This is a genomic window from Acetivibrio sp. MSJd-27, from assembly GCF_018918095.1.
GTDB lineage: Bacteria > Bacillota > Clostridia > UMGS1840 > HGM11507 > HGM11507.
In genome coordinates, this window is record NZ_JAHLPV010000003.1 from 1 (window position 1) to 57,671 (window position 57,671).

Annotated in this window: 46 protein-coding genes (1 of these 46 running past the window's edge); 21 read left to right on the forward strand and 25 right to left on the reverse strand. The window is 47.8% G+C overall.

Features of this window, described 5'->3' with window-relative positions; all coding sequences use genetic code 11:
• Positions 1-269: transposase (locus tag KQI32_RS01745; RefSeq protein ID WP_216423449.1), on the reverse strand; the 269-nt coding region annotated here is incomplete at its 3' end.
• A 122-nt stretch (positions 270-391) separates the two neighbouring features.
• Complete coding sequence (locus KQI32_RS01750) at positions 392-1,894, reverse strand: M23 family metallopeptidase (RefSeq protein WP_177691021.1); 1,503 nt, start codon at positions 1,892-1,894, stop codon at positions 392-394.
• A 222-nt stretch (positions 1,895-2,116) separates the two neighbouring features.
• Here KQI32_RS01750 and KQI32_RS01755 point away from each other — a divergent pair, with 222 nt between their 5' ends.
• Complete coding sequence (locus KQI32_RS01755) at positions 2,117-2,587, forward strand: DUF4830 domain-containing protein (RefSeq protein WP_177691020.1); 471 nt, start codon at positions 2,117-2,119, stop codon at positions 2,585-2,587.
• Positions 2,588-2,591: 4 nt separating this feature from the next.
• On the opposite strand, the gene kduD is transcribed toward KQI32_RS01755, so the two are convergent.
• From kduD to KQI32_RS01785, 6 genes are all read right to left on the reverse strand, one after another.
• Positions 2,592-3,350, reverse strand: a complete 759-nt coding sequence (gene kduD / locus KQI32_RS01760; protein ID WP_177691018.1) for a 2-dehydro-3-deoxy-D-gluconate 5-dehydrogenase KduD — start codon at positions 3,348-3,350, stop codon at positions 2,592-2,594.
• A gap of 243 nt (positions 3,351-3,593) precedes the next feature.
• On the reverse strand, positions 3,594-4,016 hold the full coding sequence (locus KQI32_RS01765) for a hypothetical protein (protein WP_177691017.1): 423 nt from the start codon (positions 4,014-4,016) through the stop codon (positions 3,594-3,596).
• An 11-nt stretch (positions 4,017-4,027) separates the two neighbouring features.
• Positions 4,028-5,107 (reverse strand): RNA polymerase sigma factor RpoD, encoded by a 1,080-nt coding sequence (gene rpoD / locus KQI32_RS01770; RefSeq protein ID WP_177691015.1) that lies wholly within the window; start codon positions 5,105-5,107, stop codon positions 4,028-4,030.
• 52 nt (positions 5,108-5,159) lie between these two features.
• Positions 5,160-6,899, reverse strand: a complete 1,740-nt coding sequence (gene dnaG, locus KQI32_RS01775; RefSeq protein ID WP_216423694.1) for a DNA primase — start codon at positions 6,897-6,899, stop codon at positions 5,160-5,162.
• 164 nt (positions 6,900-7,063) lie between these two features.
• Positions 7,064-8,059, reverse strand: a complete 996-nt coding sequence (locus tag KQI32_RS01780) for a deoxyguanosinetriphosphate triphosphohydrolase (RefSeq protein ID WP_216423695.1) — start codon at positions 8,057-8,059, stop codon at positions 7,064-7,066.
• A 229-nt stretch (positions 8,060-8,288) separates the two neighbouring features.
• Entirely contained in the window at positions 8,289-11,552 is a 3,264-nt protein-coding gene (locus KQI32_RS01785) for a copper amine oxidase N-terminal domain-containing protein (protein ID WP_216423696.1), read from the reverse strand.
• 324 nt (positions 11,553-11,876) lie between these two features.
• Here KQI32_RS01785 and KQI32_RS01790 point away from each other — a divergent pair, with 324 nt between their 5' ends.
• Entirely contained in the window at positions 11,877-12,374 is a 498-nt protein-coding gene (locus tag KQI32_RS01790) for a hypothetical protein (RefSeq protein WP_216423697.1), read from the forward strand.
• A gap of 247 nt (positions 12,375-12,621) precedes the next feature.
• Here KQI32_RS01790 and KQI32_RS01795 read toward each other — a convergent pair whose 3' ends face one another.
• From KQI32_RS01795 to KQI32_RS01810, 4 genes are all read right to left on the reverse strand, one after another.
• Positions 12,622-14,322, reverse strand: coding sequence for a DEAD/DEAH box helicase (locus KQI32_RS01795; protein ID WP_177691683.1), 1,701 nt, complete (start codon positions 14,320-14,322; stop codon positions 12,622-12,624).
• Positions 14,323-14,520: 198 nt separating this feature from the next.
• Positions 14,521-15,288, reverse strand: a complete 768-nt coding sequence (locus KQI32_RS01800) for an ABC transporter permease (RefSeq protein WP_216423698.1) — start codon at positions 15,286-15,288, stop codon at positions 14,521-14,523.
• The gene (locus tag KQI32_RS01805; RefSeq protein WP_253290980.1) at positions 15,282-15,980 is read right to left on the reverse strand and encodes an ABC transporter ATP-binding protein; all 699 of its coding nucleotides are present in this window, start codon (positions 15,978-15,980) and stop codon (positions 15,282-15,284) included. The genes KQI32_RS01800 and KQI32_RS01805 overlap by 7 nt, the downstream gene beginning before the upstream one ends.
• A 92-nt stretch (positions 15,981-16,072) precedes the next feature.
• Positions 16,073-16,444 (reverse strand): GntR family transcriptional regulator, encoded by a 372-nt coding sequence (locus KQI32_RS01810; protein ID WP_308167026.1) that lies wholly within the window; start codon positions 16,442-16,444, stop codon positions 16,073-16,075.
• Between the two features lie 169 nt (positions 16,445-16,613).
• On the opposite strand from KQI32_RS01810, the gene KQI32_RS01815 reads away from it, so the two are divergent.
• The gene (locus tag KQI32_RS01815) at positions 16,614-16,979 is read left to right on the forward strand and encodes a hypothetical protein (RefSeq protein ID WP_216423700.1); all 366 of its coding nucleotides are present in this window, start codon (positions 16,614-16,616) and stop codon (positions 16,977-16,979) included.
• 90 nt (positions 16,980-17,069) lie between these two features.
• Here KQI32_RS01815 and KQI32_RS01820 read toward each other — a convergent pair whose 3' ends face one another.
• Entirely contained in the window at positions 17,070-17,870 is an 801-nt protein-coding gene (locus tag KQI32_RS01820; protein WP_216423701.1) for a M55 family metallopeptidase, read from the reverse strand.
• A 265-nt stretch (positions 17,871-18,135) separates the two neighbouring features.
• On the opposite strand from KQI32_RS01820, the gene KQI32_RS01825 reads away from it, so the two are divergent.
• The gene (locus KQI32_RS01825) at positions 18,136-19,206 is read left to right on the forward strand and encodes a hypothetical protein (protein ID WP_216423702.1); all 1,071 of its coding nucleotides are present in this window, start codon (positions 18,136-18,138) and stop codon (positions 19,204-19,206) included.
• A 276-nt stretch (positions 19,207-19,482) separates the two neighbouring features.
• Here KQI32_RS01825 and KQI32_RS01830 read toward each other — a convergent pair whose 3' ends face one another.
• From KQI32_RS01830 to KQI32_RS01845, 4 genes are all read right to left on the reverse strand, one after another.
• Entirely contained in the window at positions 19,483-20,244 is a 762-nt protein-coding gene (locus KQI32_RS01830; RefSeq protein ID WP_216423703.1) for a DUF975 family protein, read from the reverse strand.
• A gap of 251 nt (positions 20,245-20,495) precedes the next feature.
• Positions 20,496-21,092, reverse strand: a complete 597-nt coding sequence (locus KQI32_RS01835; RefSeq protein ID WP_216423704.1) for an S-layer homology domain-containing protein — start codon at positions 21,090-21,092, stop codon at positions 20,496-20,498.
• A 553-nt stretch (positions 21,093-21,645) separates the two neighbouring features.
• Entirely contained in the window at positions 21,646-22,824 is a 1,179-nt protein-coding gene (gene fabV / locus KQI32_RS01840) for an enoyl-ACP reductase FabV (RefSeq protein ID WP_216423705.1), read from the reverse strand.
• A gap of 251 nt (positions 22,825-23,075) precedes the next feature.
• Positions 23,076-23,318, reverse strand: coding sequence for a helix-turn-helix domain-containing protein (locus KQI32_RS01845; RefSeq protein ID WP_216423706.1), 243 nt, complete (start codon positions 23,316-23,318; stop codon positions 23,076-23,078).
• A 105-nt stretch (positions 23,319-23,423) separates the two neighbouring features.
• Here KQI32_RS01845 and KQI32_RS01850 point away from each other — a divergent pair, with 105 nt between their 5' ends.
• Positions 23,424-23,756, forward strand: a complete 333-nt coding sequence (locus tag KQI32_RS01850) for a hypothetical protein (protein WP_216423707.1) — start codon at positions 23,424-23,426, stop codon at positions 23,754-23,756.
• 108 nt (positions 23,757-23,864) lie between these two features.
• Here the strand turns inward: KQI32_RS01850 and KQI32_RS01855 are convergent, their stop codons facing one another.
• Entirely contained in the window at positions 23,865-24,857 is a 993-nt protein-coding gene (locus KQI32_RS01855; RefSeq protein ID WP_216423708.1) for a diaminopimelate dehydrogenase, read from the reverse strand.
• Positions 24,858-25,328: 471 nt separating this feature from the next.
• Here KQI32_RS01855 and hrcA point away from each other — a divergent pair, with 471 nt between their 5' ends.
• From hrcA to KQI32_RS01915, 12 genes are all read left to right on the forward strand, one after another.
• Complete coding sequence (hrcA, locus tag KQI32_RS01860; protein ID WP_216423709.1) at positions 25,329-26,378, forward strand: heat-inducible transcriptional repressor HrcA; 1,050 nt, start codon at positions 25,329-25,331, stop codon at positions 26,376-26,378.
• A 39-nt stretch (positions 26,379-26,417) separates the two neighbouring features.
• Positions 26,418-26,999 carry a nucleotide exchange factor GrpE gene (gene grpE, locus KQI32_RS01865; RefSeq protein ID WP_374197051.1) on the forward strand — a complete coding sequence of 194 codons (582 nt, stop codon included), beginning with the start codon at positions 26,418-26,420 and terminating at the stop codon, positions 26,997-26,999.
• A 45-nt stretch (positions 27,000-27,044) separates the two neighbouring features.
• A complete protein-coding gene (gene dnaK, locus KQI32_RS01870; protein ID WP_216423711.1) occupies positions 27,045-28,889 on the forward strand; it encodes a molecular chaperone DnaK in 1,845 nt (614 codons plus the stop codon).
• A gap of 138 nt (positions 28,890-29,027) precedes the next feature.
• Positions 29,028-30,173: a molecular chaperone DnaJ gene (gene dnaJ / locus KQI32_RS01875; protein ID WP_216423712.1), complete on the forward strand. Its 1,146-nt coding sequence runs from the start codon at positions 29,028-29,030 to the stop codon at positions 30,171-30,173.
• Between the two features lie 2 nt (positions 30,174-30,175).
• Entirely contained in the window at positions 30,176-31,075 is a 900-nt protein-coding gene (gene prmA / locus KQI32_RS01880) for a 50S ribosomal protein L11 methyltransferase (RefSeq protein ID WP_216423713.1), read from the forward strand.
• Between the two features lie 97 nt (positions 31,076-31,172).
• The gene (locus tag KQI32_RS01885) at positions 31,173-31,904 is read left to right on the forward strand and encodes a 16S rRNA (uracil(1498)-N(3))-methyltransferase (protein ID WP_216423714.1); all 732 of its coding nucleotides are present in this window, start codon (positions 31,173-31,175) and stop codon (positions 31,902-31,904) included.
• Positions 31,905-31,940: 36 nt separating this feature from the next.
• The gene (locus KQI32_RS01890; protein WP_216423715.1) at positions 31,941-32,477 is read left to right on the forward strand and encodes a hypothetical protein; all 537 of its coding nucleotides are present in this window, start codon (positions 31,941-31,943) and stop codon (positions 32,475-32,477) included.
• Positions 32,478-32,506: 29 nt separating this feature from the next.
• Positions 32,507-33,883, forward strand: a complete 1,377-nt coding sequence (locus KQI32_RS01895) for a glycine--tRNA ligase (RefSeq protein ID WP_216423716.1) — start codon at positions 32,507-32,509, stop codon at positions 33,881-33,883.
• A gap of 86 nt (positions 33,884-33,969) precedes the next feature.
• Positions 33,970-34,494: a hypothetical protein gene (locus KQI32_RS01900; RefSeq protein WP_216423717.1), complete on the forward strand. Its 525-nt coding sequence runs from the start codon at positions 33,970-33,972 to the stop codon at positions 34,492-34,494.
• Positions 34,495-34,553: 59 nt separating this feature from the next.
• Positions 34,554-37,073, forward strand: a complete 2,520-nt coding sequence (locus KQI32_RS01905; RefSeq protein WP_216423718.1) for a DNA polymerase I — start codon at positions 34,554-34,556, stop codon at positions 37,071-37,073.
• A gap of 328 nt (positions 37,074-37,401) precedes the next feature.
• Positions 37,402-39,744, forward strand: a complete 2,343-nt coding sequence (locus tag KQI32_RS01910; RefSeq protein WP_216423719.1) for an ATP-dependent helicase — start codon at positions 37,402-37,404, stop codon at positions 39,742-39,744.
• 350 nt (positions 39,745-40,094) lie between these two features.
• Positions 40,095-41,264, forward strand: a complete 1,170-nt coding sequence (locus tag KQI32_RS01915) for an iron-containing alcohol dehydrogenase (protein ID WP_177691545.1) — start codon at positions 40,095-40,097, stop codon at positions 41,262-41,264.
• Positions 41,265-41,346: 82 nt separating this feature from the next.
• On the opposite strand, the gene KQI32_RS01920 is transcribed toward KQI32_RS01915, so the two are convergent.
• The 5 genes from KQI32_RS01920 to KQI32_RS01940 all read right to left on the reverse strand — a co-directional run bounded on the left by KQI32_RS01920 (position 41,347) and on the right by KQI32_RS01940 (position 49,322).
• Positions 41,347-41,556: a hypothetical protein gene (locus tag KQI32_RS01920; protein ID WP_177691546.1), complete on the reverse strand. Its 210-nt coding sequence runs from the start codon at positions 41,554-41,556 to the stop codon at positions 41,347-41,349.
• Positions 41,557-41,704: 148 nt separating this feature from the next.
• Positions 41,705-42,436, reverse strand: coding sequence for a creatininase family protein (locus KQI32_RS01925; RefSeq protein ID WP_177691547.1), 732 nt, complete (start codon positions 42,434-42,436; stop codon positions 41,705-41,707).
• A gap of 103 nt (positions 42,437-42,539) precedes the next feature.
• Positions 42,540-45,647 (reverse strand): S-layer homology domain-containing protein, encoded by a 3,108-nt coding sequence (locus KQI32_RS01930; RefSeq protein WP_216423720.1) that lies wholly within the window; start codon positions 45,645-45,647, stop codon positions 42,540-42,542.
• Positions 45,648-45,798: 151 nt separating this feature from the next.
• On the reverse strand, positions 45,799-47,805 hold the full coding sequence (locus KQI32_RS01935; RefSeq protein ID WP_216423721.1) for a hypothetical protein: 2,007 nt from the start codon (positions 47,803-47,805) through the stop codon (positions 45,799-45,801).
• A gap of 155 nt (positions 47,806-47,960) precedes the next feature.
• On the reverse strand, positions 47,961-49,322 hold the full coding sequence (locus KQI32_RS01940; RefSeq protein ID WP_177689893.1) for an MATE family efflux transporter: 1,362 nt from the start codon (positions 49,320-49,322) through the stop codon (positions 47,961-47,963).
• Between the two features lie 279 nt (positions 49,323-49,601).
• Between KQI32_RS01940 and KQI32_RS01945 the strand changes: the two genes are divergently transcribed.
• From KQI32_RS01945 to KQI32_RS01960, 4 genes are all read left to right on the forward strand, one after another.
• Positions 49,602-50,303, forward strand: coding sequence for a TrkA C-terminal domain-containing protein (locus KQI32_RS01945; RefSeq protein WP_216423722.1), 702 nt, complete (start codon positions 49,602-49,604; stop codon positions 50,301-50,303).
• 17 nt (positions 50,304-50,320) lie between these two features.
• Positions 50,321-51,160: an HAD-IIB family hydrolase gene (locus KQI32_RS01950; protein ID WP_177689887.1), complete on the forward strand. Its 840-nt coding sequence runs from the start codon at positions 50,321-50,323 to the stop codon at positions 51,158-51,160.
• Positions 51,161-51,749: 589 nt separating this feature from the next.
• Complete coding sequence (locus tag KQI32_RS01955) at positions 51,750-55,130, forward strand: phosphodiester glycosidase family protein (RefSeq protein ID WP_216423723.1); 3,381 nt, start codon at positions 51,750-51,752, stop codon at positions 55,128-55,130.
• Positions 55,131-55,158: 28 nt separating this feature from the next.
• Positions 55,159-55,485, forward strand: a complete 327-nt coding sequence (locus KQI32_RS01960) for an HAD family hydrolase (RefSeq protein ID WP_216423724.1) — start codon at positions 55,159-55,161, stop codon at positions 55,483-55,485.
• 355 nt (positions 55,486-55,840) lie between these two features.
• Here the strand turns inward: KQI32_RS01960 and pnuC are convergent, their stop codons facing one another.
• Positions 55,841-56,572, reverse strand: a complete 732-nt coding sequence (pnuC, locus tag KQI32_RS01965) for a nicotinamide riboside transporter PnuC (RefSeq protein WP_216423725.1) — start codon at positions 56,570-56,572, stop codon at positions 55,841-55,843.
• A 304-nt stretch (positions 56,573-56,876) separates the two neighbouring features.
• Positions 56,877-57,671, reverse strand: partial view of a 2-isopropylmalate synthase gene (locus tag KQI32_RS01970; RefSeq protein WP_216423726.1) — the end only. The gene runs 900 nt beyond the window's last position; only the last 795 of its 1,695 coding nucleotides appear in the window; the start codon falls outside the window, past its right edge — the gene reads right to left on this strand; the stop codon is at positions 56,877-56,879.

Genomic DNA, 57,671 nt, shown 5'->3' on the forward strand with positions numbered 1-57,671 from the left:
TATGCGATGTTCATGCCAATCTCCTGCATGGTACGGCGCAGCGAGGGGATGCCGTACAGGTGCTGGATGAACACAATTTTGAACAATACCACCGGGTCAATGCTGGGACGGCCGTTGTCGCGGCTGTAAAGCGCATCCACCAAGTCGTACAGATGCGTAAAATCCACCGCGCTGTCAATCTGCCGCAGCAGATGCTCCGACGGAACCAGCTCCTCCAAACATAGGATTTCTACTACATTTCTGCGCAATTCCTGCTCTTTTGCTAGCACACGCCGTCCCTCCCCAGTCTTTCTTATCTTTATTTTACCACACATACGCAAAAAAGCCCAGTGTATACTGGACTTTTTCGACAGGCTGACCTATCGAAAATATATTTTCGATAGGTTTTATTTTAATTCATATAGTTTGCCGGGTTCAGCGGCGTTCCGTTTTTACGGATCTCAAAGTGCAGATGCGGTCCTGTGGAATTGCCGGTATTGCCAACTCTTCCGATAAATTCCCGCTTTGCAACCTTCTGCCCGACGGAAACATTGATAGAACTCAAATGTGCATAATAGGTTTCATAACCATTGTCATGTCTGATTTTGATCAGCTTGCCGTATCCTCCGGCCCATCCAGCGGAGATAACCGTACCTCCGTCAGCGGCGACAACGGGTGAACCAGTTGCTCCTGCCAAGTCAATTCCGGTGTGTGTAGAACCCCATCTGGATCCGAACCGGGATGTCACGATTCCGTTATAGGGTGTTGCAAATGTTCCTGTGGAAGCCGTGGAAGGTCTCTCTTTGGTACCCACTCTTACAACTGCAGTAACCGGCTCTTTTACAACGGTCTCCGCAATTGCAATTTTGCTTACCTCAATGCCGTTTTCCTTTATGATTTCGTATTCCACTTCTTTTTCACCAGGTACGCCTTCCGTTGTCACAACAGACACGCCCACATAAGCGTCCGGGTCATCCACTTTTTCTGTTTCATAATCAAAAGGTTCGGTTGCTTTGAGCCGTTCCTTTGTCTGCACCTGCAGAAGAGGCGTTGTCTCGGTCACAAAAATTTCCTGACCATTCTGCAACAGTTCCGGCTTTACATCCGGATTGTATGCCATCAGCTTTTCCATTGTGGTATTGTACTTTTCTGCTAGGGAATAGAACGTATCCCCCTCCGCAATGACATGCTTGATTACTTCGTCTTTCGGTGCTTTTAAAGCGGCTAAGGCATCTTCCTGATTCTTCATAAAATCAGCTTTCACCTTGACGCTTTTCACCTCAACATTTTTATTGAATGCAACGGTATCTTTTTCCGTGTTCTCATTGACAAATTCTAATTTGTAAAGCTCCAGTGCTTCCTTTGCCTGAGCCTCCGTGGACAATGCCACAACCAGACTTCCGTCAACATAAATTCCGTATCCGTCCAGCCGGTCGTCAAATGCCGCCACCAAGGTTGTCTCAACCTCTTTTTCATCCTGAACCATATCCTGGTTCGCAAGGGTCAGTTCCACTTTCACTTCGCTGATCGGCTCTTCGGTTCCCTTGATGACCTTCAGCGTCTCCACTGCCTTTTCACAAGCCAGCTGTGCATCTTCCTTCTGGGATACAACCCCCACAACCTCGCCGTCCGCCACAACACGGTAGCCGATGGTCAAATTGCTTCCGAGAATTCCGCAGACCACAAAAAAAACAATCATCCCGGAGGATACCGCGTACATGGTACCGGCTTTTACTTTTTTCGCCTTGTCCGCAACCTTTTCGTGAGCGATGAGAGCAAGCACTTTTGTTTTTCCTTTTTCAAACACATTTTTAAGGCCATCCACTGCGGCTGATTCCCTGATTGCCTTAAAAATGTTTTCTATATTATGTTTCGTATTGTCTTTGCTTTCATCTGCGTTCTTTTTGAACAGCAAAGAATCACCTACCTTTTTCCTTATTGTATCATATTTTTCAGAAATGATACATTGTTACTCTTCTGTTACTGAAATGTTACAAAATGATTTCACAAACGCTATTCTACTACAATCCATCAAAAAAATCAACCCCTAACCCTATTAATTTGTTATGAATTCATAATTTATTCATATATTGATAGAGACGGTTCCCTTAGATTTTGTAAGAAAGAGAGGGGTTTTATGTTTATCCTGAATATCACGAAAAATAAATTAATTGCATCTGTCTGCGGGGTCGGAGCTCTCGTTCTGATTCTGTTCTTCTGCCTGAGCGGCACCTTTTCTGCAACGGATCAAACCGTGGATCCGTTTGCCATAGAAGATTCGGACTGCGCACGCAGAGCATTTATTGAAAGCTATGGCATTGCGCTCTCTCCCAATCCCCCGGCGGTTGAAAAGGCTGACATTCCCGAGGAGTTTGACGAAAGTTATAAGGATTATGAAATGCTGCAGAATGAAATGGGGCTCTCCCTCTATGATTACAGAGGAAAAACCCTCACAAAGTACACCTATGAGATGACCAACCATCCGGAATCCTATGTCATGCCGGTCTATGTAAACCTGTTTGTGTATCACGGCCGGATTGCGGCGGCGGACGTGTGCGCGCCAAACCTAAAAAACGGATTTCTGAAAAGCCTGGAATATTTCCGCTGAAAAGCTATCTCGCCAGAAAGCCGCCGTCAACCGCAATGGTAAAGCCATTGATATAATCCGCCGCGGAGGACGCCAGGAAAACCGCTGCGCCTCCCACATCCTCCGGGGTTCCCCACCTTCCCTGGGGTATCCTCGACAGTATCTCGCCGCTGCGCTTCGGATCCTCCTGGATTGCCTGTGTCATTTCCGTGGCCATATATCCCGGTGCAATCGCATTCACATTGATGCCGTATTTTGCCCACTCGTTGGCCAAAAGCTTTGTGATGCCCATAATTCCGCTTTTGGCCGCGGTGTAGGAAGAGACATGGATCCCTCCCTGATAGGACAGCATGGACGCTGTATTGATAATCTTTCCTGAAATTCCTTTTTTAACAAACTGTTTTGCCGCCTTTTGGGACAGAAAAAAGGCGGCTTTCAGATTGATGTTCATCACATCGTCCCAATCCTTATGTGTAAATTCCAGTGCGGGACTTCTCCGTATAATCCCTGCATTATTAATCAGAATATCAAATGTTCCGTAACGTCCAAGCGTTCTGTCTATGATCTGTTCCCGGTTCTCCTCCTCGCCTACATCCAGCTGAATGGGGAGAAAACTTCTTCCTAGGCCCTCCACAATCTCCTTTGTCTCGGATAAGTCGGAGGTTCCCACTCCGGCAATATCAGCCCCTGCTTCCGCCAAAGCCTTCGCCATTCCCTGTCCGAGCCCCCTTGTGGCTCCGGTAATCAATGCGGTTTTTCCTGTCAGATCAAATCGGTTGTTCATATGCTCCTCCTGTAAAGCGTTTTCCGCTCCGGAAAACGGCAAGTCCGCTTGGCGCACTGTTTTTTGAAGCAAGCAACCGCGCGCAAATCCACGTAGCTGTCCATGCTGTAAAAAAGACTGCATCAAAATGGTGCAGCCCTGTCAAAAAAATGTTTTTGCAATGCGCTTCGTATGGCTCACTGTCCCGTTAAAAACATACCGCCGTAAACGGCTTACGGGAAATCCTCTCCTCATCCGGTGCGTTTATTTTCCTTTTAAATATTGTGCAATGGTATAGCTTAGCCCATCCCGGTATTCTCCGTTTTTTTTCGCGCTTATGTAGCGCCGGTTGGTATTGACAAACGATTTGATATTAAAATCATTCATTCCAAGGCGCGTCAGACTGAACAGGACAGAAAGCCCAAGACCGAACAAAAACATAAAATAGGTCTGCTGCGAAAGCAGAAAATACAAAAGAACAATGGCGGCAAGCAGAAACAAGCCCCATACAGAGATATGAAACGCATATCTCTTTAAAATGGCCTTCTTTTCGGTGACAACTCCTCGTTTATATAACTTATTTGTAAACGGAATCCCAAAAAATATTGCATTCAGAACGGGTACAGCACTCATGTATCCTGCCACAAAACCCAACACGACAAAAATCCAATGCGTGATATTTTCCAACAGAACGCCTCCTAATCCAAATAATCCTTAAGCTTTTTGCTGCGGCTGGGATGGCGCAGTTTGCGCAGTGCTTTCGCCTCAATCTGCCGGATACGCTCCCTTGTGACGTTAAACTCTTTTCCCACTTCTTCCAGTGTCCGCATTCTGCCGTCATCCAGCCCGAAGCGCAGTTTCAGCACTCTGGCCTCTCTCGGCGTCAGGGTTTCCAGCACGTCCTTTAACTGTTCGCTCAGCAGGGTCGAGGAGGCCGCTTCCTCCGGCGCCGGTGCGTCGGTATCTTTGATAAAATCGCCCAGATGGCTGTCCTCCTCCTCGCCGATGGGCGTTTCCAGAGAAACCGGATCCTGTGAAATTTTCTGAATCTCCCGGACTTTGTCAATGCTCATGTTGAGCTCTTTGGCCAGTTCCTCCGGGGTTGGCTCCCTTCCAAGCTCCTGCAACAGCTGACGGGATACCCGATGCAGTTTATTGATGGTTTCCACCATATGCACCGGAATACGGATGGTTCTTGCCTGATCCGCGATGGCTCTGGTGATCGCCTGGCGGATCCACCAGGTTGCGTAGGTGGAAAATTTATATCCTTTTGTGTAATCAAACTTTTCCACGGCTTTCATAAGCCCCAGATTTCCCTCCTGGATCAAATCCAGGAAGAGCATTCCCCTTCCTACATAACGTTTTGCGATGGAGACAACCAGCCTCAAATTCGCTTCCGAGAGCTTCTGTTTTGCATACTCATCGCCCTCAGCCATTTTCTTTGCGCATTCAATCTCTTCGGAAAGGCTCAAAAGGGGTACTTTCCCGATATCCTTCAGGTACATACGGACATGATCGTCGATCCCTACGCCCTCCGACGAGATGATCTCCTCCATATCCTCCGCTTCAAATTCAACTTCCTCCTCCCGTGAAGAGTCCTCGCCTGTGATCTCGACACCCATTTTTTCCAGACGCTCATATATTTTTTCAATATCATCCACGCCGATGTCAATGTCATTCAGCTTATCGTTGAGTTCCTCCAGCGTGATTTTACCCTTTTTCTTGGCAAGCTCCAGCAGCTCTTTGATGGCTGTTTTCTTGCTCACTGTCTTTGACATCTAAATACTCCTTTCAAACAAAAAACCAAGCGATTGCATCCGAAAAGGTTTTTTATTCGTCTACTATATTATTTCTATATTTTTTCAGCAATTCGTCCAGATCCGCAAGATCCTTGGATTCCAGCATTTTCATCTTGTCGAGAATCCCCTCCATATTTGCAGTCAGCTGGCGGAGGGCAAGCAGATCATCGTCATACTTTACCTCCTTTAGCATCAGCCTGGCCGCGGTTCCCTGCTCCTGGGGCTCCAGCATGGATATGGCGCTGTTTGCGTCAGTAACCGGATTCTGTACATCTTTTAAAATGCGGTACAATTTTTGATAAACCGGATTGACAAAGACAGATTCCTCTATCCTTGTCCGCTTTGCCAGGTCAGGACGGTTCAGCAAAATATATAAGATTTCCCCCTGCGCATTTTCCAGATTTCTCTTCATGCGCTCCTCTTCCGTCATATTTTTTAATTTCTGATATTGTTTTTGTTCTTCTTTTTTCCGGATTCCGGTAACCTTCGCGCTGGTCTTCTTTTTCAAGTCAGATCGGATCACATCCTCGCCCAAATTGAGCTCCGAAGCAAGCTTTTTGATGTAGAGCTCCTTCTCCAGCGGATCGTTGACCTTCATCAGCTGAGCGACGGCACGTTTCGCATAAGCCACCTTGCCCTCAATGGAATAGGTGTTTACCTCCTGCTTTTCCTTCTCCAGCATATGTTCAATATACGGTTTCGCGCCCGACAAAATATTCTGAAAATATTCCTCGCCGTATTTTTTGAGAATTTCATCCGGATCCTTCCCGCCGGACAGGATGGGAACTTTTACTTTAAGCCCTTCCCGCAGCAGGATATCACCAGCTTTTTTCAGCGCTTCCTGACCGGCATTATCGCTGTCATAGCACAAAAGAACCGTGTCGGTATATTTTTTCAAAAGCTTGGCGTGATCCTCACAGAAAGCCGTTCCCAACGAAGCAACCGCATTGGTGAATCCATACTGGTAGAGGCTGATGACATCCATATAGCCCTCCGCCAGTATCAAATAGTTTTTGTTTTTGCTTTTGGCAATATTTAAGGAAAAAAGATTCAGATGTTTCTTGAATACCAATGTCTCCCCTGTGTTCAGGTATTTTGGCATGGCATCCCCCATCACCCGGCCGCCGAACGCGATGATATTGCCTCTCAAGTCAATAACCGGAAAGATAACCCTGTCCCGGAAGAAATCATAATAACCGTATTTTCCCTTCGCGATCAATCCGGCACTCTGCATCTCCTCTTCCCGATAGCCCTTGGCCTTCAAATAACGGATTAAGGTATCATTCCCTTTTTTGGCATAGCCAAGCCCATAGGTAATGATGGTTTTGTCGGCAAGCCCCCGATCCCGCAGATAGGAGAGGGCGGCCTGTCCATCTTTCGAATTTAAATTCGCATAAAAAAACCGGGCGGCTTCCTTATTCATGTCATAGATTTTTCGCTTCAGCGCAATCTCCTGCGGGACAGCCTCATTTTCCTCCGGCAGAGGGATATTCGCCCGCTCCGCCAAAAATTTGACCGTCTCAACAAAGTCCAGATGCTCCATCTTCTCAATAAACGTGATCACATTTCCGCCTTCATGGCACCCAAAGCAGTAATACAGCTGGTTCTCCTTTGTTACATGAAACGACGGTGTTTTTTCGTGATGGAACGGACACAGCCCCACATACCGGTTTCCGCTGCGCTTCAAATCCACATAAGCCCCCGCAACCTCAACGAGATCATTGCGATCCCGCACTTCCTGCAAAAAGCTTTCGTCAAAAATGACTGGCATAATATACTCCTACTTTTTTCATTCTGAAAAACACATATATATAATATTCGACAAATTCCGCAAAAACCCTTTAATTTTCCCGTCTGCGAACAGATGATCTACATATTGATAGAAATAACCGGCCGTTTTTCGGCTCTTATTTGTATATTCTGCACATATTCTTTTCAGCACATCGACTGCGGAATAAAAATTTCCTGATAGATCTGCAGTGCATAGCGGTCTGTCATTCCAGCGATATAGTCACAGACGATGCGCTCCACCGGCTCCGTCTCCAGCATCCCGATATACTCTATTGGCATTTTCTCCTTATTCCTTACAAAATATTCATATAAATCCGAAACAACATGTCTCGCGCGAAATTCCAGCTCGACCAGCAGCGGAGCACGGTAAACCCGCTCAAACATAAAATTTCGGAGCCCCATCATTGCCTGGTAAATCTCCCCGCTCATCTGGATGTCCTGCCTGCCATAAGAATTTCCAATCACATCCATCACCATATTGTTGATCCGCCATTTATGCGTATCCCCTAAAACAGCGATAAACTCCTCCGGAAGATCGGTCCTTGCAATCATCCCCGCACGGATTGCGTCATCGATATCATGATTGATATAAGCAATCCGGTCAGCGAATTTCACGATTCTTCCCTCCAGAGTAGAAGCCTGGTTGGAGCCGGAATGGTTGACAATGCCGTCCCTCACCTCATAGGTTAAATTCAATCCTTCTCCGTCTTCCAGGCGCTCGACCACCCGAAGACTTTGCTCATAATGTTTAAAACCACAGGGAGTGATCTCATTCAAAACCGTTTCCCCGATATGGCCGAAGGGAGTATGCCCCAGATCATGCCCCAAGGCGATCGCCTCAATCAAATCCTCGTTGAGCATCAGGCCGCGGGCGATGGTCCGGGCAATTTGGGCGACTTCCAGTGTATGGGTCAGCCTTGTCCGGTAATGATCCTTGCTGGGAGCAATGAACACCTGGGTTTTATGCATCAAGCGGCGAAAAGACTTCGCGTGCAGGATTCTGTCCCGATCCCTTTGAAACTCCGTCCGCAGCGGATCCTTATCCAGCGGGAACTTCCTGCCTTTGCTCTCCTTCGCCTTGGCCGCATAGGGGGAGAGCAGCTTGTATTCCCTCGCCTCAAGATTTTCCCGTAAATTCATTGCTCACGCTCCGTTTCGATTGATTTTTTCTTTTATACTATATAATTTCGCCGTAAACGCCAAAATACCTTTGGACACATTATATAATTTTGTGCTATAAAAATATGCATCTTGCACAAATTGTTTTTTTAAAACATTTTTCAGAATGAAAAAGAGCTGCCGTTCCTTGGCAGCTCTTTTTCCGTTTTCCCTAATCTATTTACATTGACAGTACAAGCTTATTTAAAACTTATTCAAAATAAGAAACGATTTTGTCTATGACAGCTTTATCCTTGTCTGCGTCCAATACCTTTCCATCGGTGATGACAATCAGACCCCGATCATCCCAGAATACCTCTTTGTCCAGCGCTTCCACCACCGCGCGCAGGGGAAGCATGGTTCTATCGTTTTCTGTGATGGCCGGCACATCCAGCGTCACTTTCTCATTGCCCACCTCCATCACGGTGTCATTGATCCGGATTTTGATTTCCTTGCGCCCCTGTGAAATCGTAACCGTCTGGGTTGCGTCGTCCCATCCAACCTTCGCGCCGATGGATTCCGAGATAAACCGGACAGGAACCAAGGTTCTGTCATCCTTCGTATAAGGCTTCACCTCCGCATTGTTGGCGTCCACCGGTACCTGGAACAGGTTGACATAGGCGTTCGGATGGTCCAGATAAAGAATCACGGATTCCTTCAGGGTTGCCGGTTTCTCCGCTTCACCGCTGGTTTCGGCGGCTTTGTAGAAGGCGGGTTCCGCCACATATAAACCATAGACGGCATTAGAGCTCGAAACGTACAGATATGCCGTCATGCTGACCGCTTCGTCTGGAATCAGATCCGAGGGAATTTCGATCTCCAGATCCTGCCACTTATCTGCGCCGCTGATATATTTTCTCGCGGTATCCTCACCAACCTTATTGCCGTCTTTATCAAAGAACCGGACATAGCTTCCCATATCAATCTTACCATATGCTTTTGGGTTTTTGGGATCCAGACTGACATCCTCCGCTGTCTCCGCCTGTTCTGCCGGAGTGTTGTAAACTTTCGCTTTGAACAGATAGGTATCCTTTTTGGTATAAGTACTGTCGAACTTTACGGAAGGAACCGGCAGAATGATCTGGAACCCTTTCTGCGGCATCTGAACCTTCAGCGCGTTTTTGCCATCCTTCTCCTCCAGCGCAATGCTCTGCGGGAATTGATCGAAATTTGCCTCTTTGCTCTGTCCCTTGACACCGTAAGCAACTTTTGCCGTTGCTTTGTCGTCATTGGAAATGCCCGAGAAGGTGACGACTTTCGTTTTCGCGTCCCCGTTGGTTCCGTCACTCAGCTTCATAAAACCTGGATCCTGGAATCCAAAATTTTTGTAAGGCACCCTCTCATACCCGTTGCCTGGTTGGGAGGAGCCTGTATCCACATTCAGGTATGCCTTGTCGTTGCCGTCCATCCGCAGGGCCATTTTATACAGGGTAACCCGGTTGGATGAAGTGAAATAGATATTCCCGTTTTCGCTGACCGTCATATATCCAATCCCTTCCGGATACAGCCGTTTTGCTTCCTTGGTGTTCACGTCAACGATATTTAATACTTCACCCGTGTTGGTCACCATCACATGGTCGTTGATCCATTCGATGGCATAGGGCGAAAACCTCTGGCTTGTCACTTTGTGCTCATAATCCTTGAGCTTGATTTCATCGGTTACAGCAAGGGTGTTTGTGTCAATTTTAAAGATGGTGCCGCCGGAAGCGCCCCACAGTGTGCCGTCGGAAGAAAATGACAAATCTCCGATGTGCATCGCGTCGGAACTGAGTCCTTTAATTTGAGGCGTGACTTCCTTTTCCACCTTGCGCGTTGCCAAATCAAACCGGAACAGCTTCGCCTTTGTCTGAGTGGGATCAATCCCCAGACCGCCCCAGATTGCTGTGGAACCATAAATTTTCCCGTCCTTATAAGCCAGACCGATGATGCTCTGTTCTTTGATCAATCCCTGATAAACGTCAAATTTTTTGGAAGCCGGATCGTAGATGGTCAGCGCACCGTCCAGAATACCATAATCCGGCACCGAGGAAATGGCTGCAACCTCTCCCGCTTCAATGACCTTAAAGGGCCGGTCCTGCTTATCGGTGGAAAGAGTGGTAAGCTGTGTTTTTTCCAGCGTTTCAAACGGCTTTTCACAGTTGACGCTCCAGATATTCGCACCGGGATAGGTGCAGACGATAAAATCATCTCCGACCTGTCCCATTCCTTCCACCTGGGAGCTTGCGATGGTGGTCTTCTGGTGTGTGGTATCATCCAGGAAAGTCAGAACAGGTCCCATATAAGCACCGATGGCGATGGTGTTGGAGCCCTTCATCCCCGGCTCCATGGAGCGCACTTCAATCGGCTGGGGCGCCGCATGGGACGGCACATCTTCATAGGTACCTTTCTCCATATTAATATAGGTTACATTTCCGTTGGACTGAACGGTACACAACGTTTTACCCGGCAGATCCGGTGTGTTGAATTCGATCCATTTGGAATTCCGGTTTGTACTTCCCGGTATTTCGGTTTTCTCATATTTTTCGGTTTTCAGATCAAACGCCCACAGCTTGTTATCGGCACGGTTGTGCGTGTAAATCTTTCCGTTTAATTCGGGAGAAACATAAAATCCGTTGCTCTTCACAAACTGATCTTCATTGGTCAGCCATTTGTTCTCACTGATTTTATAGACTGCGGTGATCGAGCGCTTTTCGCTGGAAGTGAAATTGATGAACAAATAGTCTCCCGCCGATGTGATACCTCCGCTGAACGCTTTGCAGTATTCTCCGCTCGGCAGTTCAAAATTGGGCAGATATTCCACCTTCCCGGTTTTCATTTCGATCCGGGCAAAACGGGGGGTATCCGCATTGTTTCCACAATACATGTAACCATTGTGAATCTCCTGGTTGCGGACATATTTCTCGCCGGCAAACACGGAATCATTAAACACCTCAAAACTGCCGGAAGCCACATCATATTTCATGACCAGCGCACTGGGATAGGTACCGAAATAGACATTGTCCTTCTCGTCAAAGCTCACGTCATACAATGCGGTCTGAACGGTGCCGTCCGGCGCTTTGATTCCGCCGAGCCGCTCCAGCTTTTTGGTTTTCGGATCATAGCGAAACAGTGAGGCCGCCGACTGGGTCGCAATATAAACGTTTCCCTTGGAATCTGTCCCATGGGACCAGCAGTTTTTCGCACCTGCCAGCAGAAATTCCCGCTCCACCTTCCGGTCGTCCAGATTATAGACAACAAAGGAAGCCGGTTTTCCTGTCACTGTGCTGTACACCATGTTTTTGCCGTCCTCCACCCCGAACGTGCAGTTAATGAACTGGGTGTTGGTGATAGGATATCCCAAATCGACTGCCTCCGAGACAAACATCCCATTGAGATCCGTACTTTTGTAGTCCGCCGCAAACGCGCTGAATCCTGCTGAAAGCAGCATGGCAAGGCAAATGACCAGTGATACGGACTTCTTCCAATTCTCTCTCATTTCAAATTACCTCCTTTTTGTAACTCTATTGTATCATGGTTTCTCCGCTTTTCCTATATTCAGATTTTTACAAATCATTTTTTTATTTTTATCATCATTCCACAATTATTTTTATATTTTACAAGCGGGATTAGAATAATACAATTTAGACACAAACCCACCGATTCTGTATAAAAACGACACAAAATATCCCGAAAGGATCCTTCCTAGGCATTATCCGACAAAGAACCCTGTATTTTTTCCAGAATTTTATACCAAAATGATGATTGCAGTTTCCTATTGTTTGTAGTATAATCGTTGTGATTAGCGAAAGGGGATGCTTTTTTGTATATCAAATATATTGTAAAGAACCGGCATAATTTTGCGGTGACTTTTGTGGTTATGCTGTTTCTTTTTATTTTCCTGGTGGCTATGGTGGACACAATCAATATCATTCCGTTTCCCATCGTGAAGCAGCTGTCGGTGTTTGTGTATGTGGTATTTGTGGTTTACTACATCATCCGTTATGTTTTGACGACCTTTTCTTATACCCTGATAGACCGCCAGTTTGTGATCATCAAATCCATTTCCCGCTATCACGACACGCCCCTGATCGACATCCCGGTAGAAAATATCCTTTTGATTTACCGTGCCGGACAGAAGTGCCAAAAGAAAAGCCAAAGAAAGCATATTGACAATATGACGGTAAGCCCCTTTCCGGGAAATAACTGCATCATCGTCTATAAGGACGGAAAGTTTATACGGAAAATGAAAATCGAATATAATGAGGATTTGATTCATGGTTTTTCCCATGTGCTTGGCGAGGATAAAGTCCGGGTATAAATTTTTTCCGAAAGACGGTAGGTCTGTCTCACGAATTGATTTTTTGAATATACAATTTTTTCAATAAGGGCTTGCCCCGTTATTCAACGAGGACAAGGGCACTGCATAGCAGTGCCGCAATCAGCGGGAGATTGCACTCCCGCTGATTGCGGATATGGAACCCGCTGCCTTAAGAGGCGGGTTCCATCTTTCCCGCAGTTATAATAAAACAAACAGGAGGCAAGGATATCCTTGCCTCCTGTTTGTTTTATCCTTTATATCTTCTTTTCTGAGGACGGTTTTTCCCGTCTCTCCGCCCGCTGCTGTAACCGCTTTTCTCCTGGGGTCTCTTCACATCGGAAACGACTGTTTTGGTTAGGATCCCTTTGATTTTACAGCCGTCCAGGCTGCTCACGATATTTTCCCGGTATTCCTTGGGGACCTCCACAACCGTGTTGTTATCCAAAATCGTGATATGCCCTATCATATTACCCGGAATCCCTGTCGCTTGCGTGATTGCCCCCACAATATGGTTGGGTGCAACCTGCTGTTTTCTGCCGATACTGATAATGATATCCCCCATCTTAACCCGTCTTGTCTGTGTTCCGCGGCTCATGTCCATCCGCGGCTTTTTCTGATCCAGGCTGATAACCTTTTTCACCGACAGCTTTTTATCTTTTTTCATCAGCATGCGCACCATGGCGGCCCCCAGCTTCGCGGAATCCCCCACCTTATCCAAAAGCTGCTGATACACTTCAAAATAATCGGGCCGGATTTCCTTTTCTGCTTTTTCCACAACCCGCTCCATAAATTTCTGCAGATTATACTGCTCCATCTCCTCATAGGTGGGAAGCTCTTTCTTGACAATATCCGCTTTGGTCATTCGCATCAGATCCCGCATGCTGTAAAACTGCTTGCGCCCCGTAATCAGGGTGTAAGCGCGGCCGGATTTTCCGGCTCTGCCCGTACGGCCAATCCGGTGCACATAGTATTCCGTATCCTGCGGAAGATCAAAGTTGAACACCGCGTCAATGTTATCCACATCAATTCCCCGTGCCGCCACATCGGTGGCAACCAGAATATCGATCTGCCCGCTTTTAAACAAATCCAATACCTTTGTCCTGGAGGCCTGTTTCATATCCCCGTGCAGTCCTTCTGCACGGTAGCCCCGCTGTTTCAGTTCCGCGGAGAGATCGTCCACCATGCTTTTGGTGTTGCAGAACACCATGGAAAGCTTGATGTCATTAGCGCTGAGCAAACGGGTCAGCGCCTCTATCTTGGCATCCTTTGGCACATCATAGTAAAACTGTTCAATGGTGGATACCGTCATCTGCTTTCTCGCAATCTTAATCAGCTTGGGATTTTTCTGATACTGCTTGGTGATCGCCAGAATAGCCGGCGGCATGGTTGCGGAGAACAGCACGGTCTGCCGTTCTTCCGGAACGTCCTTCAAAATGGTTTCGATATCTTCACGGAATCCCATATTGAGCATCTCGTCCGCTTCATCCAGCACGACCATCTTCAAATTCTGTGTTTTGATGGTCTTCCTGCGCAGGTGATCCATCACCCTGCCAGGCGTTCCGATAATAATCTGCGCGCCCTTTCTCAGAGCGGATATCTGATGGCCAATCGGCTCGCCGCCATACACGGCAAGCACCTTGATTCCCTCTTTGTATTTCAGGAAGCGTCTTATCTCATCACAAGACTGCATTGCCAGTTCTCTCGTAGGACACAGGACCAAAACCTGCGTGTCCTTTTTGTTTCCCGCGTCAATCGACTCAATCGCGGGAATTCCGAAGGCTGCTGTCTTCCCGGAACCGGTCTGGGAATGCCCGATGACATCCTCCCCTTCCAGTATCAGCGGGATGGTAGCCGACTGAATCTCAGTCGCCTCGGTAAAACCGATTTCCCGGACAGCCTTTTTTACTTCGTCCGAGATATTCAGTTCTTCAAATTTTACTTTTTCCATTCTAAACCTCTTTCATTTCCTTATCCGGGGCCGGATCGGAAGCACAGCACAACCATTGCCTCCCGCCGTTCTTTCTACGGCCGGCAGCCCCTCTTCTATTTGAACCTATTGTTTCTCACACAAAAAACGGAGATGATACCATCTCCGTTAAAAACATAAGCATGATTTTATATATTATACCACAGGCAGAATATTATGTCAAGCTAAATTCAAATGTTTTTTCAATATAATCCTTGTGGCGAAGTAGAAAGCAACCGCTTCGATGAAGCTTAAGATATTGGCGCCGGTAAGAATTCTCATTCCCAGATTTGAGTTTATGGCGGGGGTATCTATCGTCATCCCAAGGCCAAAAACCAGGATAAGTTCAAGAATATTGACAGCAATATTGATCAGAATAAACGCCACTACCGCAGCGGCAACTCGGTTGTTGGAAAACGGCGGAAGCTGCCCGATGGCAAGAGAAGCATAAATCATCAGAATACTTCCCAAAGCACTTAAAAGAAACGCAACCATAAACTGAATAATCACTCCCATATAGTTTCCCTCCACCGCTGCCTGGAATACCTCCTTGACGGCGTTCAGAACATCCTGCCACGGGATAGATGTCTGCCATAGCAGCACGACAAAGGTCACGACTCCAATCGCACAGCTTGCGGCCATCCACAGGAGAGTCACCAAAAGCTTCGACCAGATCAATTGATCCGCGTTGACCGGCAGGGTAAACATCAGGTATCCCTCGCTGGACAGCAGGTTCTTATAAAACCGTGTGACCGTCAGCACGAGCGTCACTACCACCAATGCGATAAACAACCCGAATAAAGTCAGAAACCCAATCAGCATGCCATATTCAAATTCAAAAGACAAAAACGCTTTGTTGACCAAAGCCAAAATGATAATCGCCCCATAAAGCGGTAAAAAGGTTCTGGCGGTCGCCTTTAATTCATATTTCAATAACTTTCCTAACATTTGAATACCTCCCGGAACAATTCATCGATCGATTTGCCCTTTTCTTCCCTTATTTCATCCACGGAACCGTTTAAGGCAATGGTTCCGTACGAAAGAAAAATGACATCGTCAAATATTTTCTCCACATCCCCAATCAGGTGCGTGGACAGAATGATGGAGGCTCCTTCGTTATAATTGCTCAGGATCGTCTTTAAAATGTAATCTCTCGCCGCGGGGTCGACTCCGCCAATTGGTTCGTCCAGCAGGTAAAGCTGTGCTTTTCTGGACATAACCAATATCAGCTGTACCTTTTCCTTGGTCCCCTTGGACATTGTCTTTAACTTGTCATTGATGTCAATATTCAAATCCTTAAGCAGCTCCCGGCATTTATAATGGTCGAAGTCCGCATAGAAATCGCCGAAGAAGGAGATGATATCCCTCACCTTCATCCACTCATTCAAATAGGTTTTTTCCGGCAGGTAGGAGACGATCTTTTTGCTCTCCGTCCCCGGCTTTATTCCATCGATCCGAACTTCCCCTTCACTTGGCTGAATCAGACCGTTCATCAGCTTCATCATGGTTGTCTTGCCGCTTCCGTTGGGTCCCAGCAAACCGATGATCCGCCCTTTTGGTATCTGCAGGGAAATCTGATCCAAAGCCTTCTTTTTCCCAAACTCTTTTGTCAGATTATCAAACTCCACAATTGATTGCATCTTTTTCTCCATTCCGCCGCTGTACCCCGGCTTTTATTTCTCTATTCTCCCCTGCCGGCACAGAAAATGGCAGGTGCTTTGGGCAGGAATGCCTATGCGCTTTCCCGGTCTTCCAGATAGACCGAAACAATCTCCTCCAGTTCTTTCGGGGTATAGCCCATCTGAAGCAGTGCCTCCAGCGTTTCCTTCATCTTCTGCGTCGCCACCTCCCTGCGGATATTTTTGATCATTTCTGCATCCTCCGTCACAAATCTTCCATTGGTTCTCTGTGCAAAAAGCAGCTCGTGGCGCTCCAGTTCCGAAAGCGCTCTCTGCACTGTGTTGGGGTTCACGCCAGCTTCCTGCGCGATCTCGCGGACAGAAGCAATCTTTTCCCCAGGTTTCCAGTTTCCCGAGATGATCTGCATTTTTATCTCATCCACAATCTGCAGATAAATCGGGGTATTGTTGTGAAAATTCCACACCTGCAAAGCCTCCTTTGTACTATTGTATTAACCATCTAATACAATAATACATCAAGCCGCCTTTTTTGTCAACAACTTTTTTCATATTTCTTTTTTTCTCTCATAAGATAGCATAGAACGCAAACATGACCTGCACTTGTCAAATTCCCTAATGCGCAGGAAAAAAGGGGTGGTTATTATAGGCTTTCAGAAAATGCATCCGGAAGAATTCGTCATATTAGCGGAGATTTTAGGAAATCTCTCTTCCCTGGACTTGCCGTATAATCTTCAGAATACAATCGGTAACTGGCTGCAGCTTCTCGGACAGGTTATAATCACCTTCAACGGTCAGCAGCAATATTTTGAGCAGGGGCCCGGCAGGGTTTTCAATACCAAAAACTTTAATATAGACAATGAAAGCTGCCCGCAGAACCAGTCGGTCTCCCAAAGCGATTTTACAAGCCTGTCGCAGCAAATGGAAGCTCTTCAGACCGGAATCGATGAATTGAAAAAGAGGCTGGATGCACTGGAGAAAAAGCAGTCCCCCGGCCTATAGCATGGCATCCGTTTCCTCGCGGATTTTTCATAAAATATTTTAAAAGCGCGTTTCCGCCGCCGGAAACGCGCTTTTTCTATCTCTCCAATTTTACAGTCTGACCAGAATGTCTTCCACTTTTTTTAATTTTCCCGTCCGGGTATACCCGTCTTTGAAAGCAAAGGGATTTCCGTCCATATCAATACTTTTGGCATGCTTTGCTGCGTCTATCCTTCGGTAGCGGATCTCCACATCAACCGGTCCGGGAATGTCAAAGCATTTCATTTCAGCCAGCCTTTTGACCGCGTTCTGAACCCCTGCAAAAATCTCCTTGACCACCGTCTTGGGATGCTTGGAAACAATCCGGGTGTAGGCGAAGGACTGCTTGGTCTCGACCGTTTCGATCCAGGGCAAAATGCTTTTTGCTTCCGCCACTCCCTTGTCATCGCTGGAAACAAAAATAACAGGTACCCCATAAGCTCCCGCCACAGCGGCATCCAAACCAATTTCGCCCAATTCCATCCCATTCACCTTGATATACTGATAGGCAACACTGGAATAAGTATGGGCGAGAACCGCGTTCTCCGCGGAAGCCCTTGCATGGTATCCGATCAGCACAACGCCGGCAAAACTGTTGTCCAGTATGGGGTAACGGGTGTCCACGGTGGCTCCTATTCCGATTTTACACCTCTCGTCCAGCAGATCATAATCCAAACTGCAGCCTCTTCCATGGTTGTCCCAGACAATCACTTCCTCCGCACCGCAGGCAAACAGGGCTCGGGCGGCAGCGTCCGCTTCCCGTGTTGCCTGTTTTCTCACCGAAGCGATATTAAAGGAATCCTCCACTCCCCCGCCGAAGGGACCGTAAGCGCAAGCGATTCCTTCCATGTCAACCGCAACAACAAATTTCATATTCCTGTCACTCCTTCTTTTTCCGTATGCAACACATATTTCTTAAGGCGTCTTTTGCAAACAAAAGCATTTTATCTTGTTATAGCACACTGTTTCGAAAATTTCAATGGATTCCAAAACTTTTATACAATAGTCCAAAAACACAATCGTTTTTTCCTATTTTCAAACAAAAATTTCCAAAAAAGTATTGTGAAAATCAGAAAACAATGTTAAACTATACTCAGGTAGATTCATTCACTCTCCCATTTGGAAAGGAAGTGTCTTTATGTTTCGGAAAACAAGCGTATTTCTTGCCGTTGCTGTGTTTCTGGCCTTCCTCGGAGGATGCCCATCCGGCGACGAGCCTTACCGAGAACTCTGCGAACTGCTGCTGCGGAAGGACGGAACCTATCATTTTCTTGGTTCTGTCACCGGAATGACTCCGGAGCAGGTCATGCAGGCGGCCGGCTTATCTGAAAATGAAATCTTTCGCGATGATTCTTCCACCAGAATACGAAAAAATGAGCTTCTGCATGTTATGGGGATTGAGTTCATGACAATCTGGAACTTTGACGGCGAGGTTATGACAGAGGGTTTGCTGGCCGCTACGTTTCAGGACAGGAGAGCATATGAATCCGCGCTTTCGGTAATCGCCGGCTTTGCCGCGCAATGCCTGCCCAAACCGGACTATGGATCGATAGAAAATCTGCTTGCCGCACAATGGCAGGAGGGTTGGGAGCCGGATGCACCCCAGTGGAAGGATTATTCCAGGGATACAGGCTATCTCCAGATCTGTGCTGCCGATCCGGAAAAAAACCGCTTTTTCCAAGAGTCCGGACAGTACAGAATTTTGATAAAATACAGCTCATCGGTCTATTCGGTGTTAAATCCAGCTCCCTATATCCAGCCTTCCCTGTGGGCGACGCTGGCACACCCGGACGGCACTTACCGTTTTCGAGGTACAAAGGCCGGCATGACGCCTGAAGAAATTCTCCAGCTGGAAAAAGCAGAGCGGGACAATGTGGATATAACCCTTTGGCTGCGATTCCCCAAAATCTATTTCTCGGATATCGGCATTGCTTTGAGCCCCTTCTATTACTTTGATGAAAATGATAAGCTGTCCCAGGGCAGCTATGTGATTTCTCCCATCATGAAAGAGGAGTATGATACGATCGAAACAAAAATCAAACGTTATCTGGAAAAGAACACCTTTGATTTGCCCGCACCAACTGATTTTTTCTATGTGCCGAAGCTCTATCCAAAAAAACCCATCCGCAGACGGGAAAATCCCGCCCCGGATGGAAGCACCCTGCATTTAGACAGCTATGGCATCATGCAGGTAAGCGTCAACTATTGAGCGTTTACCGCACATATACCCCCCTGTCCCACTACTACAGAAACGTTCTGCGCTGCCCTGTCTCTTATCCCGCCTCCCTAAAAAGCAAGCGTGGAATTTGTCAGATAGTAAAAAAGTTTTTCATTCTGAAAAACGCAGCCGCGCTTCGCACGCTGTTTTTTGAAACATGCAATTGCGCACAATTGCGCGCAATTTCCTATGTTATAAAAAATCGTCATGGAATGAACCATGACGATTTTTTCTTCCTATCTTTTCCCTTTTTAAGCCTTTTGTATCTTACCCCTCCGAAGTGTCCCGAGGAAGCTGCCCCTCTCCGTCTCCCGACGGCGTCAATGACCTCTCCCTCTCCTCAGCGATAAGGTGATTGTAAAACGTACACTCCGCAACGTACATATACGGCACGACAAAAAGTACGCCAATCCCACAGGTCACCATACTCAACAGGATCCATCCAAAAAAGCTCAGCTGCAGGAGAATCAGCTTTAATTTATTTCCTTTCATGAGCCTCCAGGCAGTTGTGTAGAGCTTTCCTGCGCGGATTTCGGGATTGTCAATGATAAGATAAAGCATTGGCATAAACCCTGCAAGCAGAACGGAAATGCCGAACAGAACGCCTGCTATCGGAACAAGCAGTCCGTAAGCCAGCGCTGCGGTGCCGTTCTCCGCCATATACTCGGAAAACCAAAGCATTCCGCTGTTCATCAGATAGCCAAGTACATTGACCGGTATGTAATACAAGAGCGCTTTCAGATAGTAGTTCGACGCGTCAAAAATACATCCAACGGTCGGAACGTCGTCCCGGCTGTAGCGCAGCATTCCCAGCCGCAGTCCGAGATCCAGAAAGCTCTCCAGAAAAATCAGAAGAATCATTGTGATGATCCGCGCAGCTTTTGCCTCCGCCAGATAGATTTGCAGGCCATAAACAACGCCGTTAAACAGTGCGTAAAACAAAGTCAGTATGACAGCAGTTGTCCAGCGGCCGCCTAGCATATCCAAGCTTTGACTTTTTATCTCCCCAATAGAAGGTTTTATTTTCATTCGGTTTCCCCACCCGTTCTATATTGTCAATGTTGTCATTATATCGCAACAACGCAGGCGGCTGTTCGTCGCCGTAGTATTGCGGTTCAATCGTTCTCCAAACGTCTTGGCATTTTTAATGCCTTAGAGGTTTGTGAGGTTATTATACCACAACAACGAAGGCGGCGGAATGTCGCCGTAGTATTGCGGTTCAATCGTTCTCCAAACGTCTTGGCATTTTTAATGCCTTAGAGGTTTGTGAGGTTATTATATCATGTTTGAGGGATTTTTGCAAACACGGTATTGTATACAAGCATCGCCACTGTGCCCCGGGAAGCGGTTTCCCCTATCTTCCCCTTCGCGCGGATGGTCATATTGATTCTCTCCGCCTGCTCCAGATATAAATTCGGATAGGCATCCGGCACTTTTTTGATATCCTCACCATACCCCAACGCACACACCAGCATTTTCACAGACTGCTCATAGAGCACGTCCCCGTCCGGCGCAAAAGTACCGTCCCCATTGCCGTCGACAACGCCCACGGACTTGGCCACGGCAATGTATCCGTTGGCCCAATGGGTGACCGGCACATCTGAAAAACCCGTATTCCACTGTGCGGAAGCCTTTGCAGCCTGCTCCATACCCATGCAGCGCACCGTGATAGCCGCTATCTCCGCCCGGGTAATAGGGTCGTCGGGACGAAAGGTGTGATCGTCATAGCCTTGCATCAGCCCTAGGTTGTGAAGGACAGCCGCAGCTTCATACAGGTAGCTTGACGGATCCATATCCGTAAACAGTCTCTCCTCCGCCCGGGCGCCCCAGGGCAGACAGAGCAAAAGACACAATAGGAATGCAGTAAACCGTTTCATTTTCTCCGCTCCTTCCATTTTTCTGCTTTGTCCACATCATAGCACATCCCTGCTCATTTTACAAGAAGACGGATTCTTCCACTGTCCGGGAAGCATCAGCCGTATCTACTTCAGTGCGGTAATTGATAAGCATTAGGGAGTCGAACGCAATATGGTTTATACAGGCAAATGTTCCGCAATTCCGTGTCAAAATGCTCGCCAATCCGTCAGGATTGCCTGCGCTTTTTCCTTGCCTTACGAAAAAATTTGCTCTGTAAAAACTCTGCGACCCTGCACGCAGAGAAATTTTCGTTTTTTCGGTGCGTAAGGGGGAAGCAAGGCTGGCGCCTTGCAAGACCGACAATTCGAAAAGGCGGGAATTTATCAAGTGCAGGGCATATTGCCTTCGACTCTCTAATGCTTAAACGCACAGAACAGCGTACAAAGTACATTTCCTTTGTTCTTTGCACGTAATAACTCCGGTTTCACGGCTGCTCCTGATCCGTCCCTGCATGGCATCCTGTCATTTCTTGTCATGCAAGGGACGGCTTATGATAGGATCGGAGCAATCAATTTAAGAGAGACTGGGAATTTCCACCTCGGGATCGGTTTCCTTCTCATAATCAATCCCCTCGACGCGGAACCCGAACAGGTTAAAAAAGTCGTCCCAATAGCCTTCGATATCCGACAATTGGCCCACGTTTTCGGTTGAGACATTGTCCCAAAGCCGCGCCACCTCTTGCTGGACATCCTCCCGCATCTCCCAGTCGTCGGGGCGCAGACGCCCCTCCTCATCCGTAAGCGGCGGCTGGGCAAACAGCTTGTCGTGAAACATGCGGTAAATCTGCTCCATACAGCCCTCGTGAATTCCCTTCTCCTTCATCACCTTGTACAGAAGGGCGATATACAGCGGCACAATAGGAATCGCCGCGCTGGACTGGGTGACCAGCGCCTTGTTGACCGAGATATACGCTTTGACGCCGTTTCCCTTTGCTTCGATTTCTTTGGAGGTTTCAAACAGATGCTTTTTCGCCATGCCGATGGAACCCTCCAGATACATGGGATGGGTCAGCTCCGGTCCAATATAGGAATAAGCGACGGTAACCGCGTTTTCCGCCAGCACACCCGCTTCGGAAAGGGCGTTCATCCAATCCATCCAATCCTCGCCGCCCATCACCTTCACAGTATCGTGAATCTCTTGCTCCGTGGCGGTGGGCACGGTGATCTCGGATATCTCATTGGTGCGCAGATCGATGGTTTTGTTGGTATATTCCTCCCCCACGGTTTTTAAGACGGAGGAATAGACGGTGCCGTCCTCCATCGCGCGGCGGGGTGCGGCCAGACTGTAAACCACCACATCAACCTTTCCCATATCCTTCTGAATGAGGTTGATCACCTGCTGTTTGATCTCCTTGGAGAATGCATCCCCGTTGACGGTTTTCGCGTAAAGCCCGTCCTCTTTGGCGCAGGCTTCAAAGGCGGCGGTGTTATACCAGCCGGCGGTTGCCGTGCGCTTGCCGGAAGCCGGCTTGTCAAAGATAACACCGATGGTTGCGGCATTGCAGCTGTATGCCAGCGCAATCCGGGAAGCCAAGCCGTAGCCCATAGAAGCGCCGATGATCAGCGCATTCTTCACCTCTTTGCATTTGGGCATAGCCTTGGTATATTCGATTTGATTTTTCACGTTCTGACGGCATCCCTCCGGATGTGCCGTGGTGCAGATAAACCCTCTTGTTTTTGGCTGAATGATCATGACATGTCACCTTTCGATACCATTTTTTTGTTTCATTTATTTTATCACAAAAATTCCTGCAAAACAAGAGATAATCTATGTTTCCGGATTTTTTACAAAAAGAGGATCGATCGATTTGCCTTCAAAATCGATCGATTTTGAAACAAAGGAAAGGAAAGTAAAGTAAAGGAGAGGAAAGAAAAAGAGAGAGCGGTCTTTTCCGACCGCCGTCCCTCTCTCGTTCGTCGCTGTATCATCGCTTTGTTCTTTTTCTATTTGATTTCCTGCTCTAACGCATCAAACTCCGGTGTGCTGAAAAACTCTCCCAAAGTGATTTCCAATCCGTCACATAATTCTTTGATTGTCAAGATTTTAGGATTTAAGCTTTTTCCGTAAAGAATATTTTTCAAAGAGGATGGCGGAATCGCTGAAAGATTTGCCAAATGGTTAATTGTATAGCCCTTCTCATTGCATAGCTGTAAAATTCTATTGCGCACTGCTGTAATCGTGTCCATATATTTCACTCCTTTTTTCTTTATGATAAGTAAAAAAGGTTGAAATTATAGGCTATGCATGCTACTATATAGACTATATATAGCCTATTTTAGGAGGAATATACAATGTACCAAAAAATTCTGTTTATCACAAAAAAATCTTTGCATCCGGAGGAAGCCAAAAAGATAGTCGATTCTGTGATAGAAGAAGGCTTCAACTATTTTATCTGCTATGCGAAAACCTGGACGGATATCTATATTATCCAAGCCTTAAAACAATATACCGGTGTTATTATCGAATTGGTTTGCTCGGATAAAAATTTGAAATTATCCCCAGACCTTCAGCAAATGTTATACAAAGGCTGCAATGAATTTTGCCTGATTGAAAATATTGCCCGAAACGAATTTGAACAATTGCGTTATTTAATAACAAGAGTGGACAGGGTTTATAAAATATAGAGAAAGAAGAATTCAGGAGAACGAATTTTATCCTTACGAAGGACAGAGAGCAAAAAAGAGTACAAAAAAGGGCGTGCCGCAATGCACGCCCGATAAGGTCCTGTTCTATTACAGAAGCTCTTTTCTCAGTTCCTCGCCGGATTTGGGAGAAAGATAGCTAAGCGGAATATCAAAAACGGAGAAGCCTCCGCTTTTCCCTTCCTTGGAGAGGCGGTAAGCCGCTCTCGCATATGCCACCAGCACACTGGAGGTAAACTCGGGGTTGCTGTCCAGCTTCAGGGAGAATTCCATCAGATGGTTATGTTCCATGTCCGCGCCGGTTTTCCCGCTGCGGATCACAAAACCGCCGTGAGGCATCTTGCTGTGATTCTTTCTAAGCTCCTCCTCGCTGATGAAATATACCTTGGTGTCATAATCCGCAAAATAGTTGGGCATTTCCTTGATTTCAAACTCGATCCGCTTTTTGTCCGCGCCCTCCTCGGCAACCACATAGCACTCCCGCAGATGTTTCTGACGGGTTTCCAGATCGATATTTTTACCGCTTCTGGCGGTTTCAATAGCCTCTTTGATCGGCACGGTATACTGAATGGCATTCTTCACGCCCTTCACCCGGCGGATCGCGTCGGAGTGCCCCTGGCTGACTCCTTTGCCCCAGAAGGTATAGTCCTTTCCGTTGGGCATGCAGGCGCCGAAGAGCATGCGGGAAATGGAAAACAGTCCGGGATCCCAGCCCACCGAGATAATTCCCACATTGCCGTTTGCTTTTCCATTTTCATCGATCTGAGAAAAATATTCCGGAATTTTGGCGTGGGTGTCAAAGCTGTCCACCGTGTTGAACAGCTTCACCATCTCCGGCCCCTGCTGGGGCAGATCGGTTGCGGAGCCGCCGCATAGAATCAATACATCAATCTCGTCCGGAAAGTTCTTAAGATCCTCTATTTTATACGCTTTTGTATTGGGAATTTTCAGTTCAACCTGCTCCGGCGCGCGGCGGGTAAACACCCCTTTCAATTCCATATCGGGATTCTGGTTCAGGGCCAGATGTACCCCTCTGCCCAAGTTGCCGTAACCCACGATTCCTACTCTGATTTTATCTGACATGTAAAAAACCTCCTCTGTTTGCTCGTTCTATATTGTTAGTATACTGTATTTCCAGCATTTTTGCAACAGATTTCTACTTTTCCTGCATTTCTTAATGTTTTATTTACAAATTTGTATTCATTTTGAAAGAAAAGACGTTTTTTGTGGATGAAAAATTTCATTTCCCGGATTCGTTCATAAATCATTTACAGAATTCCCCTTGACAAACAGCGAAAAAAGTGCTATTTTAGGTCTAGATTAGCAATCAACGAACGAGAGTGCTAACAAAGAGAAGAATAAATCGTCTCTCGCCTGTCATTCCGAGGAATCTCACGGCGGAAATCCTTGGCGAGTGGCAGGGCGATTCTTCACTCCGTTCAGAATGACAGGGTGTGGAAACAAACCGGATAACAGGGGCTTGTTCCTGCCGCAAAGGGCGCAGAGAACAAAGCGCTCTGTTCTCCTGTAAACTGTGTAAAGGAGGATGCCATTATGGATTTAAACGACAGAAAGTCACGGATTTTAAAGGCTTTGGTGGATTACTATATCTCCACAGCGGAACCGGTCAGCTCCCGGACGATCTCCAAAATGGATGAGCTGAACCTATCCTCCGCCACCATACGCAACGAGATGGCTGACCTGGAGGACATGGGTTATCTGGAACAGCCCCACACATCTGCCGGCAGAATCCCCTCCTATCTAGGGTACCGGGCTTATGTAGACAATCTGATGCGCAAATATCTGGTAACCCTGAATGAGTTTGCCGAACTGCGCAGACAGGTCAATCACAAGGTGGAAGAACTGGACTATTATATTAAAAAGGTATTGGATATCGCCTCCAAGCATACCAACCTGACCGCCATCGCTATGACGCCCGACTTAAAGAAGGGCTGCATCAAGCGGTTTGAGCTGATGAAGATTGATGCGCATTCGTTGCATCTGGTGCTGATCACCGACTCGGGATTGGTGAAGAGCAAAACCCTCCGTCTCGAGGAGGAGATTACCGAGGAGTTCGTGCTCTCCCTGCGTGACGTACTGAACGAGGTGCTGGCGGGCGTTCCTCTGGAACAGCTGGGCATTCAGAATGTGGAAAAAATTCTTCAGCGGCTCTCCGGCGACAAAGATCTTCTGACCTCCATCATTGATTTTGTCTATTTCACCGTCAACGAGATGAATGAAAACGAAATCCTGTTAAGCGGGCAGAACAATATTCTCTCCCTTCCGGAGTTTAAGGATGTCAAGAAGGTGCAGGGATTCTTTGAAATATTGGACGACAAAAAGGAAGTCAAAAATATCATCACCAAAAATATCAAAGCCGAGAATCTGAATGTGGCTATCGGCAAGGAATCCAGGGTGGAATCCATTGAGGATATGAGCCTGGTGGTATCCACCTACAAAATTTCCGACGGTATTTATGGCGCCATCGGGGTAATCGGCCCCATGCGGATGGATTATTCCAAAGTGGTGTCCTCTCTGGAGGCCATCACAAAAAATTTAAATGAAGGTTTACTCAAGGATTATTATGGAAACAATAGTGAATAGTGCTTTCCGTCAGAAGGATAAGCAGAAAGGATGTTAGAGTTGGAAAAAAAGAAAACAGCAAAAAATGAAAAAGTGAAGCAGGAAGCAAATGAGGAAGTAAAAGAAGAAATCAGGGAGGAAACCTCAGAGGCGGAAGAACCGAAAAAAACGAAAGAAACGGATTCCAGCGAAGAGACCGCGGAAAATCTGGAAGCGAAGGTTGCCGACGAGGTGGCTGAGTTTAAAGATAAACTGCTCCGCACCATGGCGGAATTCGATAATTATAAAAGACGCACCGCGAAGGAGAAAGACAGTATGTATGACTATGCGGTCTGCGACACAGTGAACAAGCTTCTTCCTGTTTTGGACACCTTAAAGCTTTCCCTGCAGCATGAAAAGGAGGATACTCCTTTCAAGCAGGGTGTGGAGATGGTCGTCAAACAGTTTATTGACACCCTGGATAAAATGGATGTGAAGGAGATCAAAGCCGTCGGGGAACCCTTTGACCCCAACTTCCACAACGCTGTTATGCACATCGAGGATGAGCAGTACGGCGAAAAAGAGATTGTGGAAGAATTTCAGACGGGCTTTATCCGCAAGGACAAAGTGATCCGCTTCAGCATGGTGAAAGTGGCAAACTAATTTTGTAAATATAGATCTAACATATTAAATTGGAGGTTGAAACTCATGGCAAAAATCATCGGTATCGACTTAGGTACAACAAACTCATGCGTTGCCGTTCTGGAAGGCAGCGAACCAACCGTTATCCCAAACAGCGAGGGTGCCAGAACCACCCCTTCCGTTGTTGCGTTTACAAAAGACAATGAAAGGATTGTCGGCCAGGTTGCAAAACGTCAGGCCATCACCAATCCGGATAAAACCATCATCTCCATCAAGAGAGATATGGGAACCGACCGCAAGGTCACCATTGACGGAAAGAGCTATACCCCCCAGGAACTCTCCGCAATGATCCTGCAGAAGCTGAAAGCCGACGCGGAAAGCTATCTGGGCGAGAAGGTAAACCAGGCGGTTATCACCGTTCCGGCTTACTTCTCCGACGCACAGCGCCAGGCGACCAAGGACGCGGGTAAAATCGCCGGTCTGGAGGTTATGCGTATCATCAACGAGCCAACTGCCGCGGCACTGGCCTATGGACTGGACAAAGATCACGAACAGAAAATCATGGTTTACGACCTGGGCGGCGGTACCTTCGACGTATCCATCCTGGAAATCGGCGACGGCGTGTTTGAAGTTTTGGCAACCAGCGGAAACAACCGTCTGGGCGGTGATGACTTCGACGAAAGAATCATGAATTATTTGGTAGAGGAATTCAAAAAATCCAACGGCATTGACCTCTCCACGGATAAAATGGCAATGCAGAGACTGAAGGAAGCGGCGGAGAAATCCAAAATCGAACTCTCCAACGTGACAACCTCCAACATCAACCTGCCCTTTATCACCGCGGACGCGACCGGTCCGAAGCATTTGGACGTCACGCTGACCCGTGCAAAATTCGATGAAATCACTCTGGATTTGGTCAATAAAACGATGGAACCGGCAAAACAGGCTATCTCCGATGCAGGCCTGACCCCGGATAAGATTGACAAGGTTCTTCTGGTCGGCGGTTCCACCCGGATTCCAGCGGTTGTGGAGGCCGTAAAACGTTTGATTGGCAAAGATCCCTTCAAGGGCATCAACCCGGACGAATGTGTTGCAGTCGGCGCTGCTATCCAGGGCGGCGTTCTGGCAGGGGATGTCAAAGACCTGCTTCTTCTGGACGTTACCCCGCTGTCCCTCGGTATCGAAACCATGGGCGGCGTGTGCACCAAGCTGATTGAACGCAACACCACCATCCCGACGAAAAAAAGTCAGATTTTCTCTACCGCGGCAGACGGACAGACCAGCGTGGAAATCCACGTCCTGCAGGGTGAAAGAGATATGGCCGCAGGCAACAAAACCCTTGGCCGTTTCCATCTGAACGACATTCCGCCGGCTCCCAGAGGCGTACCGCAGATCGAAGTTACCTTTGACATTGACGCCAACGGTATCGTGAACGTATCCGCAAAGGATCTGGGCACGGGCAACGAGCAGAAGATCACCATCACCTCCAGCACCAACCTGTCTGATTCCGATATCGACAAGGCGGTCAAGGAAGCGGAACAGTTCGCTGCGGAGGACAAGAAGAAAAAAGAAGAGGTGGAGGCGAGAAACACCGCTGACTCTCTGGTATATCAGGCACAGAAGACCATCGATGATGCAGGCGATAAGATAACCGCGGAGGACAAAGCCGGCGTGCAGGAAAAAATTGACGCTCTGAAACAGACGCTGACCGGCACCGACACCGAAGCCATCAAGGCGGCCACTGAAGAGCTGAACAAGAAGATCTACGAGCTGGCGCCGAAGCTGTATCAGCAGGCGCAGGGCGCGAACCCGGATATGGGCGGACAGCCCGGAGCGGACGCGCAGCAGGGTCCGGATGCAAACGGCGCTTACGAAGCGGAATTCACCGATGTGGACGACGACAAGAAATAATTTCATGGAATCACAATAAAACGCGTGCATTTTAGAACAGTTTATTATATAATAAAAGGGATAGAATGCGGCGATCATTCAGGAGGGGCTTTCACGCCCTTCCTTTTTGAGTATCAATGAGAAAAAGGTGTTGACATTATGGCTGATAAAAGAGATTACTACGAGGTTCTGGGTATCAGCAAGGGCGCTTCCGCCGACGAGATTAAAAAAGCATACCGGAAGATGGCGAAAAAATACCATCCCGATGTGAATCCCGGCGACAAGGAAGCGGAGGCAAAATTCAAGGAAGCGAATGAAGCCTATGAAGTCCTTTCGGATCCTCAGAAAAAACAAAAATACGATACCTACGGGCACCAGGCCTTCGATCCCAACGGAGGATTCGGCGGAGGCGCAGGATTCGGCGATTTTGATTTCGGCGACATCGGCGACATCTTCGGTTCTTTCTTCGGCGGCGGTTTTGGCGGCGGACGGCGCCCGAAAAACGGTCCCCAGAGAGGGCAGGATATCGAAAAATCGCTGGATATCACCTTCATGGAGGCGGCGTTCGGCGTAGAAAAGCAGATTACCGTCCACAAATATGAGAAGTGTGACAAGTGCGGCGGAACCGGCGCGAAGAGCAAATCCGATGTGGAAACCTGTCCTGTCTGCGGCGGAACCGGCCAGGAAAAAGTTGTGCAGAAAACCGTGCTGGGGCAGTTTGTCAATGTAAAGACCTGCTCCCACTGCGGCGGCAAGGGAAGTATTATCAAAAGCCCCTGCCCCACCTGCCAGGGACGGGGCGTCAACCGCAAGAGCAAAACCCTGAAGGTGACCATCCCCGCCGGCATCGACAACGGACAGCAGATCTCCTTAAGCGGCGAGGGGGAGGCCGGACTGAACGGCGGCCCCAGCGGAAACCTTTATATCCGCATCAATATTATGCCGGATAAAATCTTCAAGCGGATCGGCAGCGACGTGTACGTGGATGTTCCGATCAGCTATCCGGAGGCGGCGCTGGGCGCAAAGGTGGTTATCCCCACCATTCACGGAAAAATTGAGCTGACCATTCCGGAGGGAACCCAGAACGGCGATAAGTTTGTTCTGAAGGGCAAGGGAATCCCCTATCTGCGCGGCGTGGGCAAGGGAAACCAATACGTCACCATTCATGTGGAGATCCCCAAAAAGCTCAGCTCCAAGCAGAAGGAACTCTTAAAGCAGTTCCAGGAAGCCATGGAGCCGGGAAACCATGACAAAAAGAAACGGTTCGGCGACGCCATCCGGGAATTTTTCGGACAGGGAGAATAACAATGAACTGGTATGAAATCAAACTGGAAATCGCACCCGAAGACATCGAAAAGGGCGAGCTGTTTTTTCAGGACTGCGGTATTCTTTCCCTCAATATCGACGATCCCACTGACATGCTGGATCACCAGGCGCATGCCAAGTGGGACTATATTGATGAAAGCCTGCTCGCCCGTGACCTCTCAAAGGCCTACATAAAGGTTTACGCGGAGACGGAGGAGGAGCGGGACGCGATTCTGAAGGCGGGAGAGGAAAAGGGCTTTTCCCTCACCTGGGAGGTTCTGAAAGCGGAGGATTGGGAGAACGGCTGGAAGAAATATTACAGCACCTTCCGTATAGGCGAACACACTGTCATTGTTCCCGCATGGGAAGAGTATCACAAAAAAGAAGGCGAGAACACCATTATTCTGGACAGCGGCATGGCTTTCGGCACCGGAACCCATGAGACCACCAGGATGTGTATTGAGCAGATCGAACAGATTATGAAGCCGGGCATGAAGGTGCTGGATATCGGCACCGGCAGCGGCATACTTTCCATCTGCGCCGCTCAGAACGGTGCGGCGCATGTGGACGCAGTGGATATCGACGAGCTGAGTGTAAAAATCTCCAAAGAAAACATTGCCTTAAACGGGCTGACGGAAAAAATTTCTGTAAAACAGGGGGATCTACTTGACACAGTCGGTGGTACCTATGATATAATAATAGCTAACATTGTTGCTGATGTGATCATCAGCCTTTTCGGAAGCGTCAAGCCCTTCCTGAAGCCGGAGGGGCTGTTTCTGGTCAGCGGGATTATTCTGGAGCGGAAGCAGGAGGTTGCGGACGCAGCTGTTCAAAACGGTTTTTTCATAAAAGCCGAGAAGACGGACGGCGGCTGGGCTTCTTTCCTTCTGGGAAAACAGTAATGTAGAGATATACGGTTTTTCAGGGATCGATTCTCACACTGCTTGGACATTATCCCTCTACATAGCCAACCAATGTTTACACGAGGAGAACCGGAACATGCCGAAATTCTTTTTTGATCCCCGCGCGATCCGGGACGGTGTTGTCACGCTGGACGGGGAAAACGCCAGACATCTGATAAGGGTTCTTAGAATAAAGGAAGGCGACGGGCTGATTTTGTGCGACGGAGAGGCCTTTGACTATGACGCCACCGTGAAATCCGTTTCCAAGGACAGCCTGGAAGCCTATCTCATCAAAAAATATGAAAACCCGGCGGAACCCGAAACAAAAATTACACTGTTTCAAGGACTTCCAAAGGGGGACAAGCTTTCTTATATTGTGGAGAAGGCGGTGGAAGCCGGCGTCTGCGAGATTGCTCCGGTGCTTTTAAAGCGTTCTGTCGCCAGAATCGGCAAAAAGGATTTTGCAAAAAAGGCGGATCGGTACCGGAAAATCGCCGAATCGGCCGCAAAACAGTCAAATCGGGGGGTCATCCCCACGGTTTCTGCACTGCACGGCCTGGATGAGGTCATCACACGCAAGGATGCCTTTGACCTTCTTCTGATGCCGTATGAATGCGAAAAGGAGCATTCCCTCAAAAATGCTCTGATGTCCTGTCCGGATGCAAAAAACATCGCGGTCATCATAGGGCCGGAGGGCGGTTTTGACGGGGAGGAAGCACAGCTGCTGACAAAGGCTGGTTTCCGTTCCGTTTCTTTGGGCACAAGGATCCTGCGCACAGAGACGGCTGGTATTGCTTCCATCTTCCAAATTCTTTATGAATATGAATAAAATAATATGAATAAAACAAAAGGAGAGCGGGCAAACATGAAAAAACCACATTACGCACCAAAACAACAGGCAAAAAAAGAAAAAAAGGCATTGATTGAGAAGATGTCAAACAAGCTGCTTGTAATCTTCTCGGTATCCCTGGTGGCGGAGATTCTTTTACTATTTCTTTACACCAGCTTTAAGAGCACTGGGACAGTTCTGTATATGAACACCTTTATGACGGTTACCTATCTGGTCTTTTTGGCAGCGTTCATCGCCCTGATTGTCACAGCGTCTGTCCTGAAGAAAAAAGGCAAAAAACCGGAAGCTTTCACCACCAGAATGAAAAACTGGAGTTTTGTGGCTTTGGCGTGCGCCGTTGTCTGCTTCCTCATTATGCCGAACCCCACCATCAGCTTCCTGTTTAACCTGATCGGTCAGGGAGAAGCGGCACAGAATATTTTCACTATCACCAACCGGGTGACTGGTTCCAAGGGGATTCCCTACATCATGGGCGCTCTGGCGATTTATGTGATTGTCATGTTCATCGTCACCAACGTAAAAATCAAGAAAATTCAGAAATCTTATAAATAAAATTGGGAAACAAAAGGGGAGTTATCAACATGAAGAATACCGAAAAAACCATGGAAAAAGTCGTCGCGCTGGCCAAGGCGCGCGGATTTGTCTATCCTGGTTCCGAGATATACGGCGGCCTTTCCAACACTTGGGACTACGGCCCGCTGGGCGTGGAGTTCAAGAACAACGTCAAAAAAGCCTGGTGGAAAAAATTCGTTCAGGAGTCTCCCTACAATGTGGGACTGGACGCGGCAATCCTGATGAATCCGAAAACCTGGGTGGCCTCCGGTCATGTTGGCGGCTTCTCCGATCCTCTGATGGACTGTAAGGAATGCAAAACCCGTCATCGCGCAGATAATCTGATCGAGGATGCAACCGGCGAGAATCCTGCCGGCTGGTCCAATGAGGAGATGAGTTCTTACATCAAGGAACACAACATCAAATGTCCGAACTGCGGCGCCTGCAACTTTACAGACATCCGCAAATTCAACCTGATGTTCAAGACCTTTCAGGGCGTCACCGAGGACTCCAAAGCGGAGCTGTTCCTGCGGCCGGAAACTGCGCAGGGTATTTTTGTCAACTTTAAAAACGTACAGCGCACCGCGCGGAAAAAGATCCCCTTCGGGATCGCCCAGATCGGAAAATCCTTCCGGAACGAAATCACACCCGGGAACTTTACCTTCCGTACCCGTGAGTTTGAACAGATGGAGCTGGAATTTTTCTGCAAGCCCGGCACCGACATGGAATGGTTCAAATTCTGGGAGGAAACCTGTGTGAAATGGCTGGAATCCCTGGGGATGAAAGGTGAAAACATGAAGCTCCGCGGGCATGAGAAGGAGGAACTTTCTCACTATTCCAACGCCACCACCGACATTGAATACCTGTTCCCCTTCGGCTGGGGCGAGCTCTGGGGCATCGCAGACCGGACCAATTTCGATCTTAGTCAGCACGCCACTCATTCCGGCGAGAACTTTGAATACATGGATACCGAAACCAACGAAAAATACATTCCCTACTGCATCGAGCCCTCTTTGGGTGCAGACCGCGTCACACTGGCCTTCCTGGTGGAGGCTTATGACGAGGAGGAGATCGCGGAGGGAGACGTGCGCACCGTGCTGCACTTCCATCCCGCGCTGGCACCCATCAAAGCGGCGGTTCTTCCTCTTTCCAAAAAACTGTCCAAGGAAGCGTTTGCCGTCTATGAAAAACTGTCCAAGGATTTCATGTGCGAGTTTGACGAGGCGGGCAGCATCGGAAAACGGTACCGTAGGCAGGACGAGATTGGTACCCCTTGGTGTATCACCTTCGATTTTGACTCTCTCACCGACGGCTGTGTGACCGTGCGTGACCGCGATACCATGGAACAGGCAAGAATCAAAATCGAGGAGCTGAAGGATTATATTGCAGAAAAATTGGTATTTTAAGCAGGGGCGGATAGCATCCGCCCGCTACAATATGGTTTTTTCCTTGGAGAAAACGACATATGTTATTTTGGAAAGGAGATTTATTTATGGCTGTTGAAACCCGCAGGCCGCCTGTACTGGCCATGTTTACCAATCAATTGATCGCAGCCGTTGTCTGCTTTCTCTTGACCATTTTTGCCTTCAAATGGATCTACGATTCTCCCTGGCTGTACGCCGCGTTTATCCTGTTCCATTTGTCGGGCATTTACTCCTACGCATATTCTCAGGCAAAAATCGACCACAGAGATCGGGGAATTTATGTCTATCGGAACGCCCTCACCATCGGCTTATGGGGAGCCTTCTGGATCGGCGTGATTCTGATACCGCATCTGATTCTTTTGTTTGCGGTGCCGGAAGCAGCGGGCGCTATCGCCGCCTTTGCCCGATTCTGGAACTATCCCTATTCCTTCTTTCTCTATGGTCTGGAAAACAACGGGACCTTTCATCTTTCCGCAGCGCTTGTCAGTCTGCTTCTGCCCGTTGTGACCTCGTATATTGCCTATTTTCTGAGCGCGAAAGGTTTTTCCCTCTCAGAAAAAATTTATAAGTTGACGCACAAAAGTACAAAATAAAATTGCCGGGAATGGTTTCCCGGCAATTTTTGAAAAGATACGAAACGGATGGTGATTCCATGAAACTAATGATTTTGGATGGAAACAGCATTGTAAACCGCGCTTTTTACGGCATCCGCCCACTGACCACGAAGGACGGTACCCCCACCAACGCGGTCTACGGCTTTCTGAACATTCTAAACAAGCTGACGGAGGAGGAAGCGCCGGACTATCTGACGGTGGCGTTTGACATTTCACGCATCACCTTCCGCAACGAGAAATATGACCTGTATAAAGCGCAGCGCTCCGGTATGCCGGACGAGCTGCGCATTCAGATGCCGATTTTAAAGGAGGTTCTCACCGCTCTGAATATCCCTTATCTGGAATTGGAGGGCTATGAGGCGGACGATATCATCGGCACGGTTTCCCGCCTGTGCAACGAGCAGAACATCGAATGCAAAATTGCAACCGGAGACCGGGACGACCTGCAGCTTGCCTCCGAGCTCACCACCGTGAAGCTGGTGGTGACCAAGGGTGGCCGCACCGAGACCACCGACTATAACTCCGACAAGGTGATGGAGGAGTACGGCATCACTCCAACCGAGTTCATCGACCTGAAAGGGCTTATGGGTGACGCCTCGGACAACATTCCCGGGGTGAAGGGCATCGGCAAGGTGACGGCTTTGAATCTGATCAAAGAATTCAAGTCCATCGACAATCTTTACGATCATCTGGACTCCCCCGTAATCAAGCCCGCTCAGCGGAAAAATCTGACCGAGCACAAGGATATGGCATATCTGAGCAGGGAGCTGGCAACCATCTGCCAGACGGTTCCCATTGCGGTTGACTTTGAGGCTTTGCGGGTCAAGGCGCCGGACACCGCCAAGCTGGTTCCGCTGTTCACCCGGCTGGAATTCAAGAACCTGCTGAAAAAATTTGAGCTGGAGGACGAGGCAAAAGCGGTGGAAACCGTTCTGATTTCCGATGAGGACGAACTGATTCCCCTTCTCGTCAAAGCGGCAGGCTCCCTTTTCTATCTGCTTTCGGCGGATACCTTCCGGACGTATCTGGATGGCAGGGAGTTTGAATGTCCGCTGTCCGCTTCCCTGCTGATCGCTTTAAAACCATTGTTCGAAAACCCGCAAATCAAAAAATATTCTTATGATATCAAGGAGCAGCTAATTCTGCTGTCCAAAAATCACATTGCCTTTCAGGGCGCTTTCTTCGACTATAAAATTGCCGCTTATGTGCTGGATCCCTCCGAAAACAATTATGCTCTCGACCGGATCTATTACCGCTATAACGGGGAGGTTTTCTCCTCCCTGGAGGAACTGCCCGCCCTTGCAGACAATATGGAAAAGAAGATGGACGAAATCGGGGTTCGCAAGCTCTATGAGGAGATGGAGCTTCCCCTCATCCCCATTTTGGCGGAGATGCAGTTAAGCGGTATCCGGCTGGATCGGGAGGAGCTGAACCGCCTGAACGAGAAGATCTCCCGCCAGATCGGGGAGATTGAACAGCGCATCTATCTTCTGTGCGGGATGGAATTCAACATCAATTCCACCAAACAGCTTGGCAGCGTTCTGTTTAAAACCTTGGGCCTGCCGCCGGTCAAGAAAACCAAAACGGGCTACAGCACTGACTCGGAGGTTTTGGAAAAACTGTACGGATCCCACGAGGTCATCGGGGAGCTGATGGAATACCGCACCCTGACCAAGCTGAAATCCACCTATATCGACGCGATGGACGCTCTGGTGGACGAGGATTCCCTGATCCATTCCAAGTTTCATCAGACGGTTACCCAGACCGGGCGTCTGAGCTCCAGCGATCCCAACCTGCAGAATATTCCCGTGCGGGTGGAGATGGGGCGGGAGCTTCGGAAAATGTTCGTTCCGGTCAGAAAAGAGAACGTATTTGTCTCGGCGGACTACTCCCAGATTGAACTGCGGGTTCTGGCTCAGTTCTGCGGCGATGAGAATCTGAAAAAGGCCTTCTTGAACGGAGAGGATATCCATGTTCAGGCCGCCTCCCGCATTCTGGACATCCCGGAGGAGCAGGTTACACCAAAAATGCGCTCGGACGCCAAGGCGGTGAACTTTGGGATTCTCTATGGAAAAACGGACTTTTCCCTGGCAAAGGATCTGGGGATCACCCGCAAGGAGGCCAAGCGCTATATCGACAATTATCTGGACAAATACCCCAATATCCGCTCTTACATGGAAACCATCGTGGAGTTCGCCAAGGAAAACGGCTTTGTGAAAACCATGCTGGGCAGAGTACGGTTTATCCGCGAGCTGTCCGATCGGAATTACATGGTGCGCAAATTCGGGGAGCGGATCGCCTTAAATACGCCCATTCAGGGAACCGCCGCGGATATTATGAAGCTTGCCATGCTTCGGGTATACAACCGCCTGAAACAGGAAGCGCCGGACGCGCGGCTGACGCTGCAGATCCATGATGAACTGGTTATCGAGACGCCGCCTGAGGAGTGCGATAAAGTAAAGCTTCTTCTGAAGGAAGAGATGGAAAACGCCCTGCACATCAATGTGCCGCTGACGGTGCACGTCAGCGAGGGAAAATCTTTGTACGAATTGAAATAAGGATGAAATTTTTTCGGGCATATTTTTTTGCAGGGGGCAATGCGCATTGTCCCCTGTGCCGTGTACTGGAAAGAGATTCTTCGCTTTGCTCAGAATGACAGACTGTTGAGAATAAATGAGAAATTGCTGTCCAACTGTCATTCCGAGGCACGAGGAATCTCACAAACAGTGCGGCTCATTCCTTTGAATGAGACAGACGGCAGGAAGAATCGAATGGACAGTTGGCGAACGCGGGAAAGTCTCTCATCCCCATAAACGCAATAGCAAAGAAAAAAGAGGATTTATTTTGAACCCCCAGACCGAAACACAATGAAAAAGGGAGAAAAGCATGTTGCAAGAACAATTTACCGAACTGAAAAAACAAATTTTTGAATATAAATACGGTCACTTAAACGCCAAACAGCGTGAGGTAGTTTTCCAGGTGGACGGCCCCGTGCTGATTCTGGCGGGAGCGGGCAGCGGAAAGACCACCACCATCACCAACCGCATCGGCTACATGATCCAATACGGCGACGCCTACCATACTGATTACCTGCCTTCCGGGTTCACCCAGGAGGATTTGGAGGAGCTGAAGAACACGCCTTTTGACAGGCTGAATCCCCGGCAGGAAATGTTTTTGAAATGCCGCCCCATCTCCCCCTTTCAAATTCTCGCCATCACCTTCACCAACAAGGCGGCGGCGGAGATGAAGGAGCGGGTGGCGAAAATCATGGATTTCGACATCCGGGACATGTGGATTTCCACCTTCCACTCCGCCTGCGTACGCATTCTGCGTTCCGACATTGACACCATCGGCTATGAGCGCTCCTTCGCCATCTATGACAGCCAGGATTCCCTGACGCTGATGAAGGACGTGATGAAGGAGCTGAACATTTCCTCCGATACCTTAAAGCCCCGCACGGTTCTCTCCTATATTTCCTCCTACAAGGACAAGTACATCCTGCCGGAGGATCTCAATCCGGCGGACGAGGAGGATCTCAAAATCAAATACATACACAAGTGCTACCGCTTGTATCAGAAACGGTTGAAGCAGTTCAACGCTCTGGACTTCGACGACATTCTGGTCTGTACCATTCAGGTGCTGAAAAAAAGCCCTGAGGTGCTGAAAAAGTGGCAGGAGCGGTTCCGTTATGTTCTGGTGGACGAATATCAGGATACCTCCAAGATTCAGTACATGCTCATCTCCATGCTCTCCAAAGAATCCCAGAACATCTGCGTGGTGGGCGACGACGATCAGAGTATCTACCGCTTCCGAGGCGCCGATATCGAGAATATTTTGAGCTTTGAACGGCAGTTTGCCAATGCCACGGTCATCAAGCTGGAGGAGAATTATCGTTCCACACAGACGATTTTAGAGGCCGCCAACCATGTGATTAAAAACAATTCCCGCCGGAAGGCGAAAGCGCTGTGGACCTCCAACGAAAAGGGGGACAAGATCGAGTATCTGAACCTGACCGACGAGCGGGACGAAGCCTCCACCATCGCGGGCTATATCCAATATTACATAGACAAGGGCTTTCATTACTCCGACATGGCGGTGCTGTACCGGATGAACGCCCAGTCCCGCGTGATCGAGGAAAACTTTCTCCGCACCGGCATCCCTCACCGGATTGTGGGCGGACTCCGGTTCTTCGACCGCAAGGAGATCAAGGATATCGTGGCCTATATCCGGCTGGCTTACAACAACAGCGACGACATGAGTCTGAAGCGGATCATCAACGAGCCCAAGCGGGGGCTCGGCTCCGGCGCCATCGAAAAGATGGAGAATCTCGCCCGTGTGGAAACCACCTCCATGTACTCCATCGTGAAGCGGGCGGAAAGCTATCCCGCGCTGTCCCGCTATACCGCAAAGCTGCGGGAGTTTAGCGGGATCGTCTCCCTTCTGGAATCGAAGCTTGACGATCTGGTTTCCGTCACCAACGCCGCCATCTATGACACGGGCTATATGAAGATGCTGACCGCTGAGGACAGCATTGAGAACCGTACTCGGGCGGAGAACATCAAGGAACTTCTGACTATGGCAAAAAGCTTTGTGGAGTCGGAGGAGGAGCCGACGGTACAAAATTTCCTGGAAAATATGAGCCTGCTGTCCGACATTGACAACTATGACGAGAGCGAGGACGCGGTCGTTCTGATGACCATGCACGGCGCGAAAGGGCTGGAATTTCCGGTGGTGTTCATCGCCGGGATGGAGGAGGGCATCTTCCCCTCCAGCCGGAGCTTTACCATGCCGGAGGAGCTGGAGGAGGAGCGCCGTTTGTGCTATGTGGCCATCACCCGCGCGAAGAAGAACCTCTATATCACATCTGCCCAGGCAAGGCACATTTTCGGCAATTTTGTCAGCTGCCGTCCCTCCCGTTTTCTGGAGGAAATCGGAAGCGAGCTTCTTCGGACCAACGAGCCGGTGAAAAAGCAGGCGGCCTTCGCGCCGAAAGCTTACACACCCAAGCCGATTGTTTCCGCCTATTTAAACCGCAAGCCGGAGCCAGCCTCCGCCGCACCAGCTAACCTGGATTACAAGGTGGGCGACAAGGTCAGCCATGTGAAGTTCGGAACCGGCGAGATTGTGGATGCCAAAAAGCTGGGCAATGACATGAAGCTGGAGATTCTGTTTGACAAGGCGGGCAAAAAGATCCTGATGGCCGCTCTGGGCAAGCTGAAAAAGCTGTAGTTCCAGACCGTAAGATTCCTCGTTCCTCGGAATGACAGGCGGGCGGCGGTTATCCGGTGCCGCCGCTGTGGGGGCAAGGCTTGCTCCGCCCGCACCGCCGCAGGGGCTTTCCCTGAATTCGTCTGCAAAAAATATTTTTTCTTCTTTGCGTATAAAACCTTCTCATATGGGCAAACATCCTAAAAAGGGCTCTCTAAAATTGTATCATTCTACAAAAATAGAACGATTTTATGAATTTACAAAATACCTCTTGCATTTTCGGAAAAAAGGGTGTACAATTTATTTGAAAAAGGATTGATAAATATTTAACAATTTAAAAAAGAATAAAAGAAACGAGGAGGAAAATCATTATGGCAAGATTCACATTACCGAGAGATCTGTATTTCGGAGCCGGCTCTATTGAAGAACTGTCCAATCTGAAGGGTAAGAAAAAAGCAATCATCGTGACCGGCGGTTCCAGCATGCAGAAGTTTGGCTTTCTCAAAAAAGTGGAGGATATTCTGACAAAAACCGGTCTGGAAGTAAAACTGTTCGAGGGTGTTGAGCCGGATCCTTCTGTGGAAACCGTTTACCGGGGCGCAAAAGAAATGCAGGAGTTTGGACCGGACGTTATCGTATCTATCGGCGGTGGTTCCCCGATTGACGCTGCAAAGGCAATGTGGGTATTTTATGAGCATCCGGAGCTGACCTTCGACGATATCAAAGATCCCTTCAGCATTCCGGAACTGCGCAAAAAAGCAATTTTTGTTGCAATCCCTTCCACTTCCGGTACCGCAACCGAAGTAACTGCATTCTCTGTTATCACGGATTACAGCACACTGGTCAAATATCCTTTGGCTGATTTCAATATCACCCCCGATATCGCGATTCTGGATCCGGATATCGCCTCCACCATGCCGCCCAAGCTGGTTGCCCACACCGGTATGGATGCTATGACCCATGCGATTGAGGCATACACGGCAAGCCTGGCAAGCCCCTTCTCCGATCCGCTTGCACTGAAAGCAATCTCCATGATTGACGATTCCATCGTGGACTCTTACAACGGCGACAAGGATGCAAAAGGTGATATGCATACCGCACAGTGTCTGGCTGGTATGGCATTCTCCAATGCGCTTCTGGGTATCGTACACAGCCTTGCACACAAGACGGGCGCCCAGTTTGATCTGCCCCATGGTCTTTGCAACGCGATTATGCTGCCCTATGTTATCGCCTACAACTCCAAAGTGTGTATGAAAAAATACGCTGAGATCGCAAGATTCATTGGCCTGTCCGGCGCGACCGACAAACAGCTGACCAACTCCCTGATTGAGGAGATCAACCGTTTGAACCGTACGCTGAACATCGCCCCCACCTTCAAGGAAAACGGCGTTGATGAAGCATACCTGAAAGAACATATCGACTTCATTGCGGAAAATGCACAGAAAGATCCCTGCACCGGTTCCAACCCCAGAGAAGCTTCTGTGGAAGATCTGAAAAAGATTTTGGAATGTGCTTACTACGGTACACCGGTTAATTTCTAATTGGATAAACCCAAAAGCCCGGAGAATTTGAAATTCTCCGGGCTTTTATTCTAAAACGCGGTATGCCTTCCGCAAGCAACCGCTAGAACAGTACGTCCACTGCCTCTCCCGCATTGATTTCATACTGGGCAAGCAGGCTGTTCAAATTGGCCGTTACCATAATCATAAGATTTAAAATCGTTCGCAGCTCTTTGAGTGACCTTCCCTTCGCGATGCTAAAGGTAATGATGGTCGCCAAAGCAAGCAATTCATCCGGCGACATTTCATTGTCCAGCATGTTATCACTTCCCACTCTTGGCAAGGCTCCTCATAGATCACCCAATGATTTCGGAACCTTTCGTCCGGATAATACATCTTATGATTTCATGCCCTGCATTATAACTAAAGGCAGCCGTCATAAAATTTTGACAACGGCTACCCTTTTCATTTCCTTGGTTTTTCTAATCAAAATAACCTTCCGTCTGACTGAAAATTTTCTCAATATACTGAATCGATTCGTCCACCAGGATGCGGAAGACTTTTTCCCCTTTTTCCTTTGTGCCGAGGGAGGGTTTTCCCCATACGCCTGTCTTGGACAGCTTGACGATGGAACAATAGTTTAAAAAGTCCCGGGGGACATCGGGCACAAAATCCGCTCCGTCAATCTTGTCCTTTTTCACCATCTCCTCCGCCAGGTACAGCATTAACGAGGTCTCGTATTCACAGGCATGCAGATTGTCCCTGCACTCCAGCGTTTTCAACATTTCCGGCACGCCCAGAAATTGCAGGAAATCAACTTTGGCCACACGCAGATCGGGATAATCGGCGTTCAGTTCCCGAATCGCCGGAGTGGAGACAAAAATTCCTCCGTGCCCCAGCATGATGACAACCTTAGAAAAGCCCTGTTCCTTCAGGTTCAGCACAATGTCCTGAATCACGGAATAGAAGGTTTTTGCCCGCATCCACACGCTTCCCTTTTTGCCCTTATGTTCATAGGACGTACTGATGGGCAGTGTGGGAAGCAGATAGGCGTTCAACTTCTTTGCAACCGCCTCCGCAACCGATTTCGCCACCATATAGTCAGTGCACATCGGAAGGTGCGGACCGTGCTGTTCCAATGCTCCAATGGGCAGAATGGCAATTTCGCAGCCGGCGGATGCCAGCTCGTCCGCGGTATTTGTGAAATCAATCATGGTAATTCCTCCAGTTCATGAAATTTTCGGCGGGAGATGAATCTCCCGCCGAAAGAAAAATTTATTTATAACAAAACAAAATACATTGCAAAATTTAGCGAGGTTATTTTGCGTTTCTATTATGTTCTTCCGTTAAGTTCAGGATAATGCATTCTGTATAAGCCGCACCCTTTGTCCCGAACAGATAAATCTTGGATGCCTTATAAAACCCGTCTATATTTTTGTCGCCGGAGAATGAGGATGCTGTTATGACGTCGTTGATCGAACCGTTCCGAATCTTATATTTACAGTTGTCATGCGCCAAGTCGCATTCCGTCTCTTCGATCACCGTTATCTTAGCGGGAAGTTTTTGCAGACGGTCAAGCACTTTGCATTCTGATGCCGTTCCAATTTCTTTTCCGATATAATTGGTGTGGGTTGTCATTGGAAGACGTAATTCTACCATACCGTTTTTCATATCCATAGCTGTTCCGAAAAACGCTGTAAAAGTCTGATCATAAGTATATGCCGCATATCCTCTTCCGTCAAACGGAATAGGAACATTGCTTGCAGAGACAGTAGATTTTGTGTAAGGAAGCCTAGGTGCCGAAGGTATCAGCGTTCCTGTAATTACAGAATTGGTCTTCGAAATATTTATTGTCCGTTCAATGTGGGACAGCTTTCCGTTTTTCTGTTCAAAGCGGAAAATGTCTCCCTCTTTTAACCCCTCAATCTTTTCCGAGGAGGCTTTTGTGTATTGCGTTCTTCCGTCAATCACGCCTTCTCCGAAAATGATAGAGTTATACCAAACGATCAGTTCATTCGGAGCCACAACAACGGATTTTTCAGAACCGGAATTAAAGTAATAGATTTTGTACATCTCTTCTCCGGTTTCCGCATCTATCATTTTGGAAAGCTTTTTGAATACATTAAAAGGCAATTTATAATTCTGATCCTGATAGTTGTAATTGACCATACCCCGCACAACCAACAGACCGGCTACTCCCGTATCCGGATCTACATCGTAAGCCTGGGCATCATACTGCATGGTAGCCTGAAGCTGTGCTGGCTTCCAGCAGCCGTAATATTTAATGTCGTTGACATCCTGCTCATGATCCTTCACAAAATTTTCTTCCAAGGAATAGCTGCCGGATGTTTGGGAGGAAAGGGATTCTTTCGTCAAACTGTACCGGTCAATATCAGGTACCTTCAAAATAACAGTGTTTTCCGTTAAATAGAAACTTCCGTCAAAGGTTTTAATACTCGGAAAATAGACTTCAATTTTTGGGAACCGCATTCCCTCTTCCAATTTATTTTCCTGCTCGCCATAGTTCAGCGCATCGGTATCAATCTCTTTGATCATACTGTCGGAATTGATCTCCACGATGGCGGGTCTCGATATAACCTTCGCACCGTCCGCAGGCGTGGATACCGTGCCGTCCGGTCTGGTATTCAGCAGTGTGATCGCTTCCGCTGCATTGTTAAAGCTATGTCCGTCAATTTTTGCCTTGGAGGATAATTCATGAACCGCAAATTCTCCTGCCTGGGTAAACAGCTTCAGTTTCAGCACGTCATCCCCGAAATCGGTATCCTGCTGGACGCCAATGATATAGGCATAATTCGGAACATCACTTGAAAGTTCATCCACATAGGCTACTTTTCCGAGGACATCAAGCGAAAAAGTAATCTCTTTTTCATAGGCCAGATTGGCAACGATGTTTGTCTTCACAGAGGTTAAGCTTGACGAAAATTCCAAGCTTGTATTGTCGGAAAGAAAAATTTCCTGCCCCGCCTCATCCTTGGAGGAGACAGAGCCGGTAGCTGTCTTGTCGGACACATACAGCGTATAGAAGGTTTTGTTTTTGATTGGCTGTACGGATTCCGCAACGGATACGATATTGCCAACTGCAATATCCTCTATCGAAACAACTTTTCCATCCTTGATAACCCGGTAATCATACAGGGAATCATCTTCCATATCCACCGAATTCACCGGATTGAATTTGCAGTTGATCACCTTGTTTTCGGTGTCAATGCGGTCTACAACAATGTTTCTTGCATGATCCTGTTTCACTCCGCTGAAATAGTTGAAGCTTTCCACCTGGATAATATCCGCTTTGTTGTTTCCGTCATAGTCAATAAACCGAACAAAACCGTCCTGCGGTTTCAAATCCTCTTTGGTATAATCGGCAATCAGCGAGCCATTGATAAATACCAAAGGAGGCGTTGTCCCCAAAGATATCTTTAATGTTTTATCATCGTTCTTTTCCCTCTCATATTCGATCGTGGTATCGGATACGGAAAGAATCCGGTCACTGTTTACGGTTGTAATTTTATTCATTGTGTGAGCGCTGGCATAAAGAACTTCATCCCTGCCTGTCTCATCATTGTATTTCACAAAAGCTTTTACCCTCTGTCCAAAATAACTGGAAACGGAGGAGTTGGCCTCAAAGACAATGTATTGGGTTCCCGTTTTGTATTCCTGCAAAATGATCCGTCCGTCATCCACAATGCTCTCGCCGTTTAAGGAGCACACGCCGTCATCCGCGACAATCGCATCGTATTCTTTGATGCCCAGATGTTCGGACAGTATGTTTTTCCCGCGGTTGATCTCGATGCTGGTCTCTCCATTGATGACAGAAGTAATGCGAATGGCATCGGCAAACAAGGAGTTGTACACAAGCTTGGCAGCCACGTTTCCGGAGATCTCCGCTCCGCCGTTGGAGGATACCCCTTTGGTGATCCCCGTTTCATTTGCTATCGTATAATAGCCGGTAGGAAACCCGCCGTTGATGTCCGCGTAAGGTTTATACCCCAAAGCATTGATGAGAATGGTGATACCCGTCAGTACGGTGATCCCCTCATCCGGATTAAAATTCCCTCCGCCGTCGCCGTTGATGATCTTCAAATCCTTGCAGGCTTTGATTTCACTGTAGTACGGATGAGAAGCCGTCACGTCATTATACAGGTTTGGTGCGTCCGCCGCAACGGTAAGTTTGAAGAAATCCACATCCGGATACAGCACGTTTGCCACCATGGCAGCGAACTGCGCCTTTGTGATCTGTGCCGCCGGATCAAAGGAATCGGTCAGAACGCCGATGGCAGTCAGAAAACCGATCTCTGTTTCATAGACGGACACTGCAGCCGTCTCGTCCTCGGCAACTGCAGGAACCATCATCGCTCCCAACACCATCATAAGCGTTAGAAGCATTGCGATTAGTCTTTTGCTCATAAAAATACCTCCCTATTTTTTTCACTGTACAAATTTCTTTGCGGTTATCAAACCGCATACCCTATACAATTATATCTTACAGGAAAAGAAATGTAAATACAATTCTTTTTTTTTACAAAATACCATCTGTTTTATGTAAAATATGCACAAACTAATTTTTTTTCGCCCGGTACAGCTTCGTCCCCTGGCTGTAATACAGATTCCCGTCATTGCCCAGCGCCAGTGTCTGAACCGGAATATCATACTGCTTCACCGCATAGGCTTCCGTATCCACCAAAGTCAGCTTGCCGCCCGCATTGCTGTATAGAATACCATCCTCATCAAACGCCATGCAGTAAGGCCGCCAGGTCACCTCGGAAAGTTTCCAGCTCAAACCTCCCGCGTCGATCTGGTGCGAAACCTCCAGCGTGTTTTCATCCAGTGTAAAAATCAGGCCGGAGGAAATGCACCAAAGTTTGCCGCTTCTATCAAAGCGAATACCGCCCAGATGCATCACGGGTGTATCATATCCCGGAAAGCGAACCTCTTTTTTCCTTATCACCGTACCTGCCTCCAAATCAAAGACAAACACGCAGGCCTGCCGCGCCTTGGGCACACTTCCCAGACCGCCCCAGATACCCGTTGTGCCGTAAACCAGACCGTCTTTAAAGCACAGGCTGGTAATGGTTTGGTCTTCAATCAGATTTTCATATACCTTCTTTTCTTTGGTTTCCGTATCATATACCGTGAGAGCGCCCCCTACAACCCCATAATCCGGTACGGTTCCGATCACCAATTTTGTTCCCGCCTCACAGAGCGCAAAGGGTCTGTCCTGCTTATGCCCCACCATGAAAATGGGCTTTGGATTTTCATCTGGTACATAAGGTTTTTGATAGTCATATTCCCAGATAGCCGCCCGGGTGTACACGCCGAAATAGAGCTTTCCGTTACAGACGCAGATCCCTTCGGTCTGACGAACCTTGCGGTATGCGTACTCCTCTGTCTGCGGGTTGAAGGACAGCGCCTGAATCCCCATATAAGTTCCCAGAACAATCTCCCCGTCCCTTCCGGTATTCATCGCATGAATTGGCGTAGGATTTTTTGGCAGATCCACGTCCGTCAAAAATTCAACCGTTTTGTTCTGCAAATTGATATAAACCGGACAGTTGTTGTCATAGTTAACGGTGATCAAGGTTTCCCCGGGATAGCGCGTTTGATCCTCCAGACGGTAAAATCCGCCGCCCATAAATCCGTTTGCATAGTCGTACGCGTCATCCCCTTCGGGAAATTTCAGATAGCAAATACCGGTATCGGATACTTGATAGGTATCCAGATCCACTGCCCGCAGGTTTCCGTCCTCCCCGGCAAAATAACATTTGTTCCCGTTGGGCTCGCTGACATGCTGGCCGCCCAGACCGGGTTCGCACACCTTCATCCAGCGGTTTTCCCCCGTGTGATAACAGAGCACGTAAAAACGCCCTTTCGTGGTTTTTACCACCGGAAAAAGAAGCTTTCCTATCTTCGTCATGTAATAATACAGACAGATGGCCTCCCCCTCCGCAAAAGGCAGAAAATCCGGCGGGAAAATGGTTTCTTTCCGGCCGGATGCGATGTCCAGACACACCATTTTCGGATGCTGGGAGCGGGTTCCCGCATACACCTTGCCGTCTATGTATACACAGGACTGGGCATACATTTCTCCCTCCGCCGCACAGCCCAAATCCTCAAACTCTTTTTTCTGCGGATCATAACAAAATATTTTTCCGCTCGGATAGGTTCCCCCGTAAACACGATCTGCTTCGTCCACTGAGAGGTGATACAGCGCGTGCTCCCCAAAGGGGCTGCCCAACGGCCGCAGCTGCTTATCCTCGGCACTGTAGCAATACAGCAGTCCTGGATAGCCAAAGGGCGCCATATACACATTGCCCTTTTGATCTGTGACATGCGTCCAGCAGGTGGTTGTCTCCGCTCCATCATCGCCGGAATCCTGCCGGATACAGCGGATCGCCTTCTTCCGGTTGACATCAAACGCCACAAAGGTGGACGGTGTCCCCGAAACGGAGAAATAAAGCATATCCCTCCCGTCCTCACAGCCTTTCACTGCATGCAGAAGAAAGGAGTTCTTGACCGGCTCGCTTAAAAACTCCGTCGTCCTTTCCAGTTTTGTCTCCCTATTCATTTTTGCACCTCTTTGTTTCTTTTTATCGCAAAATAGTGGTAATTTTATTTTATCATAAAGCCAAGATTACAATATTACGTTTCTATTAAAAAATCATATCAAATCGGTTACAAGTTTGCGAGCCACCGGGAAAGAGAAAAAGCAAACTGTGGTTTTTACTGCTGTTTTTCCGGTGCGGATCCATCCCTGCATATCCTTCCAATGCTGAGCAGGAACACCGTGGTGGTGGTCAGCGCCGCCGTGATATCGGAAATGGGTTCCGCGATAAAGACGCCGTCCACCCCCAGAAATTTCGGGAGAAGAATGGCCAGCGGGATAAGCAGGACAATCTTTCGCAGCAGTGCCATGCAAATCGCTGTTTTCGCCCGCCCCATTGCAATAAACGCATTCTGGAGGGAAACCTGAGCTCCCATCAAAAAGGTTCCTATCATAAAAATCCGCATGGATACAACCGCGATATCCATCAGCGCGGGATCCGAGCTGAAGATCCGGATTATGACTCGGGGAAACAGTTCAATCAGCAAGCACGCCAGCACCGACGCAGTCATACAAAGGGTAAAAGAATATTTCACAGTCTTTTTCACCCGATCGTAATTCTTCGCGCCGAAGTTGTAACCGATAATAGGCTGTGCCCCCTGCGTGAACCCCTGCAATGGAAGCGTAAATATCTGAATGGTACTGCTTAAAATAGTCATTGCGCCGACATACAGATCGCTGCCGTAAAGTCGAAGATTGGTGTTCAGGGTAATCTGCACCAGGCTTTCGGTGGACTGCATGATAAAGGGCGCCATGCCCAGCGCTGTGATTTTGCCAAGCAGACGGAAATCGACTTTAAAATATTTTGTTCGGATACGGATGCCGGTCTTTTTTCCAAACAGAAATTTCAGCACCCAAAGGGCGGAGACAAACTGGGAAAGGATGGTTGCCAGCGCAGCTCCCTGCACACCCATGCGGAATCCGAAGATCAAGATCGGATCCAGAACGATATTGGTAACCGCCCCGATCAAAACTGTCAGCATCCCGGTTTTCGCAAATCCCTGGGCATTGATAAAATTGTTGAGCCCCAGACTCAGCTGTACGAACAGCGTGCCGATTAGATAAATTGTCAGATAGCTTTCCGCATAACCGATGGTATCGTCACTGGCCCCGAACTGGTAAAGCAGAGGCCGCTTAAAAATCAGAAACACCGAAGTGAGGATCACGCTGATTCCCACCAGGGTGACAAACGAATTTCCCAGCAGCTTTTCCGCTTCTCTCCGATCTCCTTTTCCCAAGGCAATGGAAGTCAGAGGAGCGCCGCCCATCCCGATAAGCGCACTGAACGCGGATACCAGCAGGATGATGGGAAAGGTCAGTCCTACCCCGGTCAGGGCAAGGGTCCCTTCCTCAGGGATATGCCCCAGATACATTCGGTCCACAATATTATAAAGCGCATTGATCAGCTGTGCGACAATCGCAGGAATCGAAAGCTTTATCAGCAATTTTAGAAGGTTGCCCTCCGCAAATTCCTTATCCATATTTTTCGTCAAAGTCTTCACACTCCAGTCTCTTTTTATGTATTTGCGGGCTGAATCCGATAGAGCCGACTGCACAACGGTACAAGGGAACCACTCCTGTTTGAAACCAATTCTGCGTCTGCAATGGCTTTGCTTTTCGTCAATTTCGTTTTGCTGCCATTCCGTCACAAAAGACTTTTTTCGCTTCAGCCTTAAAATATTATTTTAAAGGAATTACGCATGCTTGTCAACCGGATGTCATATCATTTTAAGAGATGTCTTTGCAAAGGAGAAATGAAAATGGAAATCAACATGGCTATCCTGGTTTTTTTCCTGCTTCTGTTAATCTATACCTTGATGTCGGAAGCCTTTACCGTAATGTTCCGCTTAACCGGCATGAATACGGAAAAAGCCCGCTTTCAAGTGATCTCCATGCTGACCAACAGCGGGTTTACCACAAACGAAAGCGAACTTATCTTAAAAGATCCCCTGCGCAGGAAACTTGCTCTGCTCACGATGCTGTTCGGATATGCTTTCACTGCCACCGTTGTCTCCATCGCCATCAATGTTATCCTCCGGCTGAATGAATCGAAAGATTTCGATATTCTTCGGTTCATTCTGCCATTCCTTTTCTGGGGCTGCGGCTTTTTGCTTCTGATCCGGACACGGTGGATGCGGCGCCAATTTGACAAAATGATAGAAAGTTTGGGAAACCGTATGATTCATTCTGGAAAAAACAAAAATTCTGTGATAATATTAGATTATATTGGGGAGTTTGTCCTTGCGGAGGTGCAGGTCAACCGCCTGCCGGAGCCGCTTCAGGATAAAACCATCAGCCAGGCTTCCCTGAAGGAACGGTATGCCATATCTGTATTGATGGTAAAGCGCCCCGGCATTTTAGTATCCAATGTTTCCGGAGCGGTCAGCGTCCGCCCGAGAGACAGGCTTATCCTGTTCGGGCCGCCTTCCAGCATTCGGAGTCTGTTTCAAAAGACCGATTGAGGAGTAAATAGAAAAATATGAAAAAAAGATTGTTTGTCACGGATTTAGACGGAACCCTGTTAAATACAAAGAAAGAAATTCCACTCTTCACCGCCCAAAGCATTCAAAAAATCGTGGAAAATGGGGATTATTTCACGGTTGCCTCCGCCAGAACACCCGCCACTGTTGTTCCCATGCTGTCGGGAATTCCGATCAACGCGCCCGCTGTGCTCATGAACGGCGTGATTCTCTTCGACCTGGAAAAGCGAAGCGCCCTGCGCGTGGAATATATTCCGAATCATACTGCCCTGCAAGTGGTACAAGCCTTTGAAAAACACCAGCGATATGGTTTTTTGTATCACTATGACCGGGATGAGATTGAGGTGCATTACCAAAATCTGAACACCCTCTGCGAACAGGAGTTTTACACCATCCGCAAAGGGAAGGCTTACAAAAAATTTGTTCAGACCGAGGATTTTTATCCCCTGATCGACGGCAGAGTGGTCTATTTTGCCGTGATTGGAGGCTATGAGGAACTGGAGCCCCTGAGCAAATCCATCGCAAAAATTGATGGAATCGACTTTGTGTTTTACAAGGACGTTTATGCGCAGGATGTCTATTATCTGGAGATTTACAGTGAAAAGGCAAATAAGGAAAACGGCATTCGGAATCTGAAACGCCTTGTCCCCTGCAGCCGCACCATTGCGTTTGGAGATAATTACAACGACATGGGAATGTTCCGTTGTGCGGATGAATGTTATGCGGTGGAAAACAGCGTGCCGGAACTCAAGCAAATGGCGGATGGCATCATCCCTTGCAATGAGGAAGAAGGCGTCGCGCAGAAGCTGAGGGAATTTTTGACGAAAGACACGCTTTGAGATCCGATAATCATTGTATGATTTTCACAAAAATATGTAATTCCTATAAAAATGAGATTTGACTTTTGTGTTATCTTCCTTATAATAAATACATAAGAATAAAAGGTTTGGGAAGGGGCAATTACCGGCTTAACCCTATAAGGGGCCCTGATTATATTATCGCATCACATGCACTGCCATCCATAAACGGTTCAAAAGCAATACCATGACTTTTTCGATAATGTTTTAATGTGCTTTCTCTTTTTTCGGCTTACTTAAAGCTCGTCGTTCTTATTGTCGCTCTGCTCTTTTTTTCTTTCCCCGATAGAACCGGGGGATTATTTCCACGCCTTAAGGCACCTTTCAGAAGAGGCCTGCAGGAAAAATACTGCGGGCCTTTTTGCATTGAAAAAGCAAACAAGGCTCAAACGTTTCATTTCTTGGACGAAATGATAAATATTTTGGACGATCTCAGAATTTTCATTTTGATTTGTTGAAACTGAATAATTCCGGTGATAAAATACAACTAAATCATATTGAAATTGCATATTTTGGATTTTCCCAATCTGAATCAAATTTATTATTTATTAAGGTAAAGGAGGAAGTGTTTATGAAGATGGGAAAGAAAACAATCTGTTTCATGCTCTCGCTGCTGATGGTATGCAGTCTGATGCTGCCGGGAATTGCAGCGGAGGAGGTTACGGAAGGAGATACGAACCTTGCGCTGAAATCAGCGGGATACGCTACGGTAAGCGGTTCCACAGCAGCATCGCTGGCTAGAATCAACGATGGTATTACAACAAAAGGCAATTTCTTTAACGCTGCAGCAAAAGACATTACCATTACTTTTTCTCTCTCTCAGCCAATGATTTTGAGCAAAATTATATTTTATGAGGAACAAAGTAACATCAAAAATTATACGATCGAGGCAGCTACGGATGCGTCTTTTTCTAACATTGTGCAAACCTTTTCAGGTACAGGAATCGGAACCTCGACAACCGAAGTAACCTCTAAAGATTTTATCTTCTCCGAGCCGAAAGAGGCACAGTATATCCGCCTTCAGATGGGTGCTACAAGCGCTAATAGACGTATCACAGAGTTCGAAATTTGGGGACATAAAAAACCATTAGAGCCCCTAGATCCCGATATGTTCAGCGGCGGAACGGGAACCGATGAAGATCCCTTTCTTATCTCCACCCCGCAGCAGTTTGATAACATGAGAGATTCCAGAGTTGCCGGAATGAGTTTCAAGGTGACAGCGGACATTGACCTCACCGAACTGACGGATGACTATGAACCCTTTGCCTTCTCCGGCAAACTCACAGGGGACGATTCGGAAAATCTGAAAACCATTCATGTGAACATCGACAAGCCTGCCGCTAATAATGTCGGGCTGTTCAGTGAGGTTTCCGACGGTGTGCAGATCTCCAATCTGCGTTTGACCGGCTCTGTAACCGGAGGTACCTATGTGGGCGGTTTCATTGGTCTTGGCGACGAAGGAACCTCTGCCAGTGCAAAGCTGGAAAACTGTATAAACGAAGCCGCAATAACCGGAACCGATACCGTTGGTGGCTTCGCCGGAAGAATTTATATCGGAACACACAACATTACGCTCAACAAGCTGATCAACAAAGGCACTGTAAAAGCAGACAAGAACGGAGCAGGGATTATCGCTGTGACCAAATCAACGCTTTCGGTTACCAACTGTGCCAATCTGGGTACGGTGATCACGACTGCAAGTGACGGAAAGGGCTCTGCAGGGATTGTCGCCTGGAACTACGGCTCGGTTTCCGGTTGCTATAACAGCGGAACCGTTTCCGGATTCAGCAATGTGGGCGGCATTGTGGGTTCTCAGTCCGCAGTCAATACAATTAAAAACTGTTATAACAATGGTGATATCATCAATACCAGCAAAGATAATACCGCGGGAGGTATTGCCGGATATGCCAGCAGGTCACTTACCATCCAAAACTGCTACAATACAGGAAAGGTCACCGACGGAGAGAACTTCAACCCCATATTCGGCAGCAACGCCAGCAGCATCACTGTTACAGTGAAAGACTCGCTGTACCTTTCCCCCAACGCACAGGATGACGGGCTGGACGGTACACTCCCCAAAAATCTAACCGAACTCGCAGCCGCTTCGGAATTGGGCAGCGATTTCGCAGCACCCGCCGGAACCTACCAGTTCCCGGAAATCATCGGAAATTTGAATCATTCCGGTTACAAGGTTTATACCGTGACGGTAACCGCCGGTGAAAACGGCACAGCGGAGCCTCTGGGCGCAAGCTATGTCAAAGGCGGCGATACCCTTACCGTGACGCTGAATCCCGCAGAAGATTATCAGGTTGGAACGGTAACCTTTAATGGCACAGAAATCCCCGGAGTAACCGTTACCTATACCACTGATTCGATTAAGGCGGATGCAGAAATTTCAGTCACCTTTGCAGAGAAACCGCCGGCGCCACCGCAGGTGGAAACCTATGAAAAGTTCTTTGTTCACAATGAAACAGACAAAACAGGAAGCGTGACCTTTGGAACGGTTGTTGCAGGAAAAGACTACACTGTGGAGGAATACGGTATTCTTTTCTCTATGACCGACAGCGAGCCCACCATTGAAGGAGGCGCAACCAAGCTCTCCGCGGACAAAGGCAAGCCCCTCACTGTCAACGGACATTTCGGAGTGGAGCTTTTGGGAGAACTGCTCAAAGGAAAAACTTATTATACAAGAACCTATATCATTCATAAAGACGCAGACGGAACAGTCGCACCGGCGTATGGAAACGTATCCACCGTCACATTGCCGAACTTTCCCGGAGAACCCACCATCACCGGCGGAACGGTTACCTCTTACAGCAGCTCCTCTCTGGCAGATAATGTGGATTTCCGTGAACTGAGCTTCACTTTGAATGACGAAGATCAAACGGTAAAATACATATCTTTTGACCCCGGCAATTATGAGCTTGTCCCGGTTCTTGCAAATGGCACCGTGCTGGGAGGTCAAACGGTTCTGGAGATGGCAAATGATTTGGAAGCCAAAGGATATGAGGTGATTGCCGGCATCAATGCGGACTTTTTTGATATGGACAGTGAGCTCTATGGTGCACCGCGGGGAATGATGGTAATCGACGGCGAACTTATCTGTTCTCAGTTGGAAAGCGCTGTCGGGGTTCCCACCCGCCACGGCGTGGGGATCACGGCGGACAACAAGCTGGCTCTGACACCGTTCAGCCAGTCGGTCAATAACTGCGGGCCGAAGCTGACAAAACAGCTTACGATCGGGGGAGCCTCCTTTGCGATTGCGACCATCAACCGTACAATGCAGTTTTCCAAAGGGAATTTTTCAGGTATTTCTCTGTTTACACGGCGCTATGCCGACAATATTACGGCAGATATGCTGGGAACAAACAGCTTGCTTTGTGAAGTGGAGGGCGGTAAACTGAATATCAACCAAACCGTCAGTCTGAAAGTGCTGGAACCCCTTGCGGCATCCGGCAGCTACGGCGCCTTGCCCGAGGGCCAGGTTATCGTCACAATGACAGATGACATTCCCTCGGAGACGCTGAGTCAGTTCCAAGGCCTACAAACAGACGATACACTGACCTTAACCCTTCAAATAAATGAAACCGACACCGGCTTTCAAAACGTCAAAACCATTCTGGGCTCCATGTACACGCCACTGATTGACGGGAATGTAAAAGAGTATGCGCCTACTGTTGTCGCTGGCAAAAAAGACTGTCGGATCTCTTTCGGCATCCGCGCCGACGGCACAATGGTTATGGCATATCTGAACGGAGATGACGAGCAATCCAAAGGTTTTAGCATTACGGAGGAAGGCAATCTGATGAAAGATCTTGGCTGTACGGACGCAGTCAATTTTGACTCTGGCGGATCCGCCTCCCTGATTCTGAAAAAGGACGGCATACTCACTGCCGAAGTCGCCTCCGAGAGACAAGTGGCGAACGCACTATTCCTTTGCCGGAAAAAATAGAAAAAGAGAGGCAGCAGCCAAACGTTTCATGAAAAAAGAGGATGATAAGCCACGCTCTCTAAAAACGGGTCCGCAGGAAAATTCCTGCGGACCCTCGTGTATCAAAATACATTTCTGTCTTTCCGATTTTCTGCGCCCTCGCTCCGTTAAAGGTAATCACAGAACCGCTGGGCGCGCCATTGCGTTTGGAGATAATTACAACGACATGGGAATGTTCCGTTGTGCGGATGAATGTTATGCGGTGGAAAACAGCGTGCCGGGACTCAAGCAAATGGCGGATGGCATCATCCCTTGCAATGAGGAAGAAGGCGTCGCGCAGAAGCTGAGGGAATTTTTGACGAAAGACACGCTTTGAGATCCGATAATCATTGTATGATTTTCACAAAAATATCTTTATTTTTTGTAGTTCCTCTCCGAAATTCAATTCTGTCAATTCGTATTATTTTACAAAAGTTTGGATTATTTTTTTACGAATTCGTCAAAAATATGGAATTATTTGTGATTTTCACAAAAATGGAAATTGACTTTTTCCTTCGTCCTCTTTATAATAAATATATAAGAATAAAAGGTTCGGGAAGGTTCAGAAGAGACCCGCAGGATAAATCCTGCGGGTCTTACGTATTTACAGAGCGCCTTTTGTTCTTTCCGATCGCAGAAAAGCTGTCTTTTTCTTCGCATTTCCCGAAACATTCCAATTTCCTACCCTTTCTCTAAAATTCAAGGTTGCCGTCAATCACTGTATTGATGTTTATTTCTTGCCGTTTCTGTATTTTTGACCAATTTATATATCCATAGATATCATTCGCTAAGAATATTACAAAACAAATCACAACGGACAAATACGACAGGTCACAAAGTGCCGCCAATACCCATAAAACAATCAGCACGATATCATTAGCGGCATAGGCCACAGCATAAAAAGCGCTTCTTCTGAAAGTCAAATAAACGGCAAGGAAACTGGTGGTAACGGATATGGTACTTGGTATTAAATTAGCTGTATGAAAAGCAGCCAGAATATAATAAAATACAAAAGTAACCACCGCCGTCAGTATAATCATAAAGGGAATCTCTTTTGCTTTAAGACGGTTTACCTTTACTTCTGTCTTGTTTCCGTTATATGGATTTCTCAGCCATGAAATAAATGCGAACACAGCCATTGGAGCAGTCATTCCCAAATACGTTATCATCTCTCCGTAATAGGCAAATGTAAAAGAGATTACGCCATATAAAATACTGAATAGAATCGTAAGAAGCTGTCCAAACGGATTCCCTTTTGCGTTAAAAATCAATGAGGTCACGCCTATCAAAGACGCAGCAATGGTCAAAAAATTTTCTCTGTCGAATATCCAAAAGGATGCTGCAATAACCATAACCGATATACACCACAACGCAGCTTCTCCTTTTGTAAAGTAACAAACCATAGATTTCATCTTCGATAGCATATAAAATACCTCCAAAACAAAAATAAGCATCCTTATACACATCTTCAAAGACCTAACGATGTGTAACGAATGCTTTCACTTACCTACCCGGTGGCAGACCATTTATTTTGTTGCTGCTATGATATCACATTTACAAGATAAAGTCAATAAGAGGATGTTTCAAAATGTCCGGAAAGCAACAGAGACCCGCAGGATTTATCCCGCGGGTCTTACGGGTTGCAGCTAGCTTTTCATGATCTGAAACGATTCTCCACCTTCAGCGCTTAAACGTTTTTCCACAGCATAATGCAAGATCAAATTTCAATCACTTTCCATGAAATGCTGTCTTTTCCGAAACCGGTTCCTTTACCATCCGGTTAACCGCGCTGAACAGCGCCTTGACAGAAGCCGTCATAATGTCGTTGTGAACCCCAACGCCCCAATGGGCGTTGCCCTTCTCATCAGAAATACCGACGTAAGCGACCGCCTGGGATTTGGAGCCCAACTCCAGCGCATGTTCTTTATAAGTCAAATTTCCGTAGCTGACACCCAGATTTTCCTGTATGGCGTTGCTGGCGGCGTCTAAAGTGCCATTGCCTTCCCCCTCGATGCATCGGTTCATACCGTTTATCATCAAATCGATTTTTATGTGGACAGATTCGTTCTTCCGATAGGTATAATTCTCCATCTTAAACGGTATTTCTATGTTGACATACATAGACTGGAAGATGCCATAGACCTCATCCGGCATAAGTTCCTTGTGCTGATGATCGGAAACGCTTTTGACGGCGTATCCAAAGCTTTCCCGCATTTTTGGAGGAAGCTCGTAGCCGAATTTCTGTTCCAGCAGATAGCCAATCCCCCCTTTTCCGGACTGAGAGTTGATGCGGATCACATCTCCGTCATACTCTCTTCCCAGATCCTTGGGATCTACCGGCAGATAGGGTACCGTCCAGTGGGAAGGTTTCTTCTCCTCCCACCATTTCATGCCTTTGGCTATCGCGTCCTGGTGGGACCCGGAGAATGCCGCGAACACCAGTTTTCCCGAATAGGGCTGCCGTTCATAGACATGCATTCCCGTCATTTTCTCGTAGACCGCTACCACTTCGGGCAGATTGCT

Coding starts and splice junctions, on each gene's coding strand:
- KQI32_RS01755 (WP_177691020.1), top strand. CDS start 2,117: ATGTTTATCCTGAATATCACGAAAAATAAATTAATTGCATCTGTCTGC.
- kduD (WP_177691018.1), bottom strand. CDS start 3,350: ATGAACAACCGATTTGATCTGACAGGAAAAACCGCATTGATTACCGGA.
- rpoD (WP_177691015.1), bottom strand. CDS start 5,107: ATGTCAAAGACAGTGAGCAAGAAAACAGCCATCAAAGAGCTGCTGGAG.
- dnaG (WP_216423694.1), bottom strand. CDS start 6,899: ATGCCAGTCATTTTTGACGAAAGCTTTTTGCAGGAAGTGCGGGATCGC.
- KQI32_RS01780 (WP_216423695.1), bottom strand. CDS start 8,059: ATGAATTTACGGGAAAATCTTGAGGCGAGGGAATACAAGCTGCTCTCC.
- KQI32_RS01785 (WP_216423696.1), bottom strand. CDS start 11,552: ATGAGAGAGAATTGGAAGAAGTCCGTATCACTGGTCATTTGCCTTGCC.
- KQI32_RS01795 (WP_177691683.1), bottom strand. CDS start 14,322: ATGGAAAAAGTAAAATTTGAAGAACTGAATATCTCGGACGAAGTAAAA.
- KQI32_RS01800 (WP_216423698.1), bottom strand. CDS start 15,288: ATGTTAGGAAAGTTATTGAAATATGAATTAAAGGCGACCGCCAGAACC.
- KQI32_RS01805 (WP_253290980.1), bottom strand. CDS start 15,980: ATGCAATCAATTGTGGAGTTTGATAATCTGACAAAAGAGTTTGGGAAA.
- KQI32_RS01820 (WP_216423701.1), bottom strand. CDS start 17,870: ATGAAATTTGTTGTTGCGGTTGACATGGAAGGAATCGCTTGCGCTTAC.
- KQI32_RS01825 (WP_216423702.1), top strand. CDS start 18,136: ATGTTTCGGAAAACAAGCGTATTTCTTGCCGTTGCTGTGTTTCTGGCC.
- KQI32_RS01830 (WP_216423703.1), bottom strand. CDS start 20,244: ATGAAAATAAAACCTTCTATTGGGGAGATAAAAAGTCAAAGCTTGGAT.
- KQI32_RS01835 (WP_216423704.1), bottom strand. CDS start 21,092: ATGAAACGGTTTACTGCATTCCTATTGTGTCTTTTGCTCTGTCTGCCC.
- fabV (WP_216423705.1), bottom strand. CDS start 22,824: ATGATCATTCAGCCAAAAACAAGAGGGTTTATCTGCACCACGGCACAT.
- KQI32_RS01845 (WP_216423706.1), bottom strand. CDS start 23,318: ATGGACACGATTACAGCAGTGCGCAATAGAATTTTACAGCTATGCAAT.
- KQI32_RS01850 (WP_216423707.1), top strand. CDS start 23,424: ATGTACCAAAAAATTCTGTTTATCACAAAAAAATCTTTGCATCCGGAG.
- KQI32_RS01855 (WP_216423708.1), bottom strand. CDS start 24,857: ATGTCAGATAAAATCAGAGTAGGAATCGTGGGTTACGGCAACTTGGGC.
- hrcA (WP_216423709.1), top strand. CDS start 25,329: ATGGATTTAAACGACAGAAAGTCACGGATTTTAAAGGCTTTGGTGGAT.
- dnaK (WP_216423711.1), top strand. CDS start 27,045: ATGGCAAAAATCATCGGTATCGACTTAGGTACAACAAACTCATGCGTT.
- dnaJ (WP_216423712.1), top strand. CDS start 29,028: ATGGCTGATAAAAGAGATTACTACGAGGTTCTGGGTATCAGCAAGGGC.
- prmA (WP_216423713.1), top strand. CDS start 30,176: ATGAACTGGTATGAAATCAAACTGGAAATCGCACCCGAAGACATCGAA.
- KQI32_RS01885 (WP_216423714.1), top strand. CDS start 31,173: ATGCCGAAATTCTTTTTTGATCCCCGCGCGATCCGGGACGGTGTTGTC.
- KQI32_RS01890 (WP_216423715.1), top strand. CDS start 31,941: ATGAAAAAACCACATTACGCACCAAAACAACAGGCAAAAAAAGAAAAA.
- KQI32_RS01895 (WP_216423716.1), top strand. CDS start 32,507: ATGAAGAATACCGAAAAAACCATGGAAAAAGTCGTCGCGCTGGCCAAG.
- KQI32_RS01900 (WP_216423717.1), top strand. CDS start 33,970: ATGGCTGTTGAAACCCGCAGGCCGCCTGTACTGGCCATGTTTACCAAT.
- KQI32_RS01905 (WP_216423718.1), top strand. CDS start 34,554: ATGAAACTAATGATTTTGGATGGAAACAGCATTGTAAACCGCGCTTTT.
- KQI32_RS01910 (WP_216423719.1), top strand. CDS start 37,402: ATGTTGCAAGAACAATTTACCGAACTGAAAAAACAAATTTTTGAATAT.
- KQI32_RS01915 (WP_177691545.1), top strand. CDS start 40,095: ATGGCAAGATTCACATTACCGAGAGATCTGTATTTCGGAGCCGGCTCT.
- KQI32_RS01925 (WP_177691547.1), bottom strand. CDS start 42,436: ATGATTGATTTCACAAATACCGCGGACGAGCTGGCATCCGCCGGCTGC.
- KQI32_RS01930 (WP_216423720.1), bottom strand. CDS start 45,647: ATGAGCAAAAGACTAATCGCAATGCTTCTAACGCTTATGATGGTGTTG.
- KQI32_RS01935 (WP_216423721.1), bottom strand. CDS start 47,805: ATGAATAGGGAGACAAAACTGGAAAGGACGACGGAGTTTTTAAGCGAG.
- KQI32_RS01940 (WP_177689893.1), bottom strand. CDS start 49,322: ATGGATAAGGAATTTGCGGAGGGCAACCTTCTAAAATTGCTGATAAAG.
- KQI32_RS01945 (WP_216423722.1), top strand. CDS start 49,602: ATGGAAATCAACATGGCTATCCTGGTTTTTTTCCTGCTTCTGTTAATC.
- KQI32_RS01950 (WP_177689887.1), top strand. CDS start 50,321: ATGAAAAAAAGATTGTTTGTCACGGATTTAGACGGAACCCTGTTAAAT.
- KQI32_RS01955 (WP_216423723.1), top strand. CDS start 51,750: ATGAAGATGGGAAAGAAAACAATCTGTTTCATGCTCTCGCTGCTGATG.
- KQI32_RS01960 (WP_216423724.1), top strand. CDS start 55,159: ATGAAAAAAGAGGATGATAAGCCACGCTCTCTAAAAACGGGTCCGCAG.
- pnuC (WP_216423725.1), bottom strand. CDS start 56,572: ATGCTATCGAAGATGAAATCTATGGTTTGTTACTTTACAAAAGGAGAA.